Here is a 57,671-nt window from a genome sequence, read left to right on the forward strand (position 1 = left end):
CGAGGATGCCTAAAAATAGGTACCCTATGAGGATAAATGATGTCAATGCCCCTATGATAAGCAGCACAAGCTGAGTGATGCCTGTACCCGTGCGTCCTAAATAGAATCTGTGAATGCCAAACGAACCTAAAAACCACCAAAGAACGTAGGCAATAACCATGTTTTTGCCTTCAATGTTCATATTGACAGATACGGACTGGTTGCTCATTAATGCCTCCGATTGTATATATTTTATACTTTGTAATTTTAGTTGTGTTTTTCAATTTTATGGTGATGCGCAATGAAGGTTGCCTGATTTGGCATCATTTCTGTCGTAAACCGGATAATAGGCTTACTCTATTTACACTGATTGCTCAATAGAAAATCAATGTTACAATTGAGGGAATATGATCTGATTTTGGGTAGTTGGGAAGACAGATGTGGGTCTGGTAAATCTTTTTAAATCAGGGGGTTGGTTTGGGTGCTGAAAGGAATAGGGAATAAAATAGGAGGACAGGGTTTTTAGCTGTATCTACCCTTTAAGACCATTTCCGGTCCACAAGGGAGAATATTCCAAGGCGCGTCAAGGGGATTTGAGGGGATGTATTCATTGAAGCGACTGGCTGGGGTATGAGAGGGGTGTTCGTTTGGCTGCTTTTATGCCAATCTAATATTTGTTATCGTTGATGTTCAGTGGGGGAGGCACCATGCTTTTAGGGTGAGTCATGCCTTTATACATCTTTTCAAATTTGATCAACAAAATCGATTCGACTTCATCTTGGTTCGAACCTTTCGTTCCTTGAAAAGTGATTTGATCCAATGGATAAAAAGAGCCTGTCCCCAATATGGAAAAGGAACCATGAAAACCAATATTACAGTATTAATCGGCTTGATTGTTTTGGCATCTCATTCTTTTGCTTCAGAATTGATGACAAAAAACTACTCAATTACAATTGAAACCCATTGTGAGGAAGGTGTTGTCTCATGCGGTGATGTGACTTATGTCGGCACTCACAATAAAACGGGTAAATCCAACATACTAAATGGATCTACATGGCATTTAACCTGTGCCGATGGTGTTACGCCCGGCCGCTTTATCGGGTATAGGTTCAAAAGTGGTGACATTTCCTATCTCGTATTTGATAAAGGGCTGTTGGAGGTTTACCGTGGGGATGAGCTTCTCCTGAGCGAAGAAGGTAAATGGACGTATTAGCGCATGGGAAGGGATCTGCATAATTTTCAGGGTGGCATTGATTCCCCCTTCAGCTGTCCTTCTTCAGGTATACGGGCTCTTCCGAATGGTCGAGCTGCTTGTCCTTTAGCATCCTGCGGGTTCGTTCTTCCCATTGGGAACGGGCCAGGACCTGCATGTCGGCGATGGCATCGACCTCATCCATAATTTCCATTCCCAGCAGGGTTTCGATAATGTCTTCAATGGTGACAACCCCTGCCGTTCCTCCGTACTCATCGACCACCAGTGAAATGTGTTCCTGGCGTGTGAGGAGAAAGTCGAATATCACCGTCAGGGAGAGGGTCTCCTGAACGGTTATGATGTCTCGCTTCAATTCATACAGGGGCTTGGCTACCTTTCCCTTGGTCGATGCCAGCAGGATGTCATTTTTCATGACATACCCGGTGATGGTGTCCAAATTTTCACTGTAGACGGGTATTCTTGAGAAAATGATATGCGGATGCGTTTCGATGACCTGTTCGGTCAGCATCTCTTCTTTCAGCGCAAACAGTACGGTTCTCGGGGTCATGATGTCCTTGACCCGCAGTGAGTTGAAACGGAAGAGGCTTCTCAGGATGCGGGCCTCCTGTTTCTTGATTTCGCCGGATTTTTCCCCGAGTTCGGCCATGGCTGAAAATTCTTCCCTGGAGAAGGCATGGGGTGTTGTTTCAGGTGAAAAGAGTCGGGTGATGTATTTTGAAATCCAGACAAACGGCAGCATCATGGGGATAAGGTAGGAGAGCAGCAACGATACGGTTCCGGCAAGCTGCTTCCAGTATGTGGCACCAATGGATTTGGGGATGATTTCCGAAACGATCAGGATCAACAGGGTTAATACCGCTGAGATTACTCCGACGTACTGGTTACCGAAAACCGCCGCGGCCTGTGCTCCTGCCCCGGCGGCCCCCACGGTGTGTGCAATGGTATTGAGGCTCAGGATGGCGGCCAGCGGTCTGTCAATATTCTCCTTGAATTCATGGAGCCGCTTTCCGACTTTTGGGTTTTTCTTTTCGACCACACCGATATACGAGTGCGGTATGCTCAGAAGAACCGCTTCCATCATGGAGCAGGCGAAAGAGAAAAACAGGGCGATTGAAATGTAAACGAAAAGCAATGTCATGTGGGGAGCCTTTGATCCATTTTATGTTACATTCTGTTTTTAACCAAGATATCAGGGATTCAGCCATGATTCAATATGACTTTCTTATCGGGAGAAGGGGGTGCCCATGCAAAGGGGGACTCTGCAGGTTTGCTATTTGTTTAGGGGGTTATAGATGATTCGAAACGCCTGTGGCTCGGATTGCATCAATTTGGCGGCACTATCGTTAGACGTGTGGCTTCAAACATATTCCGTTGATGGCATCTGTAAAGAGAGTTCCACATTTGCTTTGTCTACCTTCACTGAAGAGTATTTTAAGCAGCGCTTGCGAGATTCGAAGTACAGATGTCTGGTTTTCGAAGATGGGATGTATATCAGGGGTTTCACCCTCATAAATCTGGAATCTCGATTTCAAAGTGACGTGAATGGATTTGAGATTGAAAAACTATACGTCCACTCCCCTTTCCAGGGCCGTGGCATTGGCCGGAAGCTGCTGGCGGAAATAAAAGAACAGTTCGGGGACAGGTTCTGGTTGTACACGTGGGTCAGGAACAAGTCCGTCGGGTTTTATGAAAAATGTGGATTTAAAAATATAGGTTCCTATAGCTTTATGTTTGGGGCTGATCCCATCGAAAACCATGTGTTCGGCTACGGCGGTTCATCATAATACCTTTATCCGCACCGGTGCCGTGTCGACCGTCGCTATGGCCTCAATGTTTCTGGAAAATCAACGCTGCAGTGCTTCGGCGCACGTCAGGCAGGGGATGTGTTACCTCCATAAGGATGAGGATGAATGATTGCTTACTGTGGAATTGACTGTTCAAAGTGTAAAAGCTATATAGCAACTCAATCGGGTAAACGTGGAGAGTTGGAAAAAGTGGCTCGAAACCTGGCACAAATCTATCATGCTGAAGTCAAACCGGAGTATGTTGTCTGTGACGGTTGCAAAGCAGATAAAAGGCATTCGTATTTTTGCAGCAATAGATGCAACATGCGGCCATGTTGCATGGATAGAAATTATACGTCTTGTATCGAATGTTCTGACTTTCCGTGTGCTGAATTAGAACTCGAAATCAGGAACAAACCTGAAGCATGGGAAAATCTCGAAAAAATGAGATAAAAAGCAAATCAGTGAATTCTGGCGCTACTTGTTACAGGTTGCCGTGGTGAGGCTATGGATTAAGTGAAAAATGCATATATAATCTGGGGCTAAGAGTATTAAACCATACCGTAACGTCTGTTGCCGGGATTAATTTTTTACACGTAATCCGGTACTCGGGTACCGGATATTCAGGGCCGGTCCAAACCTCTTCTTTACAATCGGAATCAATGATGAACAGAGAGATGTTTTTAAAAGAATTCCTTGGTGCTTTGGGTGCTGTTGATGTTCTCTATAAAGAAGTGACAGAAGAGCATGTGAGGGGCACCGTAATCTATGACCTGGATGACCCAGAAGAATTTCAGGATTTTTGTTGGTACCAACCGGAAAATCGTACAATTTCAACTTCAATTTACAATCTTGCCTGCCTACTTCATGTGCAGGACCTTTTGGATATCGATAAACTGAGAATATCGAGGGCTGAGCTTCGAGGGCGGTATAACGATGCGTGGAATTCACACCTCATTCAGGCTGAGTTTGATCAAATAGTTGATGCATTGGAGCAGGTTGTCGTTCGAATGGTAGATGACGGCGAAGATTCGGATATGTATTTTATTCATGAGTAAAAAATTGCCAATACTTGGTTTGTTTGGGGACGTACAGCTGAACTTGGAGTTAATGGCGGGATACTATGGAATGCAAGAAACCGTTGATGGTTTACTTCCCAAGTATCCGAAAACAAACGATTATGGTTGAGTCTTGTGGGGACACAAAACGCCAGATGAATACGCCTGTCAGTCAGATGATTCAGCGCTTAGGGATACCGTCAGAAACAGTTCGCGTAATGCAGAACTGAATTGTTTTTTGGGAACATCTGGATGAATTGGTTTACTCTGAGAGAGCGGCCTGAGGTTGATACGCAATGGCGGTTATCTACACGTTATGTGGGGTTTTGATCCTAACAATAAGGTAAGTGATGGTAAAAATCAGCTTGAGAAGTCCTTCCTGATATAAGGGCTTTGCTCAAGACATATTTGGGGCATGAATAGTAATGAAAAATTTTGCTATCAACTTTAATGGCAAGACTGCCAAGTATGGATTTTATCAAAATGTCTTCGTTGTTGCGGACGATTTGAATAGCGCAGAATTGCTTGGTATTAAGAAAATTAAAGAGGATAAGAAACTTCAAGCAATAACTCTAAACATTGAGGAAGATCCTCCAATGATTTACCTTGATTCATATTGTGAAGTTGAAGAAATAACTGAAAGAGAGCCTTTATCTGAGCAGGGGCGCACATATTACCTTGAAAAAAAATGGTGGCAATTTGGAAATGATTGCCGTTTACCAAAATTTGGTATCGACTAAAAAGTCCCAATTTTAATTTGGTTGCTTTTTGGTGTATTTTTACGAGCCATCAATTAACCTATCCATTTTTTAGGTAGCAGGCTATGTTTAAATCCTTTCAAAATTTTTATTGCCCTTATTGCAATGCCCTATTGCAACCTGTTAACGGGGTCTATCCCAAAACGTGCGTGTTCTGTAACAAGCCGATTGCCTATGGAAAATCTGGCACCGCAAAGTCGTATATTCGGTTACCCGACTTGCCGATAAAACTTCAGGATATCATTGCTATCCTTGGCTTGGTCGGTGCCCTTATATATGCATATTTTCTTGCTTCTTCATCATGATGCCTTGAACGGCGGTAGTCACGTCAATGGAGGGAATATCACTCATTCCGTGTTTGCATAGTTGTTTGTTGCCTTTGGGGGATTCAAATTAAAATGAAATCAATTTGTTTTACAAGTTTTATTCTTCTTTTCTCGTTAGTTGGTTTTTCGTGTACTACGGTGCGCCTTGTGAACCAGGGGAATATAACCTGTCCCATTGAGATGGAAACGTATCGTATTGCGTTGCCTGATCTGGAACCGTGGAAAGAGTGGGCTGTTACCCAAACGCCGATGAATGAGACCGTATCGTTTCAACGCCTGAAAATACATCCCCTTAATGGGGTGATCCTGGGGCGGACAGAAATACTGATTTTTAAGACTGAATTTCTTCCGGTGGAAAACGGCATATCCGAGACAGAGCTTGCAAAGGCCCTTATTGACAAGGAAGAGCGGATAATGAGAGGGGCAGGGGAAACCACCGATGGCTATGAACTCAGGGACGTGAAAAAAGCTGTCGTGGAGCTGAACGGTAAGAAACTCCATACCATGACATACAGGGTTACCAGGGGGTCAGCCACGATGGCAAGCTTCAAACGCTGTTATTTCGTCAAGGCGGCCTATTATCTCTATTTCCCTGATGATTTTCAGGATTCGCACAATGTCTACCGCTTTTTGATTCAGGAATCGTATATTCCGGGGGCATTCGTCTCTGTCGACTTGGAGAAAATTCATCCGATCATCAACGCGTTTCGTCTTATTCCGCCCGAGGACAATGGTCAAAGTTGAGGTGAGCACGGCCGATGCGTTGTGTTTGATGATTTTCCTTCTATGTCTCTGTATGTTATCGGTTGTTTTCTTAATTAAGGTGGGCACGCTTCGCGCTTTGCTCATCCTACAGTCCCTCAGGACTGGTGATTATGAAGAGGAACCGGACAAGCGCAGAGAGACATCTGGCGAGTGGGGGGGCTGCGTTCATTGTCCTTTTGAGTGATTTACCGATACTCCACACCTCTTCTATCTGAAAAAGAGGAAAGATGACTTTTCAATCGTGGCTCATATACATAGCCTTGGTGGTCGTTGCCACGGCAACGCCGGGGCCGGCCGTTTTTTTTATCATGACGAAGTCAGCGTTACACGGGTGGCGTCAGGCAATATTCGCGGCCTTAGGGAACATTGCGGGGCTTTTTTGCCTTGGTATTGTGGCGGTTTCAGGCTTGGGGATCATACTTGAAACATCAGAGACGATATATACTGCCGTTAAATATGCCGGTTCACTGTATCTGATGTTTTTGGGGCTGAAACTTATTTTTCAGCAGGATCCGGATCTCGGTACCAAACATACTGAATTTCACCATGCCAAGATGGCATCATGTAAAATGTTTACCCATGCATTTGGTGTGGCCGTTACCAACCCAAAAGCCATCATTTTTCTCACGGCTCTGTTTCCGCCATTTTTAAACCATGACGAAGCCCTTATTCCACAATTTCTGGTACTGATTCTTGTGCTAATGGGGTCATCCTGTGTCTTTTTGATGCTGTATGCCCTGATCGTGGACAGGGCGACAAACTGGTTCAACAAGCCATACAGGATGAAAGCAATACGTCAGACAAGTGGGTCTGTTTTTGTTGGGTTTGGTCTTCTCATGGCGACGTCATCAAACAGATAACGTGGTGTTACATTTCATGGGGGCTTATGCCGCGAAGGCGGCACCTATCCGTTGCTCACAAAACCGGTTTTATAGGCGGGAAGGTTTACCCGTTATGGGCAATCGCTTTGGAAGGGCAGTCGAGATGAAAGCCCACCTCGGGGTTACGAGGTGGGCTTTTTTATATTCGGCAACCCGCTTTTAAGGTGGTCACCTTGCTGCCGGAGGCTTAACTTTTGCCTGATCTTATAACGACGGGTTTAATGAACAGGTTTTAAAAACAGATTCGGTTTAATCTGAATCAATAGCAAATGTGATTTTCCCTGAGGAATGAAGGGCAAAGCGCATTTGCAACCTGCTTTCGAGGTGGCACACCTCGCCGCCGGAGGCATCGCTTTTTGCAAGGTTTACTTTTGCGCCGGCCCTTACAACGTTCCCATGTACTTCCCTCCGTCCACAAGCAGGTTGTGGCCGGTGATGAAGTTTGCCTGTCGGCTTGCGAGGAAGGCTGCTGCGGCGCCAAAATCCGATGGGTTTCCGAAGGCTCCGCATGGAATGGCGGATACCATTTGGCGGTAGACCTCCTCTTCGGTTTTGCCTGCCAGGGCGGCGCGGTCCCGGGTCAACTTGTCCACGCGCTTTGTTTTGTGGGTGCCCGGCAGCAGGGCATTGACGGTGATGCCGTGGGGGGCCAGTTCCGTGGCGATGGTTTTTAAGAATCCGGTGAGTCCGGACCGGGCCATGTTGGAGAGCAGCAGGTCGCCGATGGGCTGCTTGACGGAGATGGACGTGATGGCAATGATCCGTCCCCACCCCTTGGCTTTCATGGCCGGGTAGACGTGGTGGATCAGATGAACGGCGCTCATCAGGTTGAGGTCCAGGGCTTTTTGGTAGTCGGGCAGGGCCGTGGCCTCAAAGGTCCCCGGCGGCGGTCCCCCTGCGTTGGTGACCAGGATATCGGGGGTTCCCAGGGCATCGGTGACCTGGTTGATCAATCTGTCGATGTCCTCTTTTTTTGCCAGATCCGCTTCAAAGCCCATCGCTTCGACGTCGTATTGTTCCGAGATTTCATGGGCTGCCTTCTGGGCTGATGCTTCGTTTCGGGAGCACACGGCAACCCGGCACCCCTCGGACGCCAGCGCGTCCGCGCAGCTTCGTCCGAGTCCCCTGCTTGAGGCTGAGACCAGTGCAAGTTTTCCTTCAATTCCAAGATTCATGGGTTGTTTCCCTTGATTCACGTTACAGAGTCACTGCTTCACTAAGACAATCAGGGACGGATGTACGCCGACAAGAGTCGGCGTACGTCGTTTTCTGCCTGGAGAACCCCTTCACCGGACATCACATAGGCCAGGGCCGGATACGTTACTTTATCGGCTTTGCCCACACCCTGGTCCCTCCTGATATCCCGTTGCAGCCGGTAGAGTTCGCGAAATGCCAGGTGCAGTTCTCCGCCTGTCATGTGTTCCACCACCTTTCGAGACCTCTTTGCCCCCTTTGCAAAATCCTTGTCCGACAGGTTGGGGATCTCAGGGGAGACGGAGAGGTTGGCGATGAAGCGCTCTGCCTGTTCCATCGTCTCTTGTTTCACGGACAGGGCGTCCGCAGGTGCCGATGCCGAAAGACAGGCAAGCTGTCCTGCCGGGGTGTCGGTTGACTCACCACCTTCCGTTTCGGCTGCACCAACAAAGATCGTTTTGCTAAGGGCCGGAAGGGAGAAGCCGCAATCGACGGCCAGGCAAACCAGGCGGGCTACCTCAAGGGCGCCCATCTCACGGTCCAGGACGGTCATCCAGGAACCGGGTTCGGTTGTGTTGGCGTACGCGTTTAGGAATTCGAGCATCGAAACGAAGGGGCTCTCGGGTTCGGAATTGCCGGTGCCGGGGGCTGAAGCAGCGATCTTCTGGGAGCCAAGGGCGTACTCCGTGATGGTTCGGGCGCGGCCTTCCGCCTCAAGGGTTGAAAAATACTGGGCCGCAGCGGCGCCGTGGGGGAGGCCGTCCGCGGAACTGCCCGTGCGGAATCCCGTGCCCGTACGGATCACCGGTGGTTCGATCCAGCTGTCGCTACTGGTTCCCGGAATGGCCGGAACCAGGCCGAAGCGGATGGGAAGCCCCACGTCGCGGGCAAAGCTCAGGTCCGCGGCGCAATGTGCGGGGTTTACGATGACCACACCGGTGCCGATGTCCGGGGCGACCCAGTCCACCGCCCAGACCGGCATAAGGTCACCGTGCAGGGGGTGGCGCACATACGCGCCGGTAAAGGCCGGAAGCTCTTTACCCTTTGGCGCCAGCGGGTGGTGGGGGTGGACCGCGATGGCACATGCCGCAGGGAACGGACTCCAGTCCGTTGTGAAGCAGTGCAGCTCCCGTGGTTCGGTGTTGGGAGCCGATGGGTACAGCGGAAAGGTGATCAGGGCGCCTTGACGCGGTTTCAGGGCTTTTTTGGCCAGGCGGGTGAGGGCGGTATCTGCCGCTTCCAGCCATTCTGACAGAAACGTTTTTGCTGCCACAGACGGAAGGTAGTACAGCCCTTCACCGGCGTCATCCTGGGGCATCCGGTACACCAGGCCACGGTCTTCCAAGTCCCTGAGCACATCGCCGGGCGCCAGTTTTTTTTGATTTGTGTCCTGGGGGGCGCCGAGCAAATCGATCAGACGTGTGTAACACGACGTGATTGCCGCAGCGCGGGGAGAACCTTCAACGGAGAATATCTTCATGGTTTCCTTTCCTGTGGTCGCCATGTCGACGGCAGCGGCCACATTGCACTTTATCGATATCATGGGAGGGTGTTTGATTGCATCTTTGGGGACAGCTCGCAGGGCATCTCGACAAGGGGCGTTTTTTGCTACGCCTTTACGGGCTTGATTCATGATCATCTGTGCGTCTGTTCGCCGACGGGAGATCAACAAATTCATTCCCCGGAACAAGAGACACGGTGTTCTGGCCTCGGGGGGATGCCGCCCCCCAAGGCCAGTGACGGCGAGGGCCCAGGGCCCTTGGGCTGGGTGTTACGATGCCTTCGTGTGGGCCAGCTTGCCTTCGGAACCCTCAAGGGGTTCATTTGCATCTTCCCCGGTGGGTTTCTGGGCCAGGATCACAGCAATAAATGAGCCCGCCAGCATGACCGTCGCACCGGTCATCTGTATGCCGCGTATGGATTCCCCCAAAAAAAGGATGGAGAAGAACGACCCGAAAAAGGGCACGGTAAACATCATGATGGTCGCTGTGGAGGCGCTCACCCGTTGCAGCCCGTAATAGTATAACAGGTAGGCAATGGCCGTCGGGCCAACGCAGAGGTAAGCGATATTGTACCATGCCAGCCGTGAAACGGAGGACCAGTCAACCGCCTGGACATGGGGTACTGCAAGTGCCATCAGTGCAAGGGCCCCACTTGCTGTGGCCCATGTGGTCGCCCTTAACGGGTCGATGTTTCCCTTGGACAGCAGGGTTTTGGAGACAATGCTGTACAGCGCCCAGGAGCAGGCCCCGACCACGAAGAACAGATCTCCGGCCATTCTGGTTTTCAGCGATTCCGCTGTACCGGCCCCAAATAGGAAGACGGCTGCGCCCACCAGCCCCAGGAAAAGGCCCAGAATCCTTGTGGCCGACGCTTTTTCGCGGCCCAGGGAGAGAAGGATCGCGGTGGTGATGATGGGGCTGAGAACCGGCACAATGACGCTTCCGTCGATGGACGGGGCCAGAGAGAGCCCCCAGAAAAAGAACAGGTTGTAGGCAAACACCCCGAGCAGTCCGGCAAATGCCGCGGACATCGCCGCTCCCACACCGATGGGCTTTGATTTGATGTGCAATGCCATGGAAAGGACCATCAGCAGCACACCGCCACCCCCGAATCTCAGTGCCGCCGCAACCTCATGGGGCAACTCCCCCACGACGAACTTGGAACTTGCAAATGCACTTCCAAACATGACCATCGTAATCAGCAGGCTGAGATATGGCGAGGCATTGGAAAAGCGTTCAGACCGGCCTTGCGTCTTGTCAGTCAACATACAACATGTTCTCCTTTCATCCATCTGTATTACCAGAAATTAAGGCAGGTGGTTTGAGTGCCCGTTCCCCGGTGTCCGTGCCAGATGTTTCTGACGTCTGGGGAACCCACCTGCCTGATCTCTATCTTCCCGACACCCGGTCCATGACCGGCGCGTCGTCGTTTCCGAAATTTACCCGGATCAGCTTCTGGTTCGGGTCGCTTTTTGTGATGAAGGGCAACAGGCGGCCCTGCTCGCTGTCACTGCCCAGGGGGGACCACAGGGGGGCGCCGAAGAGTTGCCTCAAATCGGTGAGGCTCAGCCCGCTCAGCCTTTCCAGCTTGAAGGCCAGTCCCTGATCCTCAATGTGACCCGTCTCCAGGAGGGCGCAGATTTTGGCTTCCCGGGGCAGCAGGTCCGGCTGCTCGGCGGCCAGGTAATCGTGAAGACCGGCACACCCCCCTGCAAAAGGGGAAAAGACCATGCAGACCAATTGCTCGGTTTTCAGGCCAAAGGTCGTCCGGGCGTACGTTTCCATCAATCTGCGCATGGTCGCCACACCACCTTCGGTGGCGTAGCGTTTCTTTATTGTGTCGATGAGGTGACCTGGAAAGTCCTTGTGCTTCATCAGGTCGATGGCGAAATCCGCGTACTGGTCGATTCCTTCCCGGTAACTGCGCTTGTAGACCCGCTCGGTGCGAAGCCCGCGCAGATGGGCCATCATGGCCGGGTTGGCACAATCGGATTCGGTGAAGCTGAAGGCCAGGTCGTCGAAGACAAACCCCAGGAAATCGGTCAGGAGCGACCAGTGCGCTCCCGAGGCATAGTCTGTGTAATCGTAAATCGAGAAAAAGGAGAGGGTCTCGGACACGTCCCAGGTTACCCTGCGATCCGCCAGCCGGTCCGCATGGCTGGCGCCGTGGATCTCCGTGAAATAGGCGCGCGATATCCCGTCGAGGACTTTAAGGGTGCCTTTAAACGAGGTGTCACCGGCCGGTTTCTGCCCGGTCTGGCGTGCGAGCTTGTGAATCCACTGGGCATAATCGCGCTGTTCGCTGGGGGAATCCCCGGTGACGATGAGGTCCACACCGCAATGACGGGCCGCCACGCCGAAGAAATTGGCCACGTTGAAATTGCAGGCATTGCAAAAGGACGTTCGCCCGTCTCCGTATGACTGATGGCCGGACATGAGAAGGTCGGTCCGGTTGAAGTTGATCAAGGTGTGGGGCATCGGCGCGTGCAGGTCGAAGGGTCGCACCTCCTCCCCTTCGATGAGGAGAAGCTCGGCCATGGGGTCGTCGTACACCCCGAGTGTGCGATAGGTCCGGTCGATGTTCTGCATCACGACGAAGGGCATGCCTGAGTGACGCATCGTAACGATAACAAGCCGGAACGTATCGCCGCCAAAGCGCTCTGCCATGGCCAGGTGAACGGCCCGCATGAAGGCGGTTGTGTACGCACTGTCCTTGCCTCCGCCATAGGCCACCATCACCGTGTTTTTGCTCAGGTTCTCTTTGTGGGGCAATCTGTTGTGCAGATTTGTTACACATTGTTCAACGGCGTTTACATCATTATCGGGCAGGGCGTTTCGCAGCGCGCTCAGTATTTTCTTTTGCATTCCAATTTCCTTTTCAGGTAATAATCAGGTAGTCACTAACGGCTGCTAATGCAGCACCATACATGGTCTTCGCTCGTGATACAACTTAATTGCTTAATGATGAGTAATCTCTTTGACCCATGTTATGAACTCATTTGTAGCCAGTAAATTCGTATGGCCGCCGCAAAATCGCCGGATGCTCATGCGCTCGGTGGTGTAGTCACCCCAGCCCGTCAGCCCGTTTTCCGTGACAAGGGGGTCCTCATCCCCTGATGCCGCGAAAATCGGGCAGCACAGTCGCCCAAAATCCGAGGCATGGAAATCGCTCAGCATATTCAGCTCCTTGCGGGTCGTATCGATGAGTATATCCTTCCATTCGTGGCTCGGCATGCGTTCAAACAGCCCCGGGTCGACCGTCGTCCAATAGGCCTCGATTTCTTCCGATGAACGCGGTAGTAAGGCCGATCCATCGATGAGGTGGGGGGCATTGGCGCCCACAATGACCAGCCCACCGATTTGACAGCATGCCAGTTCCAGGGCGGCTGCAAGGGTGTAGGCCATGTACGCGCCAAAGCTGTGCCCGAACAGGATCGGCTCTTTTTCCGAAATGTCCCGGAGTTGGGGTACAAAGGAGACGGCGGCGTCGTGAAAGGAGGGGGTGTCCGTGTGACTGGTCTGCTCGTAACGCCAGGGATAGCGGAGAATTCGAACGTTTGGCCTCAAGGTGCGCACCATCGGTTGAAACTCGCTGCCGAAAGATCCTGTTCCGGGAAAGATGATGACATCCCGTGTTGCATCGTCCATGATGATTTGTCCTTTTGGTTTGTTCCACTCAGCACCGCAGCCCCAGCTCGTCGACGATCATCGATAAACTGATGGCTCCCAGGCGAAAATCCCACTTTTCCTTGAGATGTGCCGTGGAAGCCTCGGCCATGCATTCCACATTCAGGGCTCCCACCGACGCGACCATGTCGTGCCAGGTCCGCCACAAGGTATCGTCGACGATGGATTTCAGGTCGTAGGCGGTGAACCCGTGCTTGGCCCGGTTCGTTACCGTCTCCGGAACGGTGTCGCGATACGCTGTTTTGAGGCATGCCTTGCCTTCGAAGTTGACGACCTTTTCCTGGTCCGGGACGCGCAGCGCCAGGGAGACAACCCCATTTCCAAGGAACGGGTAGCGGCCCTCGATGGAGTTGGCCATGACCATGGAATCTCCGTGGTCGCCCAGCAGGTGCCCGCCCAGCTGGACATAGACGTCGGCGATGGAGCGCAGCTGCATGGGGGAAAGCCCTTTGAGTTCATCGTCTGAATACGGGATCAGCCGATGGCGCCAGAACTCCCGCCCGGTAATCTCCTGTCGCGCACTTTCGGACAGGAAGTTTTGACGGCGTTTTTCCACACGGTCGTGGTCGACTTCCCAGCTGAAATCTGCCCGGCCCCATGCCTGCTCATTCTGGACGCACTCCATGCGTGGCCCGCGCTTGACACTGTCAAATGCGTAGGAATCGTATCCGAAGAACAGCTCATCTGCGCCTTCACCCGACACCACGCCCTTGATCCCTGCCCCATGCACATGCTCGGAGAGCATCATGGCAGACACATTGTAGGTCTCGCGCTGGGGGAAACAGCAATGGCGAACCATCTTCTCGAACCGCGCGGCAATGTCTTCAGGGAAGCATCGTATCTCATGGTGGACGCTGCCTGCCGTTGCCGCCACCGAGCGCTGAAAGCGCCCCTCGTCCAGCATCGGGTCGTTGAATGTCACCGAAAAGGATTTCATGGTCTTTTTTGACATGGACGCCGCATCCATGAGAATTGCCGTGGAATCAAACCCGCCGCTCAGGTAGGCACCGATCTCTACATCGGAGTGGAGCCGCATGGAGATCGATTCCTTCATGGCTTCACGTAGTGCCTCTACGTCGACGGGCCCTTTCTCGGAAGAGAACATGCCGTAGCGCCAGTATCGGAGGGTTTTACGTCCATTCTCATCGAACCGTACAGCGCATCCGGGCTCCACGCCAGAGACATGTTCCACGAGGGTTTTCGGAGCGACAACGTTGCCAAGGGAAAAATACTGGTCCACGGCGGTGTAATCCAGTCTCCACGGGTGACGGATCGCCTGGACAAGGGGTTTGAGTTCTGAGCAGAAATGGATGCAGTTCTCCACCTCACTGAAGAAGAGCGGGCAGATGCCAAAGCGATCCCGTGCCAGGTAGAGGGCGTTTTCCTTCCGGTCATAAATCACCGTTGCAAACTGACCGTCGATTTTTTCCAGCCCTTTGATGCCGTGGCGAGCCACCAGCTCCGGGAGGATCGCCACATCAACCCCGTTGCCGCTTGGCCGGGGGATGCCCAGCTCTTCGAAAAGCCTGTCGGCATTGTATATTTCCCCATTGGTCAGCGCCACAAAACGGCCACTGGCCTCTTCCACCGGTTGCCAGCCGTCTTGCAGCCCGATCATGCCGAGTCTTGCGAGCTTCACCGAAAGGGACGCCGTGTTCAGGGAGTAGGCCTCGTCCGGCCCCCGGTGGGTCAGCCTGTTGTGCATGGCAACGCAGAGACTGCGATCCAGCCGACCATCCGGGGCAAATGTACCGCTTATACCGCACATAACCGTTCAGCCTCCTTTCCGGGGAACGCGTCAATCAGGTCTCCGAGTGTTGCTGCCCGAAGCACGTCACGCACACCGACATCGGTCCAACCCAGCTCCTTGAGTTTTCCCAGCAGGATGAGGGTCGAGGCCGAATCCCCGCCAATGTCGAAAAAATTGTCGTTCCGGTGGGCATCATCCAAGCCCGTGAGGCTTTGCACCAGGGACATAACCTGGGCTTCGACGGTTGCCGCTTCTCCAGCGATGGGGGTGCGGGTGGCCTGCAAGGCATGGCGATCGACCTTGCCGTTTCGGGTGTAGGGCATTATGTCCAGGCGTTTGAAAAGAGACGGCACCTTGTACGGATTGAGGTGCGCCTCAAGGTGCCGTCGCAGCATGCGGGGCCCGGCCGCACCCTGGTAATAGCAGACCAGGGCGTCGGTGGCTTCGGCGTCTTGGTCCACGGCGTGAGATTCCGCCAAAACCACCGCTTCGACGACGGTGTCGAGACGGCAGGCCACGCTTTCCACCTCCCCGGGATCGATGCGGTAGCCCCTCACCTTGACCTGCCGGTCGCATCTTTCCACAAAGAAAAACTGGCCGTCTCGGACAGTGACGATGTCACCGGTGGGATACACCTGGGTGTCTGCTGGACCGGAAAAACGTTGCAGGCCATCGTCGGTAAGGTAGCCGATGGCAACGCTTTTCCCTGTGATGACGAGCTCTCCGCATAGGTCCGAAGACAGTTCCGTGGCATGATCGGTTTTCTGCCGGGTAATTTTTACGCCGCATTCTCCGACCACATCTCCTAGGGGGACCCCGTCGCGGCACGCTTCGGGGCTCAGCCCATCGGTGAGAAGATTGCAGATTGTCGTCTCCGTGCAGCCATAGGCATTGTGGAAGGCGGCAATGCGCGCCCATTTTTCAACCACGGCGGGTCGGCAGGCACCGCCACCGTTTAGAACATGGCGCAAGTGCATGCCCGGTGTCGGCTCTGTTGCCGTTAAAGCAAACGGCGTGGTTTTCAGGTGCGTAATGGCATGGCGCGTAAGCGTGTCCTGCAACACCGCACCGGGCGTCAGCGCGCTTTCGTCCACCATCACAAGACGGGCTCCGGCACACAGTGTCCAGAAGATCTCGGTGAGGCACCCGTCGAAGGTGAGCTTTGCAAACTGGAGCGTCCGGCTTTGCGGCCCCACCTCCAGGCGGCGACGGTGATCCGTAATCACCCCGTTCAGTGAATCACGTGCCACGATGACGCATTTGGGTTCCCCCGTGGATCCCGAGGTGTGGATCGCATAGGCGATGTTGCCGTAAAATTCATGCAGGTCCTTGCGAGGTGTCAGCTGATTTGTGTCATGGCCTCTCCAGGGGGAAGGTGTTGGGACAAGCTCAACCTCTCCAGGGTTTGCTGTGCCCTGGGCGACCCTGTTGACCCGAAGCCGGGAGATCTTGCTGCGATTGGATTCTGCGCTGTCACGCGGGTCGATTACCACGAAGGGCCGGTGGGCCCGCAACAGGCCCACCATGGCCACAATCGTTGCCGCATTTCGCTGTCCCTCAATGCCGACAAATTCACCGGGAACGGTCATGCGTTCTATGTGGGATACCAGCGACCTCGACTCTTTATCGAGGTCGCCATAGGTCAGCGATGCCGTGGGGGTCTCAATGGCTGTGTGCTCCGGATCCATGCGAACACAGTGGTCGATCATTTCGACAATGGACATGCTTTCTTTGACGTTGGTCTCTTCTTTGTTTATCCGATGCATATCTTTCCATCTTTATAGCCGATCGCCTGTCTGGGGCGGTCTATTTTACATTGTGTGAAAGGTGCCCGACCTGCTCTACCATGGCCTCCACAGTGTCTCCTGCCTCAATGGCCGCCGCGCCCGGGGTTCCGGTGCAGATCACCGTGCCCGGCAGGAGCGTTCGGCCCGCTGAGAAATACTCCACCAGAAAGCCCAGGTCGTAACGCATCTCCGATACCTGTGCCGAGGCAATGGTTTCTCCGTTTCGCACGGTGGAAACGCGCAGGGTTTTAAGTTCATCCGGCGCGAAGGTGTCTATGGACACAAGGGCGGGGCCTATGCTGCAAAAGGTGTCAAAGCCTTTGGCCCATGGGATATAGCGAGGGTTTTCACGAATGACGTCTTCGGCGGTCATGTCCAGGACCGTTGTCACGGCCACCACGGCATCCCGCCAGTTCTCGCGGGCTACGTTCTTGCAACGCGTCCCGATGACAAGGCCAAGCTCCCCTTCCGCCGTGACGCGCTTGCTTTGCCGTGGCAGACGTATGTCCTCACCATTTGCAATAAGGCACCCGGTTGGCCTCAGGTACGACCCGGGCCCTGAAACCGGTTGGGCTGCGTCCAGGTCTTTGGCGTGTCCGCGGTAGTTTAAACCCGCGCCCCAGATATCTCCCCCCTCACCGGCCACCGAGGCTGCCGTGTCCAACCCGCTGGCCGGAACATCTGCCCGGGGCTGTTTTCTCAGCACCTCGTCAATGGCTTTTCTGTGCCCTTGCCCCAGAAGCTCCACAAGGCGAAGCGATTGGAATTCGTCCGGCAGGCAAACCCACCGGTCTTCACCATTGCACGCGTGGATTTTTGCGCTGCCGCTGCGTGTTAATCGAGACAGTTTCACTCTCATTTCCTTTCGAATCAGCTCTGTTAAAACGAGACACCCTTATGCATACACTTGCTGTGACACGATTTCGGACGCTTTATAGATGTCGGATTCCTTTGGGTCGTATGTGGCAACGTTCAACGCCTCTTTCATGACGGCCATCTCGTCGATCATCTGCTCTGAGCACACCTTTTCGATCACCGGGAACAGGCTGGTATGCAAGCCGATGACCCCGCCCAGCACCTGCAGGTAGTGGCTTCCGGGTATGACCTTCATGTTCCGGTTGCACATCTCGGCCAGTTTCGCGAATTCGCGGTAGTCATAGGTGCCCTTGCCCATGTTGGACAGGATGCCCGCCAGGGATTCTATGGCGGCGTTGCCGCTGCCTCGACCGATCCCGTGCAGGGTGCCGTCTACGATGGATGCCCCTGCAGAGATCGCGGCAAGGCTGTTGGCATTGGCCATGCCCAGGTTGTTGTGTCCGTGAAAACCGACCACCGGGAATATCTCCTTGACGGCACGGACATAGTTTTCAACATCTTCCGGCAGCATGGTTCCATAGGAATCGACGATATAGACACCGGCGACTTCAGAGGGCACATTACGCAGGAAATCCCGGAGCTTGGTGTGCGGAACCACGCTCGACTTCATCAGGTTCAGGTAGACGTCATCACACTGCTGCAGGGCACTTTCGACGTAATCCAGGTTCTCTTCCACCCGATACGCCTCCAGGCCGACCCGCACAAAGGACATCCCCTCGCTGCACAGCCAGGACAATGTGGAGAGCCGGCTGAATTTGGGTTGTGCGAACATCCCCCATTTCGACGACGTAAAATTCGCATTGGCTATGTCACACCACTCCGTGAGGCTGATATTGCACTCTTTGTGACCTGCTCTTTCTGCTTCAAAACCAATCCCGTGCGCAATTTCTACCAGGCCGACAGAGACATCGTTGAGTTTCTTTGCCAGATCAACAACGAAGGCCTTGTCAAATTGGAAATCAACCGCGTAAGAGCCGTCACGCAGAGTCGAGTCGAGCAACTTGATCTCACCGGTTGACCGAATCAAATTTTGTTCGATTTTTTCTCTCATAATTCATGTCCCCTTAATATGTCATACAGATTAAAAGTCGTAACTCCCGGTAAAACCGGGCGCTTGAATCATTAACAGCTCACATGCGGTCTGCTTAACATGGCTTATCTTTCAGTGTGCGCAGGTGGTTGTGTGGGAAAAAACAGCTCATCGTCGTTATTGCTTGGCAGGCTGTGTCGATGCCGTGGTTTCGTTAAAAAATCAGCTCTGTTGTTGTACGATCGGTAAAATAAAAGGCCTGGGTGATGGCGTTTCACGCATGAAACCGAGCCCTGGAAAGGACGGGGCGGTGCCCGATATGGTTCGTGCAGCCGATATACCCTACAGCACGTTTGCGAATACGGTGTCTCGGCAAATGAGAATTTTAGTTTTGCGAAAATAAAGGTGTTGGTGACATGCCAGGAAGCATGGCCCATTGTTTATATATGAAAGATTTGTGATTGGGTTAATCTTACAAAATTTAATATAGTGGGGGATATTATTTATAAGTAGTTAATTCTGTCAAGCTAAAATTTTCAAATTTCGCGAATTCGTAAACGCGTTCGAGGTGGGGCTTTATGGCAAGGCGATGCAACAGGTTGAATCGCCCGCGTATACGTGGTGCTGAACGGTTCGGCAGGCAAAAGACGGGCGCGACGGCACACATTCTTCAAGGAGGGTGCAGGGGGCACCTCTGGGGCGAATGTCCCTCTGCGCACCGGCGTAACCAATGGCGGTCTCCATGCCTTTGCCATGGAGATCCGAGGGGATTCACGCCACGCCGCCGGCGTTGCTTCGGTTAAGGGTGCAGCCAATTGACCATCAGCCTCCCTGCGTGCCCGAAGTACCGGTTTTTAAGGCTCATGGAAAGGTAACGCCGGTTCACCGCGTCTGTGTAGATGTCGTAGCCCGCCTCTTTGAGCATGGCGCGGCAGGCAGAGGCGTCCCAGGCCCTTCCGGCTTCGGTCTCCATGTCGGTGTCCCGGGGATTGGTGCCCCGTTCCGCCACCAGGAAGTTGGCCCCGGCCGCCAGGCAGAGGGGGGAGGGTTCGTGGGCGGCCAGGGTGAAGATGGTGTTGCCGAAAAAGAGGCGGGTGACGGCGGTGATGCGGGCGAACTCTTCGTCGGAGATCTGGCCGTAGGGCTCAAGGGGGCTGCCGCACAGGGGGATGCGCTTCATGGTGGCCATCCAGGAGATCTTGAGGGTGCGCATCAGGTCCAGAAGGTCGGCGATCTCCTCGTAGCTGTGTTCCGGGCCGATGGGCTCCAGGCAGGAGCCCACCAGCAGGCCTGCCCGGTGGGCGTTTTCAATGGTCTGCATGCGTTTGTAAGGGTCGATGAGGGTCACCGCTCCTTCGCCGAGCCTTAAGGCGTGGTAGCAGAAGGTGAAACCGGCTTTCTTTACGGCCCGGGCCTGGTCCGGGTCCAGGTCCCCCCAGTTGGCAAACAGGGGGATTCGTCCCTTGAGCCTTTTGTGGACCAGTCTGCCCATGGAGAGGAAACGGTCAAATTCGTAATCGGCGGTGGACATCAGGGAGATGGACCCCACCTTCTGGGATTCAAAGGCCGCGGCATGGGCCAGGACCTCCTCTTCGCCGAGTCGGAACGGGTTGTCAAGGGAACTCCAGGTGTCGCTGAACATGCAGAACTGGCAGTCCTTGCTGCACCGCTCGCCGTTGAGGCCGATCTGGCCGTGCACCTCGCCCATGTTTCCGAACTGGCGGCGGGAGACGCCATCGGCAGCAGCCAAAAGGGCCTTGAAGTCGTCGCCCCGGGTGGGGATTCCGTGGAGCAATGCCAATGCCTCATGCCTGGTGAGGCCCTTTCCTCTTTTGCCTTTTTCAATGATGGTTCGGGTGCCGTGATCAACCGTTTCATTTCGCATATTTTTAAACCTCATTTCGCAATTCTTCGAAAGCCGGTGCGACATGCCTGTGGCATTCTCTGGTCGGGCTGCGCAATGCAGGGGGCGTGGCCTGTCTGGGGTTGTCGGAGTGGCGGGCAGCATATGGGGCCGTAAAATCTGAGCCTCAGGCCGGGGAGGGTCTTGTTTTTTGATCTGTGGGGCCCCGGCGGGTTTCGTGATATGTGCCAGCCATTGACAGATCACCGTTAAACAAATAGCAAGGCATGTGCCAGCCGGGGGCCCTTGTCTCCTATATTTCTTTGGCGGATATTCGCCGGGCCTTGTTCCTGGCCCGGCGGGAAAAGGTCAACTCCGGAGGGGTGGGGTCCCCTCCGGAGAGGATGAGCGCACAGGCGATCAGAGGGAGGCGGTGAGGCCCTTCCAGAAGGTCACCAGGTTGCTTCGACTTGTTCTCCTGAACTCGCGCCACATGCCGGCAACGGTCATGCGGGTGGCAAACCAGGCGGTGTGGGCCAGCCCTTCAGGGAGAATACCGACCCCCATGAACGCCTTGGCTACGGGGTCCAGGGGAACCGATCCCCTTGTGATGCAGTAAGTGTCCCGAACCTCCACCTGGTTCGGGTTCTGCTCAAAGGACTTTGGCCAGTATCCTTTCTTGGATTGAAAGATTCCCTTGTAGTTGTACCCGTCGTTTCCATATTTGTAGCTGAGGTCCGAAACCCGTTCCACCAGCCGGTTGGAAAAACCATGGTCGTTGTGCCTGCCCGCCATGGGGGCAAGGCCAAGGGAGAGTACTTTGAATCCGGGTTCGGCCTTGAAACACTCCAGGGCGACATCCACGATGGCATCAAAGATGGCGATGTTGCGGCTGTCGTCCCGGCGGTTGATGTTGGCGTACCACCCGATGGTCTGGTGATGATCGTACATGGCCTCGAAGGTGACGTAGCCCACGAGGGTGCCGTCCAGCCAGGCAAAGAAGGTGCGCTCGTCCGGTTCGTCCCGGAAGGTGGGCTCGCGAAGCAGAAGGTTCAGGGGGGTTTTGGTTTTGCGGGTTTGTCGCCATGCCTCGGAGATGGCCGTGGCCTGTTCTGGAAGGGAGGCGTCGGAGTCCCACCTTGCCTCGGTGACGGTGAGCCCTTTCTTGTGGGCTTTTCGGATGCGCCTTCCCACATTTTTTCCTTTGATGGACCAGTCGTTGAGGATCAGCGTTTCGACCCCCATGTGGGTGGCGTCAAACCCCTGGTCACTGAAAAGCCGGGCTGTGTCCAGGCTGCACTGCATGCCCACCAGGGGGCGACGGAGCAGGCGGCTCTCTTTGATAAAGGCGTTGATTACGGCTGGCGCATCGCACGTCCGGCAGAAGGGGTCGCCCACGAAAATGCGGACGCCGAGCCGGTCCTGATAGGCGATGGAGCCTTTCTCGTGGGAAAAGTGGGAGAAATGGGGGTCCGCTTTGATGGAGTATGCCATGGTGAATGAGCCGTACTTTCTGTAGTTTTCCATAACTCTGGTATTCCTTTTGTCGTTATTTATTTTGCTGTTTGCCTTCGCTGTATGCGTTGGGCATGTGATGTCGGATCGGTAAGACAATTGAGGGTAATGGGGTGGGAATGGTGCGGGCGTATCACAGGGGCTTTTTCATCCGGAACTGTGATGAGAACCCTGCTTTGGCGGCGATGGGGCCGTATGGCAGGAGGCCGCACTCGGTGAACCCCAGCTTTTCGTAAAGCCTTTTTGCTCCGGGGTTGGTGTTGACGACCTCCAGGCGAACGCAGGAGAGGTTTTGCGTCCTGCCGAAGGTAAAGAGGGTTTCAAGGAGGCGATGGCCCACCCCGGTTCCTCGAAAGCCGTCGGCAACGGAGATGACCTGAACCCTGATCTCATCGTTGTCCAGGGGATGAATGTCTTTGAATACGGAACCACTGAGTTTGCGGGTCACGCCCCCGAAGAAACCGAATTCCCGGTTTAAGGTGGCAAGGTTCAGGTGAATGAATTTCCGGTTTTGGTACTGGAGCCCGAGCATGCCGGTGACGCGTCCTTCGCAGAGGGCATAGATCCCCGAAGAGAAGTCGGCGCCGTCACGATAGACGCGTCGGGCCTGGCTTCGGTCCCGGGGTTTGAGCATGAGGTGGTCAATTTTCCTTTCGAACCCGTTGAGGAACACCTCAATGGCGGATTCCTCAAGCTCCTCGGGCAGCTGCCCAAGCAAAATGGATGGGTTCTGACTCTTTTTCTTCATGATGCAACACTCCTTTGGTAGGTAAGTAAAAATGACCGGAAAAGGCGGGGTCATGTCCACGATGAACCCCTCGCAGGGAGGGGTGAACATCTTGTGGCAATCTGTCCCGCGAAGACGGGTCAGTGATGAGTAAATTGTATGGAAGGATGAGATATTGGTACAGGAGTGTTTTTTACTCTTTGGAAAGGGGTATTGGAGAATTTTTGCAGGTGGGGTGTTCTCGTGTGTCCGGGGAGGCTGTGGGTGGTGAAAGTGCGCGATATTACGATGGTCTGTGATGCGGGGCTGCGGCCTGCTTACTCGGGGGCAGCTATTGTTTGCTCCATGATCCGCTCAATGTCTCCGTTTTTCTGCATGGCAGTGATGACGGCATTGAAGGTTGCGATGAAGTCTTCCTTGAAATGGAACCGGCCGAAGTCCCGGTTCGTATACCCCAGATGGCCCCACTCGGTATTGATGACAAGGGCCTCCCGGAGCCGGGCATGCCTGGTCCCTTCATGGTAGAGGCCCTCTTGTTTGAGTTTGTTCAGTTCCCAGAGAATGGCAAGGCGGTCGTTGATGTAGCAGTCTGTTCGTCGGATGCCCAGCTTCAGGATGTTGACGCGATTGCTCCTTGCCTCATCGATGCGGATGTTGTTTTTCCTGACCTCCTCGAAGAAGGTTTTGCCTCCCAGGATAAACCCGTCATTGCTGCCGATGGTCAGGCCGTGAAAGTCATCGGGCCAGATGCGTCTTGGCGCGTCTTTCATGATGTCCTCCCGGCAGAGGAGCACCACCTTTTCCTGCAGGATGGGCACCGAGTAAGGCCACATGAAGGGGCGTTCCTGGGGTCTGAAATAAGGGGGGCAGATCGCGAAGACCGTTCCGTTTTCGATGTCGTGGAGGCCTCTTTTCCAGGGGATGGGGAGGATGGTGACGCGGTAGTCTTCCATGCGTGCGAAGGCCTGGGTCAGGATGGCCGGGTAGATTCCCCGGGGCTGGCCGTTTATTGCATAGCTGTAGGGCGGGTAGTTATCGTCGCAGTAGACGATGACATTGGTTTCTGCGGTGCCTGTCCGCCATGCCGACAGGCAGGACAGCACCAGAAGTGCGATGCAGAGGCTTTTTTTCATGCATCTGTCCGTGTGGGGGTTGATGTTGGTGCGTGGCTGAACTGGTCAGGGCGTTGCTGTGGCATTCTGTGCTGAATGGGAAAATTATATCAGAGCGGGAGGGCGGGGGGGAAGGTAAATGAGCGGAGGGGGTGCTTGCTGCGCCCGGCTTTATAACATCGGGCGTAACTGGTGAGTTGTAGAAAAACGGTCTCAGGCGGCAAGGTGTGCCACCTTGAAAGCAGGTTGCGGATGCGCTTTGCCCCACGTTCCTCGGGTCAAAGCGCATCCGCCGTTAAAGCTGAATTTAATTAAAGGCACGGTTAAAACCTGTTTGTTGCGCCGGTTTTTATGCAATGAGGCATGCCTTTAGCCCCCGGCAGGGCCGCCGGAGGCTGTTTTTTAAGGTCCGGTGGCTATGCCACGTTGTTGAGCTGTTTCAGGGCCTGCATGAGGGCCTGGGTGCCCATGCGGGCGCCGCCGTGGGCCAGGACGGCCTGGTAGAGCTGGTTCACAAGGGCGAGGCCGGGAAGGGCCAGGTTCATTCGCCCGGCCTCTTCAAGGGCGATGCCCATGTCCTTGACAAAGTGCTCCACAAAAAAGCCGGTGTCGAACTCGTTTTTCAAGATGCGGGGCGCCAGGTTGGAAAGGGACCAGCACGCGGCGGCACCGCCCGTGATGCTTGAGAGCATCACCTCAAGATCAAGCCCGGCCCGTTCTCCGTAGAGCAGGGACTCACACATGCCGATCATGGTGCCGGCAATGACGATTTGGTTGCACATCTTGGTATGCTGGCCGGAACCGGAAGGGCCCTGATGGACGATCTGGGTGCCCATGATCTCGAAAAGGGGGGTGAGGGCATCCACGGCGTCCTTGTCGCCTCCCACCATGATGGAGAGGGTTGCGTTGCGCGCCCCCACGTCTCCGCCGGAGACGGGGGCGTCCACGGCGTGGACTCCCATGGCCTTGGCCTGGCTGTGGATTCTCCGGGCCAGGCTGGGGGAGGTGGTGGTCATGTCCACCACCATGGAGCCGGGTTGTGCGCCTTTGAGGATGCCGGTCTCTCCCAGGTAGACCTCCTCCACATCTTTGGGGAAGCCCACGATGGTGAAGACGACATCCGAAACGGCGGCCACCTCTTCGGGGGTCTCTTTCCAGGTCGCTCCGAGGTCAATAAGGGGCTGGGCCTTGGCTTTGGTTCGGTTGGTGACGCTGGTTCGAAAGCCGTGGTCCATGAGGTGGCGGCACATCCACTGCCCCATCACCCCGGTTCCGATCCATCCGATGCGCGTGTCGGTGTTGCTGATGTGAATCACGATATCCGTCCTTCCTTTGATTTATTTCATCATGCGTTCCGGGACCACCTCAATCCAGTAACCGTCGGGATCTTCCACAAAGTAGATGCCCATGGCCTCGTTTTCCCAGAGGCTGAGGCCCATCTCTTTGTGGCGGGCGTGCCAGGTGTCGTAGGCGTCGGTGGTGACGGCCAGGTGGATTTCGTTGTCGCCCAGGTTGTAGGGCTCCGTGCGCTCCTTGAGCCAGGTGAGCTCAAGCTGGTGGCCGCCGGTGCCGTCTCCCAGGTAGACGAGGACAAAGCTGCCGTCGGGGGCTTCATGGCGGCGAACGACCTCGAAGTCCAGGGCCTCGGTATAAAAGGCGAGGCTTTTATCAAGGTCGAATACGGTGAAGTTGGTGTGTGCGATTTTCAAGGTGCCCATGGGGTCTCCTGTGATGTTGGCTGAAAATGGGGAGGGGTGCACCGGTGGGGAGCGGTGCCTCCTTTGTCGGGGTGGCTCAGTATAGCGTTGTCGGTGACTGCGGGTCAACCGGGCGGGAAGGCGGCCGGAAACAAAAAAAGGCCTGTCGAAGGGTTCGACAGGCCTTTGTATGTTTTATTATGGTGGAGCTGAGGGGGATCGAACCCCTGACCTCATGACTGCCAGTCATGCGCTCTCCCAGCTGAGCTACAGCCCCACATAATGGGTTTGCTGCGTCTTGAAGATCGTCAGCAACAAACGAGAGAGTATTTAGACCATCACCGCGCAGGTGTCAATGAAAAAAAAGATCCTTTTTGCGATGGGGGCCTGTGCGGAGGCGATAGGGCCCCGGACCCATTTGGAATACCGAGGCGCCCCGGGGTCCGGAAAATAAATTCTGTACTCTCAAAACAAGGGATGGTAAAGGTATTCGAGTTTTTTATATAACGGTGTGAACCCGTATGGGCGTCGGAAAATCGGACATGACACACCCTTGTTGCGGCCGCTCGGGCCAAATACCCGCCCCTCGGTCGGGTATCCCGCCAAGATGCGCATGCAACATCTTTACCGGTGGGTCCAGCCACGTTTTCCACACCCCGAATCCAACGACGACAATAAGAGTACAGAGGTATATTGATGCTACAAATGATGCGTGACAATGCCGGTTCCTGGATTATCAAGATACTGCTGGGCGTTATTGTCCTGGTATTTATTTTTCTCGGGCTCGGGCCGGACCGCAACAGCGGCAATTCCATTGTTGCAGAGGTAAACAAGACCGTCATCAGCTGGGACGACTATCGACTGGCCTACAATGAACTGGTGGAGGGATACCGGCGTCAGTTGGGCGGAAACCTGAGCGAAGAGATGATCAAGATGTTTCGCCTGCGGGAGCAGGCCCTGGAGAGCCTCATCACCAGCGAGCTGATGATCCAGGAAGCCGATCGGTTAAAGCTCCGGGTAACCGACAAGGAGCTTGAACAGGCCATCACGGCCCTGCCTTATTTTAAAACAGACGGCGTCTTCGACATGGCGCTTTATGAAGCCCTCCTTCGCCAGAACGGGCTCACCGTTCCCCAGTTTGAGGCACAGCAGCGAAAATCCATGCTCATCTCCAAGCTGCGGAGCATGGTGGAAAGCGGCGTGCTGGTCACCGACGGCGAAGTCCAGGAGCTTTACAAATACAAGAACACCGAAGCCTCGGTGCGCTATACCCTTTTTGATCCGGCGTCCTACGCGGACGTCACCGTGGATGATGCCTATGTCGCCGCGTACTTTGCAGAAAAGGGCGAGCAGTACAAAACCGATCCGGAGGCCAGGATCTCCTTTATGCGGTTCGGGCGGGATGATTTTGGCAAAGGGATTGCCATCACCGATGAAGAGCTCGCAGATGCCTACCAGGCCAACCTGGACCGATACCAGACCGCTGAAACCGTTGAGGCCAGCCATATCCTGATCAAGGTGGCCGAAGGGGCCACGGCAGAGGAAGAGGCAGAGGCCCGCAAGCGGGCCGACGAGGTGTATGCCAAGGCCAAAGCCGAAGGCAGTGACTTTGCCGAGCTGGCAAAGACTTTTTCCGAAGGGCCCTCGGCCAAGGACGGGGGGCGCCTGGGTGCCTTTGAGCGAAGCGCCATGGTCAAGCCCTTTGCCGACAAAGCCTTTGCCATGACCGAAGGGGAGGTCAGCGAGCCTGTCCGAACCCAGTTCGGCTGGCACGTCATCAAGCTTGCGAAGAAGAATCCCGCCACGGTCAAAAGCCTGGCCGAGGTCAAGGACGAGCTTCGAAAGAGCCTCGTGGACGAGCAGGCCGAGGCCGATGCCTACGCCGCCTCGGAGAATGCCTTTGACATGGTGCTCGGCAGCGATAACCTCAAAGAGGCCGGTGAGACCGCTGAGCTTCCGGTTATCGACAGCGCCTTTTTCACCCGCTGGAAAGGTCCCGAGGCCGTTGCCAGTGTGGATCGCATGCGTATCGCCAAGGACGCCTTTGAGCTTGAGGTCGGCGGTGTCAGCGACATCCTGGAATACAACGGCACCTACTACATCGTTCAGCTCATTGAGAAGAAGGAGTCTGTGGTTCCCGAACTCGCCGACGTCAAAGAGCGTGTCCAGGCCGATGCCCTGACCCAGGCCAAGGCCGAAAAAGCCGAAGCCGAGGCAAGCGCCCTTCTGGCCCTTTTGAAAGAGGGCAAAGACTTTCCCGAGGGAACGAAGGTGACGGAGTCTCCCCTGTTTACCCGTGACGGCAAGGGGGCTGACGCCCTGGATCGCAAGGTTGTTGAGGCGGCCTTTGGCCTTAACGCAGCCAAGCCCGTGGCCGACGAGGTGATCAAGGGAAGCGGCGGCATGTATGTGGTGGCCCTGAAAGAGAAAAAGATCCCTAATCTGGATGGCTATGCCGAGGCCTCCGAAGCCCTCAAGGCCGAACTCCTTTCCCAGAAACGCCGCGATGTGCTGTCCAAGTGGGTTGAAGAATTGAGAAACAACGCGGAGATTAAACGGGATCCCCGCTTCGCGGCAGGGGACAGCGAATAAGCCCCTGACGGCTTAACACCCGGACACCCCAGGGAATACCGGGTGTTGACCGGTGACTCCAAGAGATGACAAACCTGCCGGGAACGCTTCATTGGCTTGCCCGGCAGGTTTTTTTTATGGTAGCATACAGAACTGTATTTTTTTAAGGGCTCACGTACTGTGAACCTGTTCAAATCACAGGTCCGCTGCACCCATGTGCCGCCAAGCAGAAGGCGGCCGGTTCCGTTCTTAACGGTAGACTTTTTTTGTTCGAGCCCAGACGCCCATCGACCACGCCACCACACGATCACACGATCACACGACCATACGACAACCACTCAGCAGGAGATGGTGCATGGGGAAAGCAAAAACCAAGCGGGTGTTCTCGTTCAAGAGGTGCCCCTACTGTTTTACCAGCCTGTCACTGGCCGCCGAAACCTGCCAAAGTTGCCATAAGCGTGTGGGGACGGTGGACCGTTACGGCCTGGCCAAAAAGCCGATCAACTATATGGGATACCTTGCCGCCGTGATGTGGGCAGGGATCTTTGTCGGGTACATCTGGTTTGCCTTTATCAGGTGACCACAAGGACCAAACGACCGCTGCGAGGCCGGGAAGAACGCCATGACGTCTAACCGGCCTTTGTTATTTTTTTGGGGAGAAACCATGACACGAAAACGATATCTGCGATGTATGCTTTACGGCATGTTTGCCGTGATGCTGGCTGTAACCGCCGCGTGTGTCAACCGCGATACCCGACCCGTTCCCGGCGACGAGCCGGTGCTTCCCCGGGATCCGGCTGTGGTGGAAGGCGTGCTGGACAACGGGATGAGTTACCTCATCATGAGGAACACCGAGCCCAGGGAGCGCGTAAGCATGCACCTGGCCATCAAGGCGGGCTCCATGTACGAGACGGAAGCGCAAAGGGGGGTGGCCCATTTCCTTGAACACATGCTGTTCAACGGGTCCGAGAATTTTCCACCCGGTGAGCTCATTAAGTATTTCCAGCGCATCGGCATGCGGTTCGGAGGGGACGCCAACGCCCACACCGGATTTTACGAGACCGTCTATGACGTGGTGCTGCCCGCAGGTGACACGAAGAGCCTGGCCGAGGGGCTTCTTGTCATGCACGACTACGCAGGCGGAGCCCTTCTCCTGGAGTCCGAGGTGGACCGGGAGCGCGGGGTGATCCTGGCGGAAAAGAGGGACCGGGACTCCGAGTCCTATCGCAGTTTTGTGAAGAGCCTGGCCTTTCAGCTTCCGGGCATGCGGGTCAACGAGCGGCATCCCATCGGCCTGGAATCGGTCATCAAGGGGGCGGATTCGGCGCTTTTAAAGGGCTATTATGATGCCTGGTACCGGCCGGACAACATGGCCGTGGTGGTGGTGGGCGACGTGGACCCCGCCGAGGTGGCGGGGTTGATCCGGGACCGTTTTTCCTCCCTTGAGGCGCGCGCCCCAAAGGGGGTGATCCCCGATGACGGCACCTTTGCCCACATGGGCACCAAAACGTTTTACTCCCACAACCCCGAGGCGGGGGGCACCAGTGTCACCATAGAGGTGCTGCGCCATGTGGACCGGCAGCCCGATACCTTTGCCTCACGCCGGGAACAGCTGCTTTTTGATATGGCCAGTCGGATCCTTGACAACCGCCTGGAAGAGCGCATCGGCAAGCCGGGGACCCCTTTTACCTCGGCCGGTTCCGGTGCAGGGACCTACCTGCGTCATGTCCGGTACGGTATCGTGGCGGCGGAGTGCCCCGCAGACAGCTGGGAAGAGAGCCTTGCCGTTGTGGACCAGGCCCTGCGAAGTGCCCTTGTTTACGGCTTCACCCCGGACGAGGTGGCGCGGGTGAAAAAAGAGATGAAAAACGCCTTGCTGCAGGCAGAGGAGAAGGCCTCCACCCGGAACAGCCGGAACCTTGCCGGTCTTCTGGTTCGGAGTTTCACCACGGACAAGGAGGTGGTCTCGCCTTCCGATGAGCGACGCCTCTTCGAGCCCGTGGTGGATGCGGCAACCCCCGAGGAGCTGCATCGGGTGCTGAAAGAGATCTGGAGCCCTGCCCACCGCCTGGTGATGGTGGAGGGCAATGTCCGCCTGGACAAGGGGGAGCAGAAACCCGAGGCCGTGCTTCTGGCCGCCTACGAGAAGAGCCTTCTCGTTTCGGCCACCCCGCCCGTTGCGAAGTCTGCGGCGGCGTTTCCCTACCTCCCGGCCCCCAAGGCTCCGGGGCAGATTGCCTCCCGGGTGACCCACGACGACCTCGGGATCACCGTGGTCACCTTCGACAACGGAGTGGTCCTGAACCTGAAACAAACGGACTTCAAGGCCAAGGAGGTGCTCTACACCCTGCGATTCGGCCTGGGGATCAAAGGAGCAAAGGGGCTCGTCCCCGGACTGGCTTCGGTTTCTGTCATGGTGACCAACGAGAGCGGCCTGGGGCGCCTGGACCGTGACGAGACAGCGCGGGCCATGGCCGGGACCAACACCTCCTTTCGCTACGGGGCCGGTCAGGACGGGTTTGCCCTCTCCGGCCGCACCACCCCCGGGGAACTTGAGCTGATGTTCCAGGTTCTCTTTACCCAGCTCACCGACACCCGCCTGAAAGAGGAGGCGTATCACCTCTCGGTTCAGCGCTACACCCAGGGGCTTGAGGAGATGGAAAGCACCGTGGACGGTGTGCTCCAGAAACAGGTGGAGGCCTTCCTCACCGGGGATGCGGCCCGCTTCGGATACCCGGACACCTCCCTTGAAGGCATCGACTTTGACGCGGTCAAAGGCTTTGTCATGCCCGCCCTTGGGGGAGCTCCCCTGGAGCTTTCCGTGGTGGGGGACATGGACGTGGAGGAGGTTGTCTCCCTGTGCGGCCAGTGGCTGGGGGCATTGCCCCGGCGAGCCCCGGAGGCGGCTTCGGAGCATGGCCTCACCTTTCCGGCCGGTGAGCGCCTTGACCTCTCCGTTGACAGCGCCATCGACAAGGCCGTGGTCACCGTGGCCTGGCCCACCACGGGCATGGGGGACATCCATACGGTGCGCCGCCTGTCCATTCTGGGGTCCCTTTTCTCCGAGCGCCTGCGGGAGATCGTGCGTGAAAACCTGGGCGCGGCGTATTCTCCCAGGGCCTGGAACAATTCCAGCAGGGCCTATCCGGAGTATGGTGCCCTCCGTGCCGTGATTACCGTGAGCCCCGGCCAGATGGCGGAGGTGGCGGCTGCCGTGGGAGAGATTGCCGAAGGGCTCCGCTCGGCTCCGGCCTCCGGGGACGAGGTCCGGCGCGTGGTGGACCCCGTGGTGAACCGTATCGCCGACTACCGCCGCACCAACGGCTACTGGCTCAACAGCGTGATGCAGGACTCCTCGCGGTATCCTGAAAAACTGGTCTGGCCCCTGGACATTCTGGAGGACTACGCTGCCGTCACCGCAGCCGATCTCCAGGACCTGGCCCGGACCTACCTCAAGGCTTCCGGCGCCGCGACCCTGACGGTGCGTCCCGTGCCTTCGACCTAGCGCCTGCGCTCTGATAAAGAGACGACCATGGGCCGTCCCGGAAACGGGGCGGCTTTTTTTTGTGGGCAGGCCGGGGGCCCCGGATGACATGTTTCCTGGAAAAGAACCTGTGGTTTGAGCGGGAATATGGTGTGGAAAGACAATGTATCCGGGGGGATAACATCGTCATGGCGGGCATTGACTTTGGGCGCGCAATGGTCTTGACTCCGCGGAAGTGATCATTTATATAGTCCCCACAAACATTTACGACTCACGTGAGGTGCGCCTGCCGGGAGATAGAAACGGCGCGTCTGTATAATGTACTGTTACTACAGGAGATTTAGGTGGAATCAGTTAACTGGTTGGCGCTTGTCTACGGTCTGGTCGGTGGGCTGGGGCTTTTTCTTTACGGCATGAAAATGATGTCCGAAGGCCTTCAGAAATCAGCGGGCAGCAGCCTGCGAAACATCCTTGAGAAACTTACCACCAATCGGGTCATCGGGACCTTCGTCGGTCTGGTGGTGACCGCAGTAATCCAGAGCAGCTCAGCCACGACAGTCATGGTGGTGGGCTTTGTCAACGCCGGACTCATGAACCTTGTCCAGGCCCTGAGTGTCGTTTTGGGGGCCAACGTCGGTACCACCGTCACGGCGCAGCTCATCGCGTTTAAAATCGGTAAACTTGCCCTGCCCGCCATCGGTATCGGCGTGTTTATGCGCATGTTTACCAGCAACAAGAAGTACCACTACTGGGGAGAGGTCATCATCGGGTTCGGCCTTCTCTTCCTGGGCCTCAAGATCATGAAAGACGGCTTTGTCCCCTTGCGGCACAGCGAGTTCTTCCAGCAGGCCTTTATCACCTTTTCCCACCATCCCGTGCTGGCCGTTGCCGCAGGCGCGGTGCTGACCATGGTCGTCCAGAGTTCGTCGGCCACCATCGGTATCACCGTGGCCATGGCCTCCACCGGACTCATCGACTACTACGCCGCATGCGCCCTGGTCCTCGGGGAGAATATCGGTACCACCATCACCGCCAACCTCGCGGCCATCGGGACCAACCCCACGGCGAGACGGGCCGCCTTCGGCCACTTTCTCATCAACGCCCTGGGGGTCTGCTACATGCTCATCTTCCTGAAGTTCTTTATGCAGGCCGTGGATGTGATGACACCGGGGGACCCGAACTTTGTCAACGCCGACGGCAACATGCCTTACATTGCCCGTCATATCGCCAACGTCCACACCGGATTTAACATCGTCAACCTCATTATTTTCGTGCCCGTGCTCCACATCCTTGCGCGCCTGTGCGAACGGATGATCCCGGGCAAGGGCAACGGCCGGGACGACGGCCTGGTGTTCCTCGACGACTGCCTTATCGAGACGCCCGATTTTGCCGTTTCCCAGGCCAGGAAAGAGGTCAGCCGCATGTCGGGCCTGGCCCTTGAGATGCTCAAGTTGAGTCGGGACGCCTTTTTCTCCCGGGATACCAAGACCATCAACAAGGTCTACGAGCTCGAAAACACCGTGGACCTCCTGGAAAAGGACATCTCCACTTTCCTTGTCCGGTTGAACCAGGAGCAGATCAGCGCCGAGACCTCCCGGGAGCTCAACAGCATCCTGCATGTGCTCCACGACCTGGAGAAGATCGGAGACTACGCGGAAAACATCGCCAATTACACGGAAAAGCTCATTGAGAGCGACATCCGGTTTTCCGATGAGGCCATGCTGGAGATGGAAGAGATCTACGATGTGGCCATCCGGTTTACGGATAATGTTATCAAGGCTTACAACGCCGGTGGCCTTCCCAGGCCCATCGACACCGAGGATGAGAACACCATCGACAAGATGCGCAAGCAGTTTAAAAACCATCACCTCAAGCGCCTCCAGCAGGGCTCCTGCTCCGTTGAGACGGGGATTCTTTTTGTGGACATCCTCAACAACCTGGAGAAAACAGGGGACCAGGCCTTCAACATTGCCCAGGTGGTGATGGGCGACATGTAAGGGGTTTTCTTATTTCGTGGCAACCACGCAAGGCCGGGCAGGAAGACTGCCCGGCCTTTTTTGTGTGCGGGCTCTTTTGTGAGCCAGGTATGTGGCACACATGTGTATAGGGTTCTGATACGATTGACGTTGTTCCCGCACCTTCCGGTGTGGTATCATGCGCTGCCCGTTTGGGCCGTGCGGGAGAAGAGGTCGCCTCGATCTCTCCCTCCTTGGGCCTTCGGTTGTGACTTTTGACAAACGCATCATGGATCCATGGTGCGCCGAAAGGGATCTATGAACACAAAACAAGTGGAAAAAGGGCTGGTGGATACCCTGTGGGGTGTCTTTTCATCGGTTCGGCTTTCCGTTATCGTACTGACGCTTCTTGCGGTCACCTCCATCATCGGGACAGTCATTCCCCAGAATGCGTCCCCGGCCATCTACGTGGACCGGTTCGGTGAGGCGGCCTACCGGGTGCTTTCATTCCTGGATATCTTCGATATGTACCACTCCTGGTGGTTTCAGCTTCTGCTGGTGCTCCTGGGGATCAACCTGGTGGTCTGCTCCATGGACCGCCTGCCTGCCGTGCTGAAAATCATCGGGAAAACCCAGCGCCTCAACCCGGAGAACTACCGGCGTGCGGCCAATGGGGACCCCCTTGCCATGGCCAAGGCCCCCGGAGCGGTTGCAGAGGACCTTTCAGCGCGCCTGACATCTTCCATGGGGCGGTTTACCCGCGTGGACGAAGGGGAGGCGCGGTATCTTTTCGCCGAGAAGGGGCGCTGGACCCGGCTGGGGGTCTATGTGGTCCACGCCGGGGTTCTCCTGCTCCTTGTGGGCGGGCTTCTGGGCTCTCTGTTCGGATACGAAGGGGCCATGAACATCACTGAAGGGGAGACCAGCGGGGTGGTCCGGCTCAACGGGTCCAACGCCGCGTTGCCCCTCCCCTTTGAGCTCCGGTGCGATACCTTTTCCGTCTCCTTTTACGATACGGGCGCACCGAAAGAGTACCGCTCCGATCTCGTGGTGGTGGAAGGGGGCAGGGACGTGCTGTCCCGGAAAGTCGTGGTGAACGACCCCCTGCGCTACAAGGGGATCAGTTTTTACCAGGCCAGCTACGGCATGGTACCCCCGGAGTCCGCATCGTTTTCCTTCACCAGCAAGGCGAGCGGCATGAGCTACCCGGCAGAAGGGACCTTCGGAGAGCCCATCGACATCCCGGAAGGGCTCGGGACCTTTACCCCCTTGCACTTCATGAACAACTACCGGTTCCGCAACCACTCAATCGGGGCCACGGTGCTGGGGCTTTTGAAGAAGGAAGGGGGGGAGACAGTCCGTCTGGCCCTGCCCGTCAAGTCACCGAACTTTGACCGCATGCGGCAGGGGGAGGTGGTGATTTCCGTGGCCAACTTTGAAAATCGTTACTACACAGGGCTCCAGGTCACCAAGGACCCGGGGGTGTGGCTGGTGTATGCCGGGTTTCTTTTTCTCATCGCCGGGTGCTACATCACCTTTTTCATGAGCCACCGGGGTTTTATGGTGGAGGTGCTCCCCGGTCCGTCGGGATCTGCCGTGACCCTGTATGGGAACGCCAACAAAAACAGACTGGGCATGGAGATGGTGATTCGCCGTCTGACCGAGAAGCTTGACCGAGAGACCCGCACCCCTGAAAGGCAGGTGGAGAAATGAACAACAGTTCCCTGATTCTTTCCATTGTGACATTTGTTTACGGATTTTCAGCCGTTTTGTATATCTCTGCGTGGATTTTCGGAAAGGAGGCTCCGGCACGGAGCGCCCGCTACATCGGCATGGTGGGCATGGCGGGAAACCTGGCCGGGTTCGTGCTCCGGTGGGTGGAGTCCTACGGCCACGGGTACGGTCACATTCCGTTGTCCAACCTCTATGAGTCCCTGGTCTTTTTTGCCCTGACCATTGCCCTTATCTCCATCGTCATCGAGGTGCGTTACAGAAACTACATGATCAGCACCTTTGCCATGCCCCTGGCCTTTATCGCCCTGGCCTACGCCTCCCTGTCCCCGTCGGTGAACGATAAGATCCAGCCGTTGATTCCGGCCCTGAAGAGCAACTGGCTCACCACCCACGTGGTGACCTGTTTTCTCGGATACGCCGGATTTGCCACCGCCTTCGGCATCGGGGTCATGTACCTGGTCCGGGAGTCCATGACCGTGAAGAAGGGGGGGCTCATCTCCCGGCTCCCCGAAGGCTACATCCTGGATGAGCTGATCCAGAAAACCGTGATGTTCGGGTTCCTTTTTCTCACGGTGGGGATCATTACCGGGGCGGTCTGGGCCAACTCGGCCTGGGGGACCTACTGGAGCTGGGACCCCAAGGAGACCTGGTCCCTTATCACCTGGTTTGTTTACGCCATCATGCTTCACCTGCGCTACATGCGGGGGTGGGGCGGGGCCAAAATTGCCGCCATCTCCATCATCGGGTTCATGGCGGTGATGTTTACCTATTTCGGGGTGAACTTCCTCCCCGGACTCCACAGCTACGGCAGCATGTAGAACAGGAGCCCCCAGGGGCGACATGTCGTGAATCGGCCCGGAGCCGCTTGTCCCGTACGGGGAGGAGCGGCTCTTTTTATTGGGGCGGACCGCCCGGGGAACCGGGCCCCCGGTTGCGGATCTTGCTTTGTGAAATGATAAGGATCTTTTTATTGACACGTGAGGCGTCGTTACTATAGAAAAGAGGCTAGCAATTTTTAGTGTTTGAAAATCTCATGCGCGTGAAATGGCAGTAAATCCGGATCGGCTGTCCCTCCTTGCTTTGTAGGAGAGCGAAGGGCCTGGGGCAGGGCATGCATGCCGGACCGGGCTGATGACCGAAAAGAAGGACCCGTGCTGTCAGGTCGTCTTTTTCCTTGTTTGAAATCCTTCTTGCTTTTGAGTCCGTGTGACTGTTTGAATCTGTTCCTTCTGCAGATGGTTAGGCGGAATGGGGCGTGTTTCGGGACAGGAATTTGAGGCATTGAACGTGGTTGCCATGGCTTGAAAAAGTACGCATGAACACGTATAAGAAACGCAAACAAAAAGACCGGCGAAGGGGGATTGCCGGTTTGAAATACCTGGTGAGGCTGTTTGACAAAGCCGGTGCGCTGGACGCTCCGGCGGTGTGGCGGGCTCACCGTTCACAGGTTCGGAAAAAGCCGTTAGCACCCGGTACGAGCACAGGGGGCCAGGGGCTTTTTGTATGTCTGAACCACCCGGTGGTCGGGTATCTGGTGCTTAAAACAATTAACACGTGGAGTTTTCATGAGCCTAACTGGTGAAAAACAGACTGGTCGTGAGCAAACGGGGTCACCCGGTGGTCCGGTTAAAAAAGGGGATTCGGGACTGGTGGCCCTCTTTTTTATCGTCGGCCTGGCCGCAAGCCTTGCCATAGGGTGGATCGTTTTCCCCAAGCTTCTCTATTCCAAGAGTGAGCAGCCTTTTGATTTCAGCCATGTCACCCACGCCGATGCGGTGGGAGACTGCGACAGCTGCCATTTCTTCCGAGAGGATGGAACCTATGCAGGGGTTCCCACCCTCGAGCAGTGCACGGAGTGCCACGAAGAGATGCAGGGCGAGAGCGAAGCCGAAGAGATCTTCGTCAACGAATATGTGGCCGAAGGAAAAGAGGTCCCCTGGAAAATCTATTCCAGGCAGCCCGACTGTGTCTTCTTCTCCCACGCCGCCCATGTGCAGGGGGCGGGGATGGAGTGCGCGGAGTGTCACGGAGACATCGGCGAGTCCGAGAGCCTGAAGCCTTACGAAGAGAACAGGATCACCGGGTACAGCCGGGACATCTGGGGCAAGAACATCGCAGGCATCAAGAAGAACAGCTGGGATCGCATGAAGATGGACGACTGCGGCGCCTGTCACAAGGAAACCATGGGCAGCAAAGGGGCCTGTTTCCAGTGTCACAAGTAGGCTAGCTGTGTTGGCCTCAACGCGAACGATCAATCCTTTTAAGGGGTGATTCACATATGAAGATCAACAGGAGACATTTTCTCGCTTTGGGAATGGGAGCCACGGCCGGTACCATGCTCTCTCCCCTTCCCTGGAAGTTGACGGACGATGTGTCCATCTGGACCCAGAATTGGTCCTGGACGCCGGTTCCCGAGACCGGAGAGTACTATTACGTCGGTGGGGCGTGCACCCTCTGCCCCGGCGGCTGTAGCCTTGCGGTTCGCAAAGTGGGCGAGCGCGTGGTGAAAATCGAAGGGAGCCCTGAGAGCCCCGTGAACAGCGGCGATCTCTGCGGCGTGGGCATCTCGGCCAGCCAGCTCCTCTACGGCCCCTCACGCATTGAGGGCCCCATGGTGCGGGCCGGCAAGCGCGGTGAGGGCAAATGGACACGCCTCTCCTGGGAGGAGGCCGAAGCGCAGCTGGCGGAAAAGCTGGGCAGCCTCTCCGGGGGCAAGGGCGTTGCTGCCCTGTCCGCTTCCCGAACCGGCAGCGTGCCGGCTCTGTTCCAGCGCCTGCTGGACACCGTCGGGTCCGATCGGTTCCTGACCCTGCCGTCCGTCCATGACACCCTGGAGCAGGCCATGGCCCTGACCATGGGCCGGAACCCGGGCGAAGGGGTGGGCTTTGATACGGAAAACACCGACCTGATCCTGAGCCTCGGAAGCGCCGTGGCCGAAGGGTGGGGCGCTCCAGTGCGCATGGTCAAGGCCGCCGGTACCAAAAAGATGATCCAGGTGGAACCCTATCTTTCCACCACCGCCTCCATGGCCGACATGTGGGTGCCCGCCAAGCCCGGTACCGAAGGGGTTTTTGCCCTGTCCGTGGCCGCTTCCATGGTCCGGGAAAAGCTTTACGATCATATCTTCGTTTCGACGGCCACCGAAGGCTTCGACGCCTTCAGCGCCTGGCTCCTCGAAAATTACACCCCAGAAAAAGCCGAAGCCGTCACAGGGGTCTCCCCTGCCATGGTCAAGAAGGTGGCCGTGGCCTTTGCCGGGGCACGCCGTCCTGTGGCCCTCTGCGGCCGTGGAAAAGGAGAGGCGCCTGTAAGCCTCGCCGAGGCCCTTGCCGTGTTTGCCTTGAACGCCCTGAAGGGCTCGGTCCAGCGTGACGGGGGCCTGGTCAAGGTGGGAGCCCTGCCTTACGCCGTGGCCACCGCCGAGACCGCCGACCTGGGGGCCAGGCTCGCAGAGCTCATGGAGCCGGGCAAGACAGAGCTGCTCATGGACTGGGGCACCAACCCCTTTTACACCCTGGCCACCTCGGCCAAGGCGACAGAGGCCCTGGCCTCCATCGGCACCATCGTCAGCTTCTCTCCCTACATGGACGAGACAGCGGCCATGGCCGACCTCATCCTGCCCGACCACACCCATCTGGAGAAACTCCAGGACGTGCCCGTGCGCGCCGGGTTGGAACGCCCCACCGTCACCCTGGCCCAGCCGGCCATCGAGCCGGTGATGGACACCAAGCACACCGGGGACGTACTCATCAGCGTGGGCGGCCAGCTTGAGGGCGGCAGCGACGCCTTTGCCTGGGACGACTACGAAACCTACCTCGAAGAGAGCTGCGGGGATATGTGGGAGACCCTTTACGACGAGGGCCTCTGGCAGGGGGACATTGCTTGGAAAAAGGGGCTGGAACGCCTCCTTGGAACCTCCCAGCGGTTCACCTTTGTGGTTCCCGAAGGGCCCGTGGCCCTCACCGCCGACGGGGCGGCCTCCGGCCTTCCCCTGACCCTGGTGCCGAGATGGTCCCTTCGTATTTCCAGCGGCCCCGTTGCCGACGCACCCTTTACCATGAAGACCATCTCAGACCGGATGCTGACCAAAGGCGTCTCCCATGTGGAGGTTCATCCTTCCACGGCCAAAAAGGCGGGGCTCAGGGAGGGCGATACCGCCACCCTGACAACGCCCTTCGGCAGCGCAAAGGTCAACGTGACCCTCTTTGAAGGGGTGATGCCCGGTGTGGTGGCCCTTGCCGCCGGCCTGGGGCATACCGCCTTTGACGAGTACATCGGGGGAAAGGGAACAAGCTATACGGCCCTTTCCGGCAGCATGACCGATCCGGTCACCGGGCTCAACTGCACCTGGGGGGCCCGGGCATCCCTTACCAAGGGGTAGACGAAGGCGGCAACGGCTCGTGAACAACTGACGAAAACCCATCTCACACGAGGTTTTTCATGAATACGGAATCAAACGATACGAGGGCGAAGAAATTCGGCATGGTCATCGACCTCGACAAGTGCACCGGTTGCGGATCCTGCATGGTGGCTTGTTCGGCCGAGAACAACGTCCCCGTCAGGAAAGACGAAAGCGACAAGCTTTTGAGCACGACCTGGATCCGGGTCTACCGCATCACCAACGGCAAGGATTTTCCCGACACCGAGATCTGCTATATTCCCCGCCCCTGCCAGCATTGCGGCGGCAAGCATGACGACGGCCACTCACCGTGTGTGTCGGTCTGCCCGGCCACGGCCACGGACTACGACCACTCAACGGGTATCGTGAGCCAGATCTACACCCGCTGCTTCGGTTGCCGGTACTGCATGGCGGCCTGCCCGTACCACGCCCGCTACTTCAACTGGTGGGATCCGGTCTGGCCTGCAAAGGTGGAGGAGTCCCTCTCCCCGGATGTCTCCCCGCGCATGCGTGGGGTGGTGGAGAAGTGCAGCTTCTGTTTCCACCGTTACCAGCTGGCCCGGGACAAGGCCTACCTGGAGGAGCGTGAGGTTGAGGAGATGGAGTACCAGACCGCTTGCACCCAGGCGTGTCCCTCGGGCGCCATCACCTTCGGGGATTTGGACAACCCCGACCATGCCGTGTACACCCTGAAGAAAGACAAGCGCGCATTCAGGTTGCTGGAACGCCTGCACACCAACCCGAAGGTCTACTACCTCTCCAGCCGAGAGTGGGTTAGACGGGCCGGTGACAACTACCTGAGCAGCGAAGAGCCCACCGGAGCCCCGGGGGCCTATCGTCTCGAGGGCAAGGGCGGCCACTGATCTGGCTCGCCTCTAACAGGACATGAACAGACGCCCAGCAGCCACGGGCGTTTAAAAAAATCTCTAAATAGCCGCCTGCATTCATTGGAGGCGGCGAGGGGTAAGGATTTATGGACTCTGCTTTGATACCCGAAGGTGTTGAGCGTTGCTCTCTCAAGCGGTTTACCCTTGGTCTGGTCATTCCGGCGGCCCTGGTGATCTGGGGGCTTTACGCCGCCTATCTCTGCTGGTTCAAGGGCCTCAACCAGACCAATATGAACGATTCCTACGGGTTTGCCCTCTGGATCTGGGCCGACCTGGCGGTGATCGCCGTGGGCGGCGGTGCCTTCTTCACCGGCTTTCTCCGCTATGTGGTGGGAAAAGACGAGCTGAAGAACATCATTAACTTTGCGGTCATCGTCGGCTTTTGCTGCTACTGCTCCGCCATGCTGATTCTGGCCATCGACATCGGCCAGCCCCTGCGCGGGTGGTTTATTTTCTGGCACGCCAACGTCCACTCCATGTTGACGGAGGTGGCTTTCTGTCTTTCTCTCTACCTGTCGGTGCTGGCCATTGAGTACCTGCCGCTGGTGCTGGAGAACCGAAAGATCGACCAGAACCCTTTTTTCCACAACCTGGGCCACCGCATGCACGAGATCATGGCGGTCTTTGCCGCCACCGGTGCCTTTCTCTCCTGTTTCCACCAGGGGTCCCTGGGCGGCGTCACCGGCGTGCTCTACGGACGCCCCTTTGGCCTGCGTGACGGGATCTTTATCTGGCCCTGGACCTTTTTTCTCTACACCTGGTCTGCGGCGGCCTGCGGTCCCTGCTTTACCATGCTCTGCTGCAAGATCACCGAAAAGATCACCGGCAAGAAGCTGGTCAAAGACAACGTCTACGACCTGCTGGCCAAGATCTCCGGGTGGATGCTGGGCACCTACATGGTGGCCAAGATCGCCGATACCATCTGGTGGGCCGTGGTGACTGTTCCCAAGACCGGGTTTTCCTTTATGGAGTTCTACACCAACTCCAACAACTACCACGGTTTCTGGATCCTGATCCTGGAACTGGTGATCTGCGGTATCGTGCCTGCGGCCATTCTCCTTAAAAAAGAGTGGCGACAGAACAGCAAGCTTTTCATGGCCGCCGTGACCCTGGCCGTTATCGGGGTGTGCGTGAACCGCTGGGTTATGGTCATGCAGCCCATGGCCATGCCGGTCATGACCTTTGACTCGTGGGTTCTCTACTTTCCGTCCTGGCAGGAGTGGGCCACCACCATTCTGCCCGTTGCAGGGGCCATCCTGATCATCGCCCTCTCGTATCGGTACCTGCCGGTGTTTCCCCAGGAGAAAGAGCTCAACCCCGTCGAGAAGCCGTAAACGACCAACCGCCGGGCCCCTTGAAGAACTGAGGGGCGCGGCATGCAAAGGAGATTGCGATGTTTCCATTTATCTGGGAATGGGTCTGGGACGCGGGCCACTACATGTTTTTCGGTGGGATGTGGTACGTGCTGATCATTCTTACCGTGGGGCTTAACTGGTGTATTTTTAAGGCCCTTAAGGACACAAAAGAAGGGAAGGGCGGCGGCCACTGATCCTTTTTTGAAATAAAGGTAAAGTATATTAAGGGGTTGATTTCTTGGCGGAAATCAGCCCCTTTTTTATTGGTGTTTTGTGCTGAGCATATTTATATGCGCATTTTTCACCTTTTTTTTGCGGTGTGAAGCAGATCATACCTGATGCATCAGCCCTGTGGTAGCTTGCGAACCATCGATAGGAATGAAACCGGTCTCCTTCGAGGCCTGACGTACCATTATTTTTTAAGGAGTATGACGATGAAAAAAGCAGTTCGAGCAGTTGCAGGGTTGGCCGTTGCAGTATGCATGATGATGACCGCAGGAAACGCCATGGCGGATGAGAGCGGGCCCAAGTTTAAGCTGGGGGTGGGGACTTACGCATTGATCATTGCCGACGACAGCTCACAGGTTAATTACAAAGACGCAGAATTCTATGGCGGGGCCCTGGTGGGTACCGCTTGTTTTACCAAGCATGTGGCCCTTCGAGGGGCCTTTTACGCCGCAGAAAATGATGACAACTCCAAATGGGACGTAAGCGGCGGCGATCTCCAGCTGCTTCTGGGGACCAACTTCTATCAAGGGTTCAACGTGTTCGGGGGCATCGGGGTCTTTACTGAAACCTGGGAATACGATGGCGGATCCATCGGCGGCGTGAGCCTCAAAGCCGATAAGGATTTTTCCGGTGCCCAGGCCTCCTTCGGTATCGGGTACTCCTGGAGCAAGGTGTCCCTGGATTATGTGGTCAACGTCAGGGACACCAGTGACTACGAAGACTTCACAAAGGTCGACCATGACTACGCCGTCTCCGGCGGCATCAACCTCTCCTACATCTTCTAAGGGTTTCTCTTTTTCCCCACATTCAGGTCCCTGAAGGCCAGGCGCAGGCGGTATTCGTGTGAATACCGCCTGCGTTTTTTTTGTTGTTTTTCAAGGGGGAATCGAGGGAGGGGGCATGCTTTGCCCCCGGAAAGAAAGGAATAGAATGGGGCGCCACAGGTCTGTGATTGCATGGGCCGCGATAAAGAAAGCCGCGCTGGAGTGCGGCGTTCCATTTTGGCCGCTGCTTTTTAGCATGACGAATAGGAACACGTTTGAAGAAGGGCTCGTACAAAAAACAAATGCACATTTTTTCCGAAAGATGCCGTAGTGATTTGACCCGAGGAACGAGGGTTAAAGCGCTGCGGCAACCCGCTTTCAAGGCGGCTCACCTTGCCGCCGGAGGCATAGTTTTTTAGTTTTTGATGGCGGAGGTGGCCAGTTGGTCGGCTTTTTCGTTTTCGGGGAAGCCTGCGTGGCCTTTTACCTTGACGAAGACGAGGTTTGCAAATTTTCGGGTGAGGGCGCGGATCTCTTCCACCAGTTCCCGGTTGGCCTGGGCTTTCCAGCCCTTGGCGATGAGGCCCAGGGCGTAGCTGGAGTCAGTGTAGACTCGCACGGGCAGCTCCGGTTTTTTCACTTCGGAAAGGGCGGTGCGGATGGCTTCGAGTTCGGCGATGTTGTTGGTGCCCTGGCCGATGTTTCTGGAGATTTCCCGTTCGTGGGGTCCGTAGCGGAAGAAGACCCCGATGCCCGAAGGGCCCGGGTTGCCGGAGCTGGCCCCGTCGGTGAAGATGTGGATGACTCCGGGCTCCGTGGTGGAGAGGCCGTCTATGGGCACCTCCCGGACAAGGCCGGGCCGTGGGGGCGGGGGCACGCTTACCTCCCCTTTTTCCGGGGACGGTTGTTTCTCTTCGGCCTTTTTCTTTTTTGTGCCTTTTGGAATCAGGTTTTCCGGGGCGTCTGACTTGAGGGTGTCGGGGTAGACCTGGTACTCGTGGGTCTGTTTGAGGTTGTACTTGATGCGCACCCTGCCGCCGTCAAGGCGGAGCGCCTCGGTGTCGTCCACCTCCGCCCACACCTTGTTTCCCTTGAAGCTCATGCGTTTCCAAAGGGCCCCTGCGTCGTCTTGTGTCGGCATGTCTGCTGCTCCGTCCTTGGCTTTTATGGTGTGGGGTAGATCAGGAAAGGCTCCCTCTCCCTGTCAAATCCGTTGAGCTCATCCTGCCAGCCCTTTTCCAGCTCGTCAACGGGGACCCCATTTTCAAGGCATTCTCGCAGGTGTTTCGAGCCCAGGATCATGTCCATGGGGCATTTTTCGTACTCGTATTCGTATGGGGGCTCTTTCCAGGAAAAGTCGTCGGGGTGGCACACGATGGCGGCCCGGACAATATCCAGGCTGAGGCGGTAGGGGGAGAAACGCTCCCGGTCGGTGACGTGGATCTGAAAACCACGGCATAGCTCGCCTTGCCATTTGCCGAAGGTGGGTTCAAAGCCGGTCTCTCGCAGGGTGCACCCGGCAAGGCTGGCAGGGGTCAGGCAGGCCAGGAGTTTTTCGGTGTCGAGGTAAGGGGCGCCGAAGAGCTCGAAGGGCCGGGTGGTGCCTCGACCTTCCGAGAGGTTGCACCCTTCCAGGATTACCTGGCCCGGGTAGACCAGGGCCGCCTCTTCGCAGGGCATGTTGGGGGAGGGCAGCACCCAGGGAAGGCCGGTGTCGCCAAAGTGCATGGACCGGGTCCAGCCCTTCATGGGCACCACGGTGAGGTCGCATCCGATGCCGAAGCGTTCGTTGAAGAAAAGGGCCAGCTCGCCCATGGTCATGCCGTGGCGCATGGGGATGGGGTAGCGTCCCACAAAGGAGGTGAACGCCGCCTCGGTGAGGTTGCCCTCGGTCTTGATGCCGCCGATGGGGTTGGGCCGGTCAAGGATTGCCACGTGAAAGCCTTTTTCCGCAGCCGCCTCCATGATGTAGGTGAGGGTCCAGATAAAGGTGTAGACCCGTGTCCCCACGTCCTGGATGTCCACCACAACCGTGTCGATGCCGTCCAGCATCTCATCGGTGGGCCAGCGCGTTTCGCCGTAGAGGCTGAAGACCGGCACCCCGGTCACCGGGTCGAGCCCGTGGCCCGACTCGATCATGTTGTCCTGCTTGTCGGCAAAAAAACCGTGCTGGGGAGAATAAAGAGCCCCCAGCCTTGACGGCAAGGCCTCGGAAATCAAGTCCCGTGCGTGGCGGTACGAAGGGCCCACTGACGCCGGGTTGGCCAAAAGGGCCAGCTTTCCTTGTCGCGCCCAGGCAGGCGGGGATTCCAGAAGATGTTCAAGACCGGTACGAACGCGTGACAAAACAGACTCCCAGGTTCGCGAATGCTCCCACCCCTCGTTCCTCGGGATGATCACATGCGCTGACGGGCTTTGCCCGGGAATCGCGCTGAGGGTGACGCAGGTGGGGGTCGCAAAATGTGTGAAGGTTGCAGGCTTAGGCAGATCTGTTGTGCTCGGCGTCTTTCTGGTGATTGACGGAGCACAGCCAGTCCATGGTCATTAGCCCTTTTTCCCCTTATAGATCTCCGTAACCTGCTCCTTGGAGAAGTGGTAGACGCTGTTGCAGTTGTGGCAGCAGAGTTCCACGGGGAAGGGGCCTTCGTTGGCAATGGAGGCCAGGTCTTTTTTGGGCAGCATGGCAAGGTGCCCGGCAAAGGCTTTTTCGGAGCAGCGGCAGAAGAACTCCACGCGGTGGCTTCCCAGGAGCTTGGGGGAGAGCTCGGAAAAGGCGGCTTCAATCACCTCTTCGGGGTTGTCGGCCCGTTCTGCGATGTCCCCGGGGGAGGGAAAGGAGGCCATGAGCTCCGCGATCTTTTTGTCGGTCTCTTCAGGGGCTCCGGGCATCACCTGGAGGAAGAGGCCGCCGGCACCCACCACTTCGCCTTCTTTGTTGAAGTTGATGCTGAGGTTGAAGACCGTGGGGGTCTGCTCCGAGGTGAAGCAGTAGTTGGCCAGGTCTTCGGCGATGTTGCCGTATTCCAGGGCCACCTGTCCGGTGTAGGGCTGCTTCATGCCTTCGAGTACCTTGGTGACGGTGAGCATGCCGGCACCCAGGAAAGGCGACATGTTGAGGCTTTCCAGGGGGGCCTTGACGGGGATGGGGCTCTTTTTGAGGAACCCGCGCACTTCACCGTAGGCATTGGCTTCCACGGTGAGGCCCTTGGCCGGTCCGGTGCCGTCGATGGAAAGGGCGATGCGGTCCCGTCCTTTGAGGTTGGCGCTCATGAGGGTGCACCCCAGGTAGGCATGGCCGAGGATGTAGGTTTCCAGGATCCCCAGATCGAAGTTGCCGCGCATTTCGTTGATCATGCGGGTTCCATGGACAAAGACACCGCGGACGGTGTCGTCGGCCAGGAGGAAACGGTACATTTTGTCCCGTGCACTGGCCTTGAGCTGCTCTTTGGCGTTGGCGCCGTATGGTTTTTTCTTGATCATCTCTTTTTCTATGGTATTTCGCACCGCCCGTCCAGGTCGAAGGGGATGCCGTGATTTATCTTTGTTGTTGAATTTCCATCCGAATTGCAGCCCGTTATATAATACAGCTGGATCGGGAATGCCACATAAAAAGGTCCCGGGCGGGTGGTGCCGCCCTTTCGGCACCGGGAATGCGACGGACAGGCCCCTCGGGTACCGGCCGGAAAATCGATTAAACCTCTTTTGGGCAGTGGCCGATAGAATCCCTATCAGGGATATTTTCCATGTCATTCATATGGGAAAAATCTTGAGACATTCATGGAAACGACCCTGGGACGACGGGCGGCGTGAGTATGGGCAGGCCCAATCGTTTTCAGGGAGTTGGTGCCGTTCAAGGATGGAACACCACGGCAGCGCCCGGCCGACAAGCATGGCCGGGGCCGTGTAAAATTCCCCCTTCAGGGGAAAAGGAGCAAGGATGCTGATGAAGAGACGTATGTGTGTGATGGGTCGCAGGTGCCTGGTCTGGATGGTGTTGGTGGGCATGGTGCTGGGGGCTGCCGGTCCCGTGTCGGCGGGCTGGTATCAGACCCCTGATTACATGAAGCCGTCAGAGGACCTGTCCTACCCGGAAGACGCCGAGATGGACCCTCAGCAGGAGAGATACACCACCCCTCTTTTTTACATGCCCGATGTCTACCAAACCCACCGAATCACAGGGTACGGGGCCGTGGCCCTGACCATCCTGGCCGTGGCCTCCGGGGATGACTCCACCCTCCATAAGGTCAGCGGGGCAAGCGCGGCCCTCTGCGGCGTGGCTGCCGGAACATCCGGCCATATGGCCTATGGCGGTGGGATCAATTTCAGGGAAGGGTGGACCCGGGAGAATATCCATGCGGGCGCCGGGTATCTGGCCACGGCGGCCCTGGTGCTGGCAGCAGGACTTGGTGCTGCCGACGAAGACCATAAAACCGTGGGCGGGATTGCCACGGCTGCCGCTGTTGTTCCGGTGGCGGTGTTCGTTTTTTAACGTGTGGCCCACTATCAACACGTATTCTGTTACTTCAAAGCTTGTGAACCTATCGCATAAACCGTTAGCCTTTATGTCGGGCGAAGCCCGAGTCTAAGGCCCTTGCGATTTGGCCCGAGGAACGAGGGACAAAGCGCAAGGGCAATCAGCTTTCGAGGTGGCTCACCTCGCCGCCGGAGGCATTCTTTTTTCCGGCTCTCAGGGCAAATCGCTGCTGGTTTTGCCGTGGGGCATGTTGCTGAGGGCTTCCCTCAGCTTTTTGGAAAATCCTTGGGGGACGGGCTCGTCCCCCACCTCTTCACAGAATCCCACGGTCCGCTTCAGGGTCTCCAGGCAGGTGGTGCAGCAGGGACAGGCCTTCATGTGGGCCTGGATCGCCTCGCAGGTCACCTCATCTGTTTCCCCGTCTATGTATTCCGACAGCTTCGCAAAAAGCGCCAGGCACGCTTCGTGATCATGGTGAGTGTGGTTGGTTGTCATGGAAATATCCCTTTAATTCTTCCCGCAGGAACAGGCGGGCGCGATGGAGCCTCACCTTGACGTTGGCGGGCGTGATGCCCAGGATCTCGGCTGCCTCGTCCGTTGAAAAACCCTCCATGTCCCGTAAGACCAGAACCAGCCGGTACTGGGGGGGCAGCTCTTTTACCGATGCCTTGAGGTGATCCCCGAGCTCCCGGTTCAGCACCTGGCGGATGGACATGGCCGCCCATTCCGGGAGCTCCGTGTCGATGTCGGCGTGGTCTGCGGGCAGGAATTCGTCCAGGGAGAGCTCCCGTTCCGGTGCGTATTTGGATCTGCGCCGCATGCGGTGGCAGACCCCGGTGGCGATGCGGTACATCCAGTTTTTAAACTTGGTCTCCTGCCGGAAGTCCTTCAGGTACCGGAAGATGTTGATGAAGGTTTCCTGGGCGAGGTCTTCGGCATCGGAGGCATCCTTGCAGATGCGAAGCCCGAAGTTGTAGAGTTTCCCCTCGTACCTCGTCACCAGTTCTTCAAACCTCTCCGCGGCCCCGCTTTGGATGGCCGTGACCAGCTCCGTGTCCTGATCCGTGACTTCAGGCACCCGGCTTGCGTCTCTTTCCATTGGTTTGTCCCCGGCCGTTTTTTTTCTTTCCTGCCACCTGGCAGGCATCGCTCATTCAGGTATTGATTCCCATTTTGGGCAGGATCCAGGCCTGAAGGGCGACCCAGATGATAACGATAAGTCCCATGGCAAGCAGTGCATTCATAACGATACTCCTTTGAGAGGGCAAAGAGCCCTTGTTGTTTCAGGTTCCAGACTATCGCAAAGCCCGGATGTTGGACAGTGAATAAGTATGCCAGCATGCTTATGTCTTCTATGGTGAAAGTGCATGGAAGAAAGCCTCCGGCGGCGAGGTGTGCCACCTCGAAAGCAGGTAGCGAATGCGCTTTCCCCTTCGTTTTTCAGGGAAAATCACATTCGCCTTTCATTTCGGGTATATTGGGTGCCTCTTGTCAGGTACATGTTTGGCAACCATTTTAAAAGGTTCGCTCCCGGCAGAGCCGCCGGAGGCATCAGCTGAATGGTTACTGCACGTTAGCCTTTGATCCACCCCACGTCTCTGATGCCTGCGATGAGGGCGGTGATGCCCAGGGCAAAGGCCCCGAAAAGGTGAACGAGGTCCAGGGCGGTGATGGCCGTGGCCGGCATGGTGACCCCTTTGAGATTTTTGACAACGAGAATTGCCCCCGAGGCAATGATGGCGATGGTCAGGCCGATTTTAACCCGGGCGGTGGAGGTGAACCCCTGGCCTTTTTTTTCAAGTGCCCAGGTGGTGGCCACCCAGGCGACCATGGCCAGGAAGAGGGCGGCGGTGACGTAGTGGATGGCCAGGGTGATCTGGAACTCCGCCAGCCAGCCGAGGCCGGGGATGTCGGCGATGTAGTACCGTTTGAATATGGGCATGTGACCCACACCACTCAATGCAAGGAAGAACAGATTGACCCGGAAGAGGGTCTTAAACACAGGTGTCATGAGGCGTTCTCCTGTTTTGCCGCTTTTTTGAGTTTGAAAAAGATGCGTCCGGCTGCAGCGGCAAAGCCTGCCAGGGGAGCCAGGAGCAGCGCCGCACCCATATTTTCGGCCATGGCCATGCTGTTGCCGTGGGGGGCGAGGTCGGGAAGGCCCGCGCCCTTTTCCACGGCACGGTTCAAGGTCTCAAAAGGCACGGGGGAGACGTAGAGGGTGTTGGTTCCCCCGTTTTCTTCCAGGCCGTAGATGTACCCGTTGGTCTCGGCTGCAAGGGCCTTGGCTTTTTCGATCATCTCGTCCCTCGGGCCGATGCTCTGGACCCCTTCGGGGCAGGCGTCGATGCAGGCGGGAAGCTCTCCGTCTTTCAGACGGTCATGGCACCGGTCGCATTTGTACATCACCCCGTTTCCGGCCAACGAGGGCAGGATATCCAGATAAAGGCCGACCCCGGTCTGTCGTTGCGGAATATGCCAGGGGCAGGCTTTGCGGCACTTGGCGCCTCCCAGGCAGAGGGCGTCGTTGATGCGGGAGAGCCCGTTTTTTTCCTGGACCGCCGCACCCCAGGGGCAGAGTTTTACGCAGGGCGGGTTGACGCAGTGCATGCAGCGCCTGGGGATATAAAGGGTGTACTCTTCGCCGTCCACGGAGACTTCGGCCTCCTGGATGGTGAGCCAGTTGTAGGGGGTAAGGCGTCCCTCCTCGTCCTTCTCATCGCTGAAATCCTCCACCGGTACCCGACTGGGCACCATGGCGGGGAAGGGCTTTTCAGGTCGGGGGAAATTTTTTTCGTGGGCCTCTTTGCAGGCGGTGACACACTCGCCGCATCCCACGCACAGGGACAGGTCAAAGAGGGTGGTGAGGTAGCCGCCGGGGTCTGCGGCCTCGGCAGCACCGGGCAGGGCCGCGGCCGTCACCGCCGTGGCGGCGGTGGCAACGCCCCCTTTGAGAAACGCGCGTCGTGATAAGCTCGGGTTCATAAGGGTCCTTCGTCGGGTCACGCTGGTTTTAGGCACAGAGGCCTCGAGAAAAAATCGCAATACGTTTAGGGCTGTGGTCCATACCCCTTAAGAGACGGGCGCAGGAAAAGGGTTACAAAAAAATAGCCTCCGGGAGCTGGCCTTCGCTTCCCTTTGACAGAGTCTTTCAGGCGTCGTACTATAGGTACAGGTGACACGGACATGGATGCGCCGCCTCACCCCCTGCATTCTTTCTCCATGAGTGCCTTTTCCCTTTCTCTCTCTTTTTCCGTTTGATTTCCGGCCGCGATGTTTTTTGCTGTCTTCCATGTCCGTCACCGGCCCATGACCAGGCCTCGCGGAGATACGACGGCTTGCCGCCGGGTTTTTCCAGGGCCCTTGAGACCTCTGCTGACCGGGGGCTGTTGCCTCTGAGTACGGGAAAGGGGGAATGGAATGAAGCACAAACGGACGATGGTCAACCGCTCTGCCCAGGACAGGCGTTGTCAGGATTCCAAAGAGTGGAAGGGTGCGGAGCGAAGGACAAAAGAGGAGAAACGGGAGCAGTGGCAGCGCGCCGGCAAATGGCGCAGCAAGCACAAGCCGATCTCGAAGATCGACCTCTCCCACAATGCCTTGCTGTGAGCCCTGTGGCCCGATACGCCAAGGCCTTTCAACCCCATTTTTAAAACGACCTGTCGGGCTCCCGGGCGGGTGGCCCCAGGCGTTTGATGACCGTCGCAACAAAAAACCGCCCTCCGACGAACGGGGGGCGGTTTTTTATGACGGGCGTTTTGTGGACACTCCCGTTTTATTCGGCGTTGGCTGCCATGGCTTCTGCCCAGAAGGGGGACATCTGGCGCAGGGTGTGGATGATGCCGGGCAGGCATTTGAGGACGGTGTCGATGTCCTCATCGGTGTTGTCGATGGACAGGGAGAACCGGATGGTGCCGTGGGCAGCGGTGAAGGGGATGCCCATGGCGCGCAGCACGTGGGAGGGCTCCAGGGAGCCCGAGGTGCAAGCGGATCCCGAGGAGGCGCAGATACCAAACTCGTTCATCATCAAGAGAATGGCTTCGCCTTCCACGTACTCGAAGCTGATGCTGCAGGTGTTGGGCAGTCGGTTATCAAGGTCCCCGTTGACAAAGCTGTTGGGGATGGTGTCAAGGAGCCCCTTTTCCAGCCGGTCCCGAAGGGCTTTGACCCGGGTGTTCTCCTCTTCCATCTTTTCTGCGGCAAGCTCGCAGGCACGGCCCAGGGCCACGATGGAGGAGTGGTTTTCCGTTCCGGCACGTCGCCCTTTTTCCTGGTGGCCGCCCATGAGGAAGGGGGCAAATTTGGTTCCCTTGCGGATGTAAAGAGCGCCCACGCCCTTGGGGGCATGGAGCTTGTGCCCGGACAGGGAGAGCATGTCGATGGCCGAGTCGGCCATGTTGATGTCGATTTTACCCACGGCCTGCACCGCGTCGGTGTGGAAGACCGCGGCGCCCAGGGATTTTACCTTTTTGGCAATCTCTTCCACGGGGAAGATGGTGCCGGTCTCGTTGTTGGCCCACATGATGCTGACCACGGCTGTCTCTTCGGAGACGGCGGCGTACAGGGCGTTGAGGTCAACGCGACCCTGCCTGTCAACGGGAACGAAGGTGGTGCGGTATCCCTTTTTCTCCAGGTCTTCGCAGTAGGTGAGCACCGCGGGGTGCTCCACCATGGTGGTGATGATGTGTTTTTTGTCGGGGTGGGCCGCCAGGGCTGCGTTGATGGCGGTGGAGTCGCTTTCGGTGCCGCAGCTGGTGAAGAGGATCTCTTCGGGCTGGGCGCCGAGAAGGCGGGCCACACGCTCCCGGGCACGGTTCAAGGGCTCGCCGGCTTCGGCGCCTTTGTGGTGCATGGACGAGGGGTTGCCGTACACGTCTCGCAGGCAGGGAATCATCTCGTCGAGAACTTCGTCCGCCACTCGGGTGGTTGCGTTGTTGTCAAGATATACGGTGCGCATTACTTCACCTCCTCAACCACGAGTTCGGAGGTCACCAGCTCGCGGAGTTTGGCTTCCACATGGTTCTTCAGGGTTACCTGGGATTTGCTGCAGGAGGCGCAGGAGCCCTGGAGGCGGACGTAGACCTTGTCGCCCACGACGTCCACAAGTTCGATGTCGCCCCTGTCTTTCTGGAGGGTGGGTTTGATCTCACGCTCCAGCGTGCTTTCGATGAGCTTGATCTTCTGCATGTTGCTCATGCGCACGGGCTTGATGATCTCCATGGGCGCATCGCCCTTGACCTTATGGATGATGGCTTCGATGTCGTCATGGCACTTGCCGCATCCGCCACCTGCCTTCAGGTGGTTGATGACCTGATCGATGGTGGTGAGGCCGTCTTCTTTCACCGCGCGCTCGATTTCGAGGTCGGTGACGCCGAAGCATTCGCAGACGACGTTGCCCTGGGTCTCTTTCACCACCTCGCCGCGGTAGTCGGCAATGGCTCGTTCCAGGCCGTCCCGGCCCATGACGGAGCAGTGGATCTTTTCCTTGGGAAGGCCCCCTAAGAACTCGGCGATGTCGTCGTTGGTGATCTTGGTCGCTTCGTCCAGCGTCAGGCCCTTGACCATTTCGGTCAGTGCCGACGAGGAGGCAATGGCGCTTGCGCACCCGAAGGTCTGGAACTTGGCATCTTCAATGATATCATTTTCGCCCACTCGAATGGTGAGTTTCAGTGCGTCGCCGCAGGAGAGGGACCCCACTTCGCCGACACCACTGGCGTTTTCAATCACACCGACGTTTCTGGGGTTCAGAAAGTGCTCCCTGACCTTTTCCGTATAATCCCACATGGTAATCTCCCGTTAAGCATAATATATGGCCTCGCATCCACCCGGCGGTTCGCGAATGCATGCAGCCGGGTGCTGCCGACATTTCGAAAGTCCATGATGTCCCGACGAGGCGTTGTTGCAATGAGCATTTTTCAGCATGCCGTCACAGGCCCTTAGGTTGGAGTTTTTGAAGGGCCGTATGATTTTTGGGGCTGCCGAACGTTTTTCAATGAAGATAAGAATCAACCACGATTGGTCAACCCTTTCAAGTATAAAATCATAAAAACGATTCCCTGTGCCTTAAAGACTGGGTTTTCGCCCGTTGTACCCAGGGAACAGGTGACGATACCGTGGGGCTCCTGTGTGTTATCCCGCCCGGTAAAGGTGATGATTGCAACTTGCAACGGGCATGCCAGGTGAAACGCGGTGCTTCCATCCAGCTGTAAGCATACACCATTTGGGGCGTTGCCGTCCAAGGTCCCGGCGGGTACGGCCCATGGCAGGAGGTAACGTTCGAAACGTTAACCGTTGATGATAAATCGTTAACCGACTGCCCGGTGGCAACCGAAGGGTTGGTGCGGGTTGCCACGGCGTGTCCGAAAAAGGCCGGGGAGGGAAAAGGGAGCATGACCTTGACAGCCTTTCTCCCCCAAGGGATAGTAGATGGCAAAAACAGGCTTCTTTATCCCTGTTCCATGACGAAGCAAACCCAAAGGGCTCGGCCGGAAAATAATGACACACCGTGACGTGTTGGCCGTTTGAGCGATGCCGGGAATTCACCGAACGGTAAGGCTCATTGCGTGCTGTTTCATACGTCAATACGTGTATTTTTGCCGTTGCCCTAAGACCCCGTGCACGAAGGGAACGCCCATGGATGAGAGCACCACACGCCTTGACAGGGCCGCGGAGTATATCCGAAGCCGCTGGTCCCGAAAACCCAAGATTCTGATCATGGCCGGTACAGGCCTGTCCGACTGCGCCGGATTTGTCTCCGAAGAGGCTTCCCTGATGTATGGTGAGATCCCCGGATTTCCCCTGTCCACCGTAGAGAGCCACACCGGGTGCCTTCTCTGCGGGGACGTTTCCGGCACCCCCGTGATGGTGATGCAGGGGCGTTTTCACCTGTACGAGGGGTACACAGCCCGGGAGGTGACCTTTCCCATCCGGGTGGCTCGGTTCCTTGGGGCCCGGACCCTTATCGTTACCAACGCCGCAGGGGGACTCAACCCTACCTTTAAAGAGGGCGGCATCATGGTGATTCAGGATCACCTGAACCTCACCGGAGAAAATCCCCTGGTGGGGCCCAACAACGATGACTGGGGCCTTCGCTTTCCCTCCATGATCCACGCCTACAATCGCGACCTCTCCGATACGGCCTTTGCCGAAGCTCGAAACATGGGTGTTCCCGTTTGCCGGGGTGTCTACGGCGGCCTTAAAGGCCCCAGCCTTGAAACCCCTGCCGAGATGCGCTGGCTTCGAACCATCGGTGCGGACTGCGTGGGCTTTTCCACCGTCATGGAGGTGATCGCCGCAACCCATGCGGGGATGAATACCCTCGGCCTCTCCCTGATCACCAACATCAATGATCCGGACAACCCGGAAGAGGCCACCGTGGAAAAGGTGCTGGCTGTGGCTGAGAAGGCGCGGCCGGGGTTTGAGAAGGTGTTGAAACAGGTCATGGGTTATAGGGAAAACAGGGGGGCGCTTGAAGGCGTGGCGTTGCCGGTGAATAGGGGGTAGGACGTGGTGAGGGCATAACGGCTGGTATGCCGTTTGATCATAGAAGAGATTCTTTTTTGAAAGGGGCGGAGCGATGACCAGAGGGACGACGTTGATCAATGGCGGGTGGGTGATTCCCATGACGGACCGGGAGGTTTACGAAGGGGGCGCCGTGCTGGTGAAAGATGGGGTGGTTGGGGCTGTGTTCCGGGCGGAGGACGAGCTCCCCGAGGTGGAGACGGTGGTGGATGCCGCAGGGTGCGTGGTGATGCCCGGTCTTGTGAACACCCATTGCCACAGCCCCATGTCCCTGTTCCGGGGGCTTGCCGACGACATGCCCCTGGCCTCCTGGCTCAACGAGCATATCTTTCCGGCCGAGGCCGCCCACATCAACCCGGAGACGGTGAGGGCAGGGGCCCTGCTCTCCTGTGTGGAGATGCTGTTGTCCGGCACCACCACGGTGTGCGACGGATACTTTTATGAAGGGGAGGTGGCCGAGGCCGTGGTGGAGACGGGGATGCGGGGGGTGCTGGCCCACGGCGTCATCGACTTTCCCGCACCGGGGGTGCCCGACCCGTCGGAGAACGTTGAAAAAGCCGCAGCCTTTGTGGAGGCGTGGAAGGACCGCTGGCCCCTTGTCACCCCGTCCATTTTCTGCCACACCCCCTACACCTGCAGCGAGAAGACCCTGGCTGTAGCCAAGGAAGCCTGCCGTCGCCTTGGCGTGCTGTTTCAGATCCATGTGGCGGAAACCGAAGACGAGGTGCAGCGCCTCAAGGAGGAGCGGGGGATTTCTCCGTACCAGCTCCTTGATGACCTTCACATTTTGGACGAGACCACCCTGCTGATCCACAACGTCTGGATGAGCAGCCGGGACATGGATCTTGTTGCCCGGCGAGGCACCACCGCCTCCCACAACCCGGGCAGCAACACCAAACTTGCCTCGGGGCTCTGTCCGGCCTCCGCCCTTATGGAAAAGGGCATCCACGTGGGCCTTGGAACCGACGGCGCGGCCAGCAACAACAATCTGGACCTTTTTAACGACATGCAGCTTACGGCCAAGCTCCACAAGGCCTACAGCCTGGATCCCGTGGCCATGGACGCCTGGACGGTCCTGGAGATGGCCACCCTGGAGGGCGCAAAAGCCATCGGGCTGGGGGGGAGCATCGGCAGCCTCCTGCCCGGCAAGCGCGCGGACATCATCCTGGTGGACATGAACAAACCCCACCTCACCCCCACCCACAACCCCGTTTCTCATCTGGTGTACGCCGCCACAGGGGCCGATGTCCGGGACGTCTTTGTGGAGGGCAGGCAGGTTGTCAAAGGGGGGCGGCTCCTCACCGTGGACGTGGGCTCCGTCATGGCCGAGGTAAACCGTATTGCCGCGTTCATGGGGTGATGTGTCTGTGGAGCGCATGATTTGGCCGATTGATCCGTTGTTTCTGCAACAGGAACAATTTACGAGAAAGGTGGGCCATGAAGAGACTCTGTATTTTTTTGTTCGTGATGGTGTTGACCGTTGGGTGCGCGTCCCTGTCCGGAAACGAGCCGCGGACCGTCAGCAAGCTGGTGACGGGTGACCTGAGCCTTGTGGAGCCTCCGGCACGTCGTTTTGCCATCTACCCGGTGGTCAACGGCTCGTACCTCGCCGAAGGCCCTGACCGCGACTTGATTATCGGTACGACGCGGGATGAGATCCGTGAGATCATGGTCGGCAAGGGCTACGTGCCTGTGTCGCTGGCCGAGGAGCCCGATTTTATCATCGGCTTCGGGCTTGGGGTGGAGTCCCGGATTACCGATGAAGAAATTTTCAAGAAAACCGGCCTGGTGGCAGGGCTCTCCACCGAAGGGATCAACCAGGCGGCGTTTCAAAAAGGCTCGATCTTGGTGGCCCTGTTCAAGCCGGGAGCCAAAGAGCCTGCATGGCGGGTCCTCGCCCAGGGGATGGCTGAGATGAAAAAATCGGAGGCATCCCGGAAACAGGCGATCCACGAGTTGCTGGCCGTCATGCTCAGTCCTGTTCCTCCGGCGGGCAAGGGGATTCCTTAAGGTGGAAGGGGCCATGAAGAGACATGGCCTCTTCGGCAAGAAGGCTCCGGGGTAGCACGTGGTTTCGTTGGCGTAATTTTGGCTAAGGGGCACGTAAAAATTAAATTGTCGATCCCATAAGAATGCCGCTGTGGTTTAACCCGAAGAACGAGGGGTAAACCACAGCGGCATTTAACTTTCAAGTCCGGCGGAGGCAACCCGGTAAAAGATGCCTTCGGCGACCCTGACGGGGGCCAAGCTTTCGAAAAGTTTGATAAACAGGTTTTAAAAACAGATTCTGTTTAGTCTGAATCAAAGGTGAATGTGATTTTCCCTGAGGAACGAAGGGGAAAGCGCATTCGCAGCCTGCTTTTTTGCTTTCTCTCTTAATCCTGGGCCACGGAAGGCTCTGCGCTGAGCTGTTCCACATCCTCAACGGTGGTGTTGGGGATATGGACGCCGTTTCGTTTGGAGAGGATCACCAGGGAGACGACGAGGGTGGCGATGGCCAGGAGCAGGCAGAGGGCGCTGCCCGTGATGCCGGCAAGCAGGTAGGCCAAAAGGCTCACGGTGCCGTTGAGCAGGGCGTAGGGCAGCTGGGTCTCCACGTGGTCGATGTGATCGCATCCGGCCCCGGTGGAAGAGAGGATGGTGGTGTCGGAGATGGGCGAGCAGTGGTCTCCGAAGAGCCCGCCGGAGAGAACCGCCCCGATGCAGGCGTGCAGGGGGGCGCCCAGGGTTTCCGACATGGGGATGACCAAGGGCATGAGGATGGCGAAGGTCCCCCAGGACGAGCCCGTTGCAAAGGACATGATCCCCCCGATTA

51 protein-coding genes and 1 tRNA gene (2 of these 52 running past the window's edge) are annotated in these 57,671 nt (G+C 56.9%); 24 read left to right on the plus strand and 28 right to left on the minus strand.

Annotated features, from left to right (window positions below):
- A protein-coding gene (locus BLQ12_RS03630) for an NINE protein (RefSeq protein WP_092208985.1) crosses the window boundary here: on the minus strand, positions 1-208 show its beginning. Its footprint begins 212 nt before the window's first position; 208 of the gene's 420 nt are visible here — the first part of the coding sequence; the start codon lies at positions 206-208; the stop codon falls past the left edge of the window.
- A 630-nt stretch (positions 209-838) separates the two neighbouring features.
- Here BLQ12_RS03630 and BLQ12_RS26840 point away from each other — a divergent pair.
- Positions 839-1,192: a hypothetical protein gene (locus BLQ12_RS26840; RefSeq protein WP_139163818.1), complete on the plus strand. Its 354-nt coding sequence runs from the start codon at positions 839-841 to the stop codon at positions 1,190-1,192.
- A gap of 49 nt (positions 1,193-1,241) precedes the next feature.
- Here the strand turns inward: BLQ12_RS26840 and BLQ12_RS03635 are convergent, their stop codons facing one another.
- The gene (locus BLQ12_RS03635) at positions 1,242-2,330 is read right to left on the minus strand and encodes a CNNM domain-containing protein (protein ID WP_092208371.1); all 1,089 of its coding nucleotides are present in this window, start codon (positions 2,328-2,330) and stop codon (positions 1,242-1,244) included.
- 154 nt (positions 2,331-2,484) lie between these two features.
- Here BLQ12_RS03635 and BLQ12_RS03640 point away from each other — a divergent pair, with 154 nt between their 5' ends.
- The 6 genes from BLQ12_RS03640 (at position 2,485) to BLQ12_RS03665 (ending at position 6,743) form a co-directional block, all read left to right on the plus strand.
- Complete coding sequence (locus tag BLQ12_RS03640) at positions 2,485-2,976, plus strand: GNAT family N-acetyltransferase (RefSeq protein ID WP_092208373.1); 492 nt, start codon at positions 2,485-2,487, stop codon at positions 2,974-2,976.
- Between the two features lie 126 nt (positions 2,977-3,102).
- A complete protein-coding gene (locus tag BLQ12_RS28285; RefSeq protein WP_092208375.1) occupies positions 3,103-3,429 on the plus strand; it encodes a DUF3795 domain-containing protein in 327 nt (108 codons plus the stop codon).
- A gap of 209 nt (positions 3,430-3,638) precedes the next feature.
- Complete coding sequence (locus BLQ12_RS03650; protein ID WP_139163819.1) at positions 3,639-4,034, plus strand: hypothetical protein; 396 nt, start codon at positions 3,639-3,641, stop codon at positions 4,032-4,034.
- Between the two features lie 425 nt (positions 4,035-4,459).
- Positions 4,460-4,774, plus strand: a complete 315-nt coding sequence (locus tag BLQ12_RS03655; protein WP_092208379.1) for a hypothetical protein — start codon at positions 4,460-4,462, stop codon at positions 4,772-4,774.
- A gap of 416 nt (positions 4,775-5,190) precedes the next feature.
- A complete protein-coding gene (locus BLQ12_RS03660; RefSeq protein WP_139163820.1) occupies positions 5,191-5,862 on the plus strand; it encodes a hypothetical protein in 672 nt (223 codons plus the stop codon).
- A gap of 248 nt (positions 5,863-6,110) precedes the next feature.
- Positions 6,111-6,743, plus strand: coding sequence for a LysE family translocator (locus tag BLQ12_RS03665; RefSeq protein WP_092208383.1), 633 nt, complete (start codon positions 6,111-6,113; stop codon positions 6,741-6,743).
- 404 nt (positions 6,744-7,147) lie between these two features.
- Here the strand turns inward: BLQ12_RS03665 and BLQ12_RS03670 are convergent, their stop codons facing one another.
- The 16 genes from BLQ12_RS03670 to BLQ12_RS03745 form a co-directional block, all read right to left on the minus strand.
- Positions 7,148-7,939 carry an SDR family oxidoreductase gene (locus tag BLQ12_RS03670; RefSeq protein ID WP_092208385.1) on the minus strand — a complete coding sequence of 264 codons (792 nt, stop codon included), beginning with the start codon at positions 7,937-7,939 and terminating at the stop codon, positions 7,148-7,150.
- A gap of 50 nt (positions 7,940-7,989) precedes the next feature.
- Positions 7,990-9,438 carry a hypothetical protein gene (locus tag BLQ12_RS03675; RefSeq protein ID WP_175469472.1) on the minus strand — a complete coding sequence of 483 codons (1,449 nt, stop codon included), beginning with the start codon at positions 9,436-9,438 and terminating at the stop codon, positions 7,990-7,992.
- 291 nt (positions 9,439-9,729) lie between these two features.
- Positions 9,730-10,728, minus strand: a complete 999-nt coding sequence (locus tag BLQ12_RS03680) for a DMT family transporter (protein ID WP_175469473.1) — start codon at positions 10,726-10,728, stop codon at positions 9,730-9,732.
- Positions 10,729-10,849: 121 nt separating this feature from the next.
- A complete protein-coding gene (locus BLQ12_RS03685) occupies positions 10,850-12,325 on the minus strand; it encodes a hypothetical protein (RefSeq protein ID WP_092208391.1) in 1,476 nt (491 codons plus the stop codon).
- A gap of 93 nt (positions 12,326-12,418) precedes the next feature.
- Positions 12,419-13,108 (minus strand): thioesterase II family protein, encoded by a 690-nt coding sequence (locus BLQ12_RS03690; RefSeq protein ID WP_092208393.1) that lies wholly within the window; start codon positions 13,106-13,108, stop codon positions 12,419-12,421.
- Between the two features lie 28 nt (positions 13,109-13,136).
- Positions 13,137-14,915 carry an asparagine synthase (glutamine-hydrolyzing) gene (gene asnB / locus BLQ12_RS03695; protein ID WP_092208395.1) on the minus strand — a complete coding sequence of 593 codons (1,779 nt, stop codon included), beginning with the start codon at positions 14,913-14,915 and terminating at the stop codon, positions 13,137-13,139.
- The gene (locus BLQ12_RS03700; RefSeq protein ID WP_217640232.1) at positions 14,903-16,663 is read right to left on the minus strand and encodes a non-ribosomal peptide synthetase; all 1,761 of its coding nucleotides are present in this window, start codon (positions 16,661-16,663) and stop codon (positions 14,903-14,905) included. The genes asnB and BLQ12_RS03700 overlap by 13 nt, the downstream gene beginning before the upstream one ends.
- 40 nt (positions 16,664-16,703) lie before the next feature.
- On the minus strand, positions 16,704-17,537 hold the full coding sequence (locus BLQ12_RS03705) for a fumarylacetoacetate hydrolase family protein (protein WP_217640233.1): 834 nt from the start codon (positions 17,535-17,537) through the stop codon (positions 16,704-16,706).
- Between the two features lie 42 nt (positions 17,538-17,579).
- Entirely contained in the window at positions 17,580-18,611 is a 1,032-nt protein-coding gene (locus tag BLQ12_RS03710) for a hydroxymethylglutaryl-CoA lyase-like TIM-barrel protein (RefSeq protein WP_217640234.1), read from the minus strand.
- A gap of 778 nt (positions 18,612-19,389) precedes the next feature.
- The gene (locus BLQ12_RS03715; RefSeq protein ID WP_175469474.1) at positions 19,390-20,475 is read right to left on the minus strand and encodes a radical SAM protein; all 1,086 of its coding nucleotides are present in this window, start codon (positions 20,473-20,475) and stop codon (positions 19,390-19,392) included.
- A gap of 378 nt (positions 20,476-20,853) precedes the next feature.
- A complete protein-coding gene (locus BLQ12_RS03720) occupies positions 20,854-21,960 on the minus strand; it encodes a DUF2156 domain-containing protein (RefSeq protein ID WP_092208401.1) in 1,107 nt (368 codons plus the stop codon).
- A 121-nt stretch (positions 21,961-22,081) separates the two neighbouring features.
- Positions 22,082-22,696 (minus strand): GNAT family N-acetyltransferase, encoded by a 615-nt coding sequence (locus BLQ12_RS03725; protein WP_175469475.1) that lies wholly within the window; start codon positions 22,694-22,696, stop codon positions 22,082-22,084.
- A 296-nt stretch (positions 22,697-22,992) separates the two neighbouring features.
- Positions 22,993-23,808, minus strand: a complete 816-nt coding sequence (locus BLQ12_RS03730) for a substrate-binding periplasmic protein (RefSeq protein WP_092208405.1) — start codon at positions 23,806-23,808, stop codon at positions 22,993-22,995.
- Between the two features lie 395 nt (positions 23,809-24,203).
- Positions 24,204-25,103: an NAD(P)-dependent oxidoreductase gene (locus BLQ12_RS03735; RefSeq protein WP_254781964.1), complete on the minus strand. Its 900-nt coding sequence runs from the start codon at positions 25,101-25,103 to the stop codon at positions 24,204-24,206.
- A gap of 21 nt (positions 25,104-25,124) precedes the next feature.
- Positions 25,125-25,505 carry a VOC family protein gene (locus BLQ12_RS03740; protein WP_092208409.1) on the minus strand — a complete coding sequence of 127 codons (381 nt, stop codon included), beginning with the start codon at positions 25,503-25,505 and terminating at the stop codon, positions 25,125-25,127.
- A gap of 180 nt (positions 25,506-25,685) precedes the next feature.
- Positions 25,686-25,761: transfer RNA gene (locus BLQ12_RS03745), tRNA-Ala, on the minus strand.
- Between the two features lie 419 nt (positions 25,762-26,180).
- Between BLQ12_RS03745 and BLQ12_RS03750 the strand changes: the two genes are divergently transcribed.
- The 12 genes from BLQ12_RS03750 to BLQ12_RS03800 all read left to right on the plus strand — a co-directional run bounded on the left by BLQ12_RS03750 (position 26,181) and on the right by BLQ12_RS03800 (position 42,882).
- Positions 26,181-28,076, plus strand: a complete 1,896-nt coding sequence (locus BLQ12_RS03750) for a peptidylprolyl isomerase (protein WP_092208411.1) — start codon at positions 26,181-26,183, stop codon at positions 28,074-28,076.
- A 334-nt stretch (positions 28,077-28,410) separates the two neighbouring features.
- Positions 28,411-28,635 carry a hypothetical protein gene (locus BLQ12_RS03755; RefSeq protein WP_092208413.1) on the plus strand — a complete coding sequence of 75 codons (225 nt, stop codon included), beginning with the start codon at positions 28,411-28,413 and terminating at the stop codon, positions 28,633-28,635.
- An 84-nt stretch (positions 28,636-28,719) separates the two neighbouring features.
- Complete coding sequence (locus BLQ12_RS03760) at positions 28,720-31,560, plus strand: M16 family metallopeptidase (RefSeq protein ID WP_175469476.1); 2,841 nt, start codon at positions 28,720-28,722, stop codon at positions 31,558-31,560.
- A gap of 323 nt (positions 31,561-31,883) precedes the next feature.
- Positions 31,884-33,536, plus strand: coding sequence for a Na/Pi cotransporter family protein (locus tag BLQ12_RS03765; RefSeq protein ID WP_092208417.1), 1,653 nt, complete (start codon positions 31,884-31,886; stop codon positions 33,534-33,536).
- Positions 33,537-33,812: 276 nt separating this feature from the next.
- Positions 33,813-35,207, plus strand: a complete 1,395-nt coding sequence (resB, locus tag BLQ12_RS03770; RefSeq protein ID WP_175469477.1) for a cytochrome c biogenesis protein ResB — start codon at positions 33,813-33,815, stop codon at positions 35,205-35,207.
- The gene (gene ccsB / locus BLQ12_RS03775) at positions 35,204-36,046 is read left to right on the plus strand and encodes a c-type cytochrome biogenesis protein CcsB (protein ID WP_092208421.1); all 843 of its coding nucleotides are present in this window, start codon (positions 35,204-35,206) and stop codon (positions 36,044-36,046) included. The genes resB and ccsB overlap by 4 nt, the downstream gene beginning before the upstream one ends.
- A 747-nt stretch (positions 36,047-36,793) precedes the next feature.
- Complete coding sequence (gene qrcA, locus BLQ12_RS03780; RefSeq protein ID WP_092208423.1) at positions 36,794-37,450, plus strand: menaquinone reductase multiheme cytochrome c subunit QrcA; 657 nt, start codon at positions 36,794-36,796, stop codon at positions 37,448-37,450.
- A 56-nt stretch (positions 37,451-37,506) separates the two neighbouring features.
- Complete coding sequence (gene qrcB / locus BLQ12_RS03785) at positions 37,507-39,609, plus strand: menaquinone reductase molybdopterin-binding-like subunit QrcB (RefSeq protein WP_092208425.1); 2,103 nt, start codon at positions 37,507-37,509, stop codon at positions 39,607-39,609.
- A gap of 59 nt (positions 39,610-39,668) precedes the next feature.
- Entirely contained in the window at positions 39,669-40,490 is an 822-nt protein-coding gene (gene qrcC / locus BLQ12_RS03790) for a menaquinone reductase iron-sulfur cluster-binding subunit QrcC (RefSeq protein WP_092208427.1), read from the plus strand.
- Positions 40,491-40,600: 110 nt separating this feature from the next.
- Positions 40,601-41,848: a menaquinone reductase integral membrane subunit QrcD gene (qrcD, locus tag BLQ12_RS03795; protein WP_092208429.1), complete on the plus strand. Its 1,248-nt coding sequence runs from the start codon at positions 40,601-40,603 to the stop codon at positions 41,846-41,848.
- A gap of 59 nt (positions 41,849-41,907) precedes the next feature.
- Entirely contained in the window at positions 41,908-42,063 is a 156-nt protein-coding gene (locus BLQ12_RS27280) for a hypothetical protein (RefSeq protein ID WP_175469478.1), read from the plus strand.
- 240 nt (positions 42,064-42,303) lie between these two features.
- A complete protein-coding gene (locus tag BLQ12_RS03800; protein ID WP_092208431.1) occupies positions 42,304-42,882 on the plus strand; it encodes a hypothetical protein in 579 nt (192 codons plus the stop codon).
- A 394-nt stretch (positions 42,883-43,276) separates the two neighbouring features.
- Here the strand turns inward: BLQ12_RS03800 and BLQ12_RS03805 are convergent, their stop codons facing one another.
- The 3 genes from BLQ12_RS03805 to BLQ12_RS03815 form a co-directional block, all read right to left on the minus strand.
- A complete protein-coding gene (locus BLQ12_RS03805; RefSeq protein ID WP_092208433.1) occupies positions 43,277-44,002 on the minus strand; it encodes a ribonuclease HI in 726 nt (241 codons plus the stop codon).
- 23 nt (positions 44,003-44,025) lie between these two features.
- A complete protein-coding gene (locus tag BLQ12_RS03810) occupies positions 44,026-45,207 on the minus strand; it encodes an exo-beta-N-acetylmuramidase NamZ family protein (RefSeq protein ID WP_092208435.1) in 1,182 nt (393 codons plus the stop codon).
- A 198-nt stretch (positions 45,208-45,405) separates the two neighbouring features.
- Positions 45,406-46,365, minus strand: a complete 960-nt coding sequence (locus BLQ12_RS03815; RefSeq protein ID WP_254781966.1) for an Hsp33 family molecular chaperone HslO — start codon at positions 46,363-46,365, stop codon at positions 45,406-45,408.
- Between the two features lie 439 nt (positions 46,366-46,804).
- Between BLQ12_RS03815 and BLQ12_RS03820 the strand changes: the two genes are divergently transcribed.
- Positions 46,805-47,350, plus strand: a complete 546-nt coding sequence (locus tag BLQ12_RS03820; protein ID WP_139163821.1) for a hypothetical protein — start codon at positions 46,805-46,807, stop codon at positions 47,348-47,350.
- Positions 47,351-47,548: 198 nt separating this feature from the next.
- Here BLQ12_RS03820 and BLQ12_RS03825 read toward each other — a convergent pair whose 3' ends face one another.
- From BLQ12_RS03825 to BLQ12_RS03840, 4 genes are all read right to left on the minus strand, one after another.
- A complete protein-coding gene (locus BLQ12_RS03825) occupies positions 47,549-47,830 on the minus strand; it encodes an anti-sigma factor family protein (protein WP_092208441.1) in 282 nt (93 codons plus the stop codon).
- The gene (locus BLQ12_RS03830) at positions 47,805-48,434 is read right to left on the minus strand and encodes an RNA polymerase sigma factor (protein ID WP_175469479.1); all 630 of its coding nucleotides are present in this window, start codon (positions 48,432-48,434) and stop codon (positions 47,805-47,807) included. Before BLQ12_RS03830 ends, BLQ12_RS03825 begins: the two co-directional genes overlap by 26 nt.
- Before the next feature lie 474 nt (positions 48,435-48,908).
- Complete coding sequence (locus tag BLQ12_RS03835) at positions 48,909-49,346, minus strand: hypothetical protein (protein WP_092208445.1); 438 nt, start codon at positions 49,344-49,346, stop codon at positions 48,909-48,911.
- Positions 49,343-50,320, minus strand: coding sequence for a 4Fe-4S dicluster domain-containing protein (locus BLQ12_RS03840; protein ID WP_092208447.1), 978 nt, complete (start codon positions 50,318-50,320; stop codon positions 49,343-49,345). Before BLQ12_RS03840 ends, BLQ12_RS03835 begins: the two co-directional genes overlap by 4 nt.
- 435 nt (positions 50,321-50,755) lie before the next feature.
- Between BLQ12_RS03840 and BLQ12_RS03845 the strand changes: the two genes are divergently transcribed.
- Positions 50,756-50,944, plus strand: coding sequence for a hypothetical protein (locus BLQ12_RS03845; RefSeq protein WP_092208449.1), 189 nt, complete (start codon positions 50,756-50,758; stop codon positions 50,942-50,944).
- Between the two features lie 166 nt (positions 50,945-51,110).
- Here BLQ12_RS03845 and nifS read toward each other — a convergent pair whose 3' ends face one another.
- The gene (gene nifS / locus BLQ12_RS03850; RefSeq protein ID WP_092208451.1) at positions 51,111-52,292 is read right to left on the minus strand and encodes a cysteine desulfurase NifS; all 1,182 of its coding nucleotides are present in this window, start codon (positions 52,290-52,292) and stop codon (positions 51,111-51,113) included.
- Entirely contained in the window at positions 52,292-53,119 is an 828-nt protein-coding gene (gene nifU / locus BLQ12_RS03855) for a Fe-S cluster assembly protein NifU (RefSeq protein WP_092208453.1), read from the minus strand. Before nifU ends, nifS begins: the two co-directional genes overlap by 1 nt.
- An 849-nt stretch (positions 53,120-53,968) precedes the next feature.
- Here nifU and BLQ12_RS03860 point away from each other — a divergent pair.
- The 3 genes from BLQ12_RS03860 to BLQ12_RS03870 all read left to right on the plus strand — a co-directional run bounded on the left by BLQ12_RS03860 (position 53,969) and on the right by BLQ12_RS03870 (position 56,866).
- Positions 53,969-54,838: a purine-nucleoside phosphorylase gene (locus BLQ12_RS03860; RefSeq protein ID WP_092208455.1), complete on the plus strand. Its 870-nt coding sequence runs from the start codon at positions 53,969-53,971 to the stop codon at positions 54,836-54,838.
- 73 nt (positions 54,839-54,911) lie between these two features.
- Positions 54,912-56,216 (plus strand): amidohydrolase, encoded by a 1,305-nt coding sequence (locus tag BLQ12_RS03865; RefSeq protein WP_092208457.1) that lies wholly within the window; start codon positions 54,912-54,914, stop codon positions 56,214-56,216.
- Positions 56,217-56,293: 77 nt separating this feature from the next.
- Entirely contained in the window at positions 56,294-56,866 is a 573-nt protein-coding gene (locus BLQ12_RS03870; RefSeq protein ID WP_092208459.1) for a DUF4136 domain-containing protein, read from the plus strand.
- Positions 56,867-57,231: 365 nt separating this feature from the next.
- Here the strand turns inward: BLQ12_RS03870 and BLQ12_RS03875 are convergent, their stop codons facing one another.
- Positions 57,232-57,671: the 3' end of a Na+/H+ antiporter NhaC family protein gene (locus BLQ12_RS03875; protein WP_092208461.1), read on the minus strand. It continues 1,120 nt past the right edge of the window; only the last 440 of its 1,560 coding nucleotides appear in the window; its start codon lies off the right edge, out of view; the stop codon is at positions 57,232-57,234.

It is taken from the genome of Desulfoluna spongiiphila (genome assembly GCF_900101345.1).
Classification (GTDB): Bacteria; Desulfobacterota; Desulfobacteria; order Desulfobacterales; family Desulfolunaceae; genus Desulfoluna; species Desulfoluna spongiiphila.

Excerpts from the sequence above, each read along its gene's own strand:
- BLQ12_RS03730 (WP_092208405.1), bottom strand. The coding sequence starts at position 23,808 with ATGAAAAAAAGCCTCTGCATCGCACTTCTGGTGCTGTCCTGCCTGTCG.
- BLQ12_RS03870 (WP_092208459.1), top strand. The coding sequence starts at position 56,294 with ATGAAGAGACTCTGTATTTTTTTGTTCGTGATGGTGTTGACCGTTGGG.
- BLQ12_RS03640 (WP_092208373.1), top strand. The coding sequence starts at position 2,485 with ATGATTCGAAACGCCTGTGGCTCGGATTGCATCAATTTGGCGGCACTA.
- nifU (WP_092208453.1), bottom strand. The coding sequence starts at position 53,119 with ATGTGGGATTATACGGAAAAGGTCAGGGAGCACTTTCTGAACCCCAGA.
- ccsB (WP_092208421.1), top strand. The coding sequence starts at position 35,204 with ATGAACAACAGTTCCCTGATTCTTTCCATTGTGACATTTGTTTACGGA.
- BLQ12_RS03660 (WP_139163820.1), top strand. The coding sequence starts at position 5,191 with ATGAAATCAATTTGTTTTACAAGTTTTATTCTTCTTTTCTCGTTAGTT.
- nifS (WP_092208451.1), bottom strand. The coding sequence starts at position 52,292 with ATGCGCACCGTATATCTTGACAACAACGCAACCACCCGAGTGGCGGAC.
- BLQ12_RS03750 (WP_092208411.1), top strand. The coding sequence starts at position 26,181 with ATGCTACAAATGATGCGTGACAATGCCGGTTCCTGGATTATCAAGATA.
- BLQ12_RS03755 (WP_092208413.1), top strand. The coding sequence starts at position 28,411 with ATGGGGAAAGCAAAAACCAAGCGGGTGTTCTCGTTCAAGAGGTGCCCC.
- BLQ12_RS03760 (WP_175469476.1), top strand. The coding sequence starts at position 28,720 with ATGACACGAAAACGATATCTGCGATGTATGCTTTACGGCATGTTTGCC.
- BLQ12_RS03715 (WP_175469474.1), bottom strand. The coding sequence starts at position 20,475 with ATGCGAAATGAAACGGTTGATCACGGCACCCGAACCATCATTGAAAAA.
- BLQ12_RS03840 (WP_092208447.1), bottom strand. The coding sequence starts at position 50,320 with ATGAACCCGAGCTTATCACGACGCGCGTTTCTCAAAGGGGGCGTTGCC.
- BLQ12_RS03865 (WP_092208457.1), top strand. The coding sequence starts at position 54,912 with ATGACCAGAGGGACGACGTTGATCAATGGCGGGTGGGTGATTCCCATG.
- BLQ12_RS03635 (WP_092208371.1), bottom strand. The coding sequence starts at position 2,330 with ATGACATTGCTTTTCGTTTACATTTCAATCGCCCTGTTTTTCTCTTTC.
- asnB (WP_092208395.1), bottom strand. The coding sequence starts at position 14,915 with ATGTGCGGTATAAGCGGTACATTTGCCCCGGATGGTCGGCTGGATCGC.
- BLQ12_RS03845 (WP_092208449.1), top strand. The coding sequence starts at position 50,756 with ATGAAGCACAAACGGACGATGGTCAACCGCTCTGCCCAGGACAGGCGT.
- BLQ12_RS03680 (WP_175469473.1), bottom strand. The coding sequence starts at position 10,728 with ATGTTGACTGACAAGACGCAAGGCCGGTCTGAACGCTTTTCCAATGCC.
- BLQ12_RS03740 (WP_092208409.1), bottom strand. The coding sequence starts at position 25,505 with ATGGGCACCTTGAAAATCGCACACACCAACTTCACCGTATTCGACCTT.
- BLQ12_RS03655 (WP_092208379.1), top strand. The coding sequence starts at position 4,460 with ATGAAAAATTTTGCTATCAACTTTAATGGCAAGACTGCCAAGTATGGA.
- BLQ12_RS03690 (WP_092208393.1), bottom strand. The coding sequence starts at position 13,108 with ATGGACGATGCAACACGGGATGTCATCATCTTTCCCGGAACAGGATCT.
- BLQ12_RS03820 (WP_139163821.1), top strand. The coding sequence starts at position 46,805 with ATGAAGAGACGTATGTGTGTGATGGGTCGCAGGTGCCTGGTCTGGATG.
- BLQ12_RS03650 (WP_139163819.1), top strand. The coding sequence starts at position 3,639 with ATGATGAACAGAGAGATGTTTTTAAAAGAATTCCTTGGTGCTTTGGGT.
- BLQ12_RS03675 (WP_175469472.1), bottom strand. The coding sequence starts at position 9,438 with ATGAAGATATTCTCCGTTGAAGGTTCTCCCCGCGCTGCGGCAATCACG.
- BLQ12_RS03825 (WP_092208441.1), bottom strand. The coding sequence starts at position 47,830 with ATGACAACCAACCACACTCACCATGATCACGAAGCGTGCCTGGCGCTT.
- qrcD (WP_092208429.1), top strand. The coding sequence starts at position 40,601 with ATGGACTCTGCTTTGATACCCGAAGGTGTTGAGCGTTGCTCTCTCAAG.
- BLQ12_RS03670 (WP_092208385.1), bottom strand. The coding sequence starts at position 7,939 with ATGAATCTTGGAATTGAAGGAAAACTTGCACTGGTCTCAGCCTCAAGC.
- BLQ12_RS03685 (WP_092208391.1), bottom strand. The coding sequence starts at position 12,325 with ATGCAAAAGAAAATACTGAGCGCGCTGCGAAACGCCCTGCCCGATAAT.
- BLQ12_RS03665 (WP_092208383.1), top strand. The coding sequence starts at position 6,111 with ATGACTTTTCAATCGTGGCTCATATACATAGCCTTGGTGGTCGTTGCC.
- BLQ12_RS03830 (WP_175469479.1), bottom strand. The coding sequence starts at position 48,434 with ATGGAAAGAGACGCAAGCCGGGTGCCTGAAGTCACGGATCAGGACACG.
- BLQ12_RS03725 (WP_175469475.1), bottom strand. The coding sequence starts at position 22,696 with ATGAAGAAAAAGAGTCAGAACCCATCCATTTTGCTTGGGCAGCTGCCC.
- resB (WP_175469477.1), top strand. The coding sequence starts at position 33,813 with ATGAACACAAAACAAGTGGAAAAAGGGCTGGTGGATACCCTGTGGGGT.
- qrcB (WP_092208425.1), top strand. The coding sequence starts at position 37,507 with ATGAAGATCAACAGGAGACATTTTCTCGCTTTGGGAATGGGAGCCACG.
- BLQ12_RS28285 (WP_092208375.1), top strand. The coding sequence starts at position 3,103 with ATGATTGCTTACTGTGGAATTGACTGTTCAAAGTGTAAAAGCTATATA.
- BLQ12_RS03835 (WP_092208445.1), bottom strand. The coding sequence starts at position 49,346 with ATGACACCTGTGTTTAAGACCCTCTTCCGGGTCAATCTGTTCTTCCTT.
- BLQ12_RS03860 (WP_092208455.1), top strand. The coding sequence starts at position 53,969 with ATGGATGAGAGCACCACACGCCTTGACAGGGCCGCGGAGTATATCCGA.
- BLQ12_RS27280 (WP_175469478.1), top strand. The coding sequence starts at position 41,908 with ATGTTTCCATTTATCTGGGAATGGGTCTGGGACGCGGGCCACTACATG.
- BLQ12_RS03720 (WP_092208401.1), bottom strand. The coding sequence starts at position 21,960 with ATGGAAAACTACAGAAAGTACGGCTCATTCACCATGGCATACTCCATC.
- qrcA (WP_092208423.1), top strand. The coding sequence starts at position 36,794 with ATGAGCCTAACTGGTGAAAAACAGACTGGTCGTGAGCAAACGGGGTCA.
- BLQ12_RS26840 (WP_139163818.1), top strand. The coding sequence starts at position 839 with ATGAAAACCAATATTACAGTATTAATCGGCTTGATTGTTTTGGCATCT.
- BLQ12_RS03710 (WP_217640234.1), bottom strand. The coding sequence starts at position 18,611 with ATGAGAGAAAAAATCGAACAAAATTTGATTCGGTCAACCGGTGAGATC.
- BLQ12_RS03700 (WP_217640232.1), bottom strand. The coding sequence starts at position 16,663 with ATGCATCGGATAAACAAAGAAGAGACCAACGTCAAAGAAAGCATGTCC.
- BLQ12_RS03805 (WP_092208433.1), bottom strand. The coding sequence starts at position 44,002 with ATGCCGACACAAGACGACGCAGGGGCCCTTTGGAAACGCATGAGCTTC.
- BLQ12_RS03800 (WP_092208431.1), top strand. The coding sequence starts at position 42,304 with ATGAAAAAAGCAGTTCGAGCAGTTGCAGGGTTGGCCGTTGCAGTATGC.
- qrcC (WP_092208427.1), top strand. The coding sequence starts at position 39,669 with ATGAATACGGAATCAAACGATACGAGGGCGAAGAAATTCGGCATGGTC.